The organism is Streptomyces sp. NPDC003248 (assembly GCF_055563235.1).
Genome location: NZ_JBVHDT010000020.1, coordinates 57,672 through 114,544, shown reverse-complemented (window position 1 = coordinate 114,544; position 56,873 = coordinate 57,672). Strand labels below are relative to the sequence as shown.

Genomic DNA, 56,873 nt, shown 5'->3' with positions numbered 1-56,873 from the left:
CGCGGACCGCGCCCGCGGTGGCCGCGGGACGGGCGGTGGCCCGCACCGACCGCCGCACCAGCCGGGCCTCTCGCCGGACCTCCCGCGCCGCGTGCCGCCCGCGCCACGCCAGGGACGGGTGGCCGGCGGTGTCCGCGGACGCGATCATCAGTCCGCCCAGCATCGAGGCGTTCTTCAGGAAGTGGATGCGCTGCTGGGCGCGCTCGTCGGCGTCCTCGATCTCCCAGAACCGGTGGGCCGCGAGGGTCGTGGGCACCAGGGTGGCGGCCAGGGCGAACGCGGCCACCCGCGGGACGCGGCCGGTGGCGAGCAGCAGGCCCGCCGCGACCTGCGCCGCCCCGTTGAGCCGCACGACGTCCTCCGTGCGGTCGGGAAGCGCCGTCACCCGTTCGGTGACGGGCCGTACGACGGACTCGGCGACCGGCGCGAGCTGCCCGGGCGCTCGCAGGGAGTGCAGGCCACCCGAGACGAACATCGAGGCCAGCAGGGGGCGGCCCAGCAGACGCAGCAGACTCATGGTCCTCTCCAGACAACGGTTGACCGGACACGGGACAGCGGCCACCGGGTTCCCCGCCGGGGCGCGGCTCATGCGAGGGGCACGCCGTGCCCCTCGGCCGGTGACCGGGCCGGGCCCGCCCCGCCCGCCGCGTCGGACACGTCGGGGCACCGCCGCCGGAACGCGGTGGTGCCGGCGCCAGGATCTCGGCGGATACCGTCGCCAGGATCTCGGCGGAGCCCGTCGCCAGGACCTCGGCGGAGCCCGTCGCCACGACGGGGCGGGTGCCGTCAGGTGGCGGCGTGCGCCGGGCGGGTCTCCCGGCCGCCGGGGTGGCGGTGGCGCCAGGTCCAGAAGACCGCGCACGACACCAGCGCCCATCCGGCCAGTACGAGGAACGGGAACGCGTGCTGGTGCCCGGCGAAGTACACCGCCGTGTGCTGGGCGTTCACCGAGGCGCCGGGCGGCAGCCAGCGGCCGATCAGGCCCAGGGGCGAGGGAAGCAGGGGCCACGACACCGCACCGCCCGACGAGGGATTGCCCAGCAGGACCATCAGCCCCCAGGTCGGCAGCATCGCCCAGCGGCCCACCAGCGTGTTGAACATGGTGAAGACCATCCCGCTCGTGAACAGCGTGAACGCCAGGATCAGCCATGACTCGACGAACGGCAGGTCCAGCGCGCCCAGCAGCCAGTCCACGGTCGCGGCGATGGCGAACCCGCCCAGCAGCGCGTACAGGGCGGTGAAGGCGATGCGCTCGAACGGGGTGAGGGCCCGCGCGTGCACGCTCAGCTGGATCGCGCCGACGAAGCCGATGATCACGGCGGCGAGCGAGATGTAGAAGATCGCCAGTCCTCGCGGGTCGCCCTCCTGGAGGGGGTTGATGTCCCGGACGGTGACGGAGATCCCGGTCTGCCGGCCCACGGCGGGGGCCGTCTCGGCCAGCACCTCGGCCACCGAGGCCCCGGACGCCGCGGAGAGGTCGAGCGTCACCCGGTCGTCCTCCCGCACGTCGAGGATCGCGAAGACCCGCTGCTCCTCCACCGCCGTCCTGGCCTCGGCCGCCGTGTCGTAGACATGCACCTTCACCGCCGCGTTCAGCGACTCCTCCAGCCCGTCGAGGAACCGCCGGCCCACGGCGGCCTGCCCGTAGTCGCGGGTGACCGCGGTGGGGATGGAGCGCGGCGTCGGATCGGCCATGGAGTAGGTGTAGGAGCCGGCGAACAGGGCCGCGGCGGCCGTCAGGATCAGCACGAGCACTGCCGCGGGCAGCAGCGGCGACTCCTTGAGCCGGGCCCGGCGCTGCGCGGGCGTCGGTGACGTACCGTGACCGGGATGTGGCGTATCGGACATACCGGTCACGTTAGCCGTGCGGCTCCCGCGGGTCACTCGGTCGCGGCCCGACCGCTCCTCATCGCCTCCACCAGGCGCGCCAGTGCCTCGAGGACCCACTCCCGGTCCTCTCCGAGGTTCGCCAGCAGGGCGACCTCGGCGGCGAGCTGGCGGGGGAAGAGGTCGTCGACGGCCCGGGCGCCGGCCTCCGTGATGGTGACCAGGGCGGCGCGGCGGTCGGCCGGGTGCGGGGTGCGGGTGACGAAGCCGCGTCGCTCCAGCTTGGCGAGGGTCTTGCTGACGCCCGCGCGGGACAGGCCCAGGTCGGCGGCGAGGCGGCGGGCGATCAGCGGGTCGGTGGCGTGGCGGAGCGGGACGAGCATGTCGACCTCGGGTGCCGTGAGGGGGGCGCCCTCGTAGAGGGGCTCCACGGCTCGGTCGAGCAGGCCGGTGGCGCGTTTGAGGAGCGCCACCAGCTCCATCGGGGAGGTGTCCAGGTCCGGGTTGCCCCGGGCCCACTGTGTGCGGACTTCGGCGGGGGAGGGAGGCATGCGGCTCGGCCTTCCAGGAATTGTTAACTGGTGAACTATCGGCTACCTTTGTGGGCATGGTATCGCCGTCCTCGACCCGACAGCCCTCCTCGCACCGTTCCGCGGAGGCCGACCCGACCGTCCCCGCCCCGCTGCCCCGGCGGGCCGCCGTCGCCCTGGTCGCCGTGCTGGGCGCCCTCACCGCGGTCGCCCCGCTCGCGACCGACATGTACGTCCCCGGCTTCCCCGCCATGGGGGAGGCGCTCGGTACGAGCTCGTCGGCGGTGCAGCTGACGATGACCGCCTTCCTGGCCGGCCTGGTCGTCGGCCAGTTGCTGATCGGCCCGCTGAGCGACGGGCTGGGGCGGCGCCGGCTGCTGCTGTCCGGAGCCGCCGGGTTCGTCCTCTTCTCCGTCGTCTGCGCCGTCGCGCCGGACGTCACCGTGCTCACCGGCGCCCGCTTCCTCCAGGGCGTGGCCGGAGCGGCCGGGATGGTACTCGCCCGCGCCGTGCTCACCGACCGTTTCCACGGTGCCGAACTCCCGCGCTACTTCGCGGTCCTCTCCCAGGTCATGGGCGTCGCCCCGGTCGCCGCACCGGTCCTCGGCGGGGTGGTCCTCGGCCTCTCCACCTGGCGCGCCGTGTTCGCCGTGCTGGCCGTGCTGGGCGCCCTGCTGCTGTTCGCCGTGGTGCGCGCCGTCCCCGAGTCCCTGCCGCCGGAGCGTCGCCACGGCGGCGGCTTCACCAGCACCTTCCGCGCCATGGGCGCCCTGCTCGGCCGCCGCGCCTTCATGGGCTACGTCCTCGTCATCGCCTTCGTGTCGGCGGCGCTGTTCGCCTACATCAGCGGCTCCAGCTTCGTCTTCGAGAGCCTCCACGGGGTCTCCGCGACGACGTACTCCCTGATCTTCGCCACCAACGCGGTGGGCATGCTGCTCAGCGGTGCCGTCTTCTCCCGCCTGGCGGGAAGGCTGCGGCTGAACACCCTCCTCTCGGCCGGCGTCGGTGTCTGCCTGCTGGGCGCGCTGGCCCAGGTCCTGCTGGTCGTGACCGTCGGGGAGACCCTCGCCGGCACGTGGACCACCCTGTTCGTGACCGCCGTCGGCATCGGCCTGGTCTTCCCGGCCGGCATGAGCATCGGCCAGGCGGTGGGCCGGTCGGCCCCGGGAGCGGCTTCCGCGCTCCTGGGCGGGCTCCAGTTCCTCTTCGGAGCGCTGGCCTCCCCCCTGGTCGGTCTGTTCGGGGAGGAGAGCTCCCTCCCGATGGCACTGGTCATGCTGGTCGCCGTGGCCGCCGCCGCGGCCGCCCTGGCCGGTCTCGCCCGGCCCTGGGAGGGGCACGGCGAACCGGACGACTCGGCGATCCGGGCCGCCGGCGGCCCCGGCCGGAACGCGGGCTGACCGACGCGCGCGGATCCCGGCGCGAGGGCAGGGTGCCGGGATGCCGTTGCGGTCGTCGCGACGCCACCGCGGTGCCGCGTGCGGCTGCGGATGCCTCGGCGCGGCCGAGGTGCCGTGCAGCCTCAGCGGCTCCGGATGGCGGTGGTGGCGAAGAACCCGGTGGCGGCGGCGGTGATGAGGGCGCAGACGGAGAACAGAAGCGTGCGTCGCATGGAGAAACCTTTCCTGACGATGACGGATGGGTCCTGCACAACGTCGGCCGGGCCGAAGTCGGTGCGCCGACGGGCCGACGCCACCCGGACGGACGCGACCGTGCGAGGACGGACGCGACCGTGCGGGTACGGGCCCCCGCGCACGCGTGTTCGTCGGGCGGCCGTACGCCGTTGATCGCGTACGGGTGAATACGGGCTGTTCGCCATGGGCCGGAGACGTGCTCCCGGCACTCTGCTGACCGGCGGTGGGGGAACGCGCGAGGCGGACGGAGGGCGCCGTGACGGTCATGAGGAGCACGCGTGACTGACGAACGGGCCGGCGGCGCTCCGGCCGGCCCGGCGGTCCCCGGTCCCCGCCCCGGCGTGGACGACGAGGTCGGGGACGGCGAGGGCCGGGACGGCGAGGTCGGGGACGGCGAGGGCCGGGACGGCGAGGGCCGCGGCGGGCGGGCGAAGCCCCCACGGCACGTCGCCTGCGTGATGGACGGCAACGGCCGCTGGGCGGCACAGCGATCGCTGCCCCGGACGTCGGGCCACCGCGCGGCGGAGACGACGGTGATCGACGTCATCGAGGCGGCGCGCACGGCCGGCGTGGAGTGGCTGACCCTGTACGCCTTCTCCACCGAGAACTGGCGCCGCCCCGGCCACGAGGTCGACTACCTGATGCGACTGGTGCGCCGCGTGGTGCGCAAACACGCTCCGCTGCTGCACGCGCGGGGAATCCGCTGCCGCTTCCTGGGCGTCGCCGACCCCCGTATCCCGGCGCCGCTGACCCGGGACTTCGCGGACCTGGCGACCCTGACCGGCGGGAACCGGGGGATGACCCTGACCGTCGCGTTCGATCACGGCGGACGCAGTGACATCGTCGAGGCGGCACGCGCGCTCATCCGGCGCGGCGTGCCGGCCGACGACGTGACGGAGGACAGCTTCGCCGCCCACCTCCCCCTCCCCGACACACCGGACGTCGACCTCGTCATCCGGACCTCCGGTGAACAGCGCATCTCCAACTTCATGCTGTGGCACGTCGCCTATGCCGAATGGATCTTCCCGGAGGTCCTCTGGCCCGACTTCCGGGCGCCGGACTTCCTGGAGTGCCTGCGGGCCTACCAGCGGCGCCGGCGCCGTTTCGGCGGCGTGGCGCCGCATGGGAACCAGGAACCCCGACCGTGAACGGAGAGGCCATGACCGACCGCACGACGACCGGCGACCCCCACGACGGCGCCACCCCCCGCAGCGAGTCCCACAGCAGCGGGTCCCCCAGCAGCGAGTCCCACGACGAGGAGACCCGCGGCGCCGACTTACCGCTGTTCGGCCCGGGCTCGCAGTTCCACGAGTTCTTCGACGACCCGCGCTGGGCGCTGGCGATGATCCGGGCGACGGTGCTGGAGGCCGCCCACCCGCAGGTCGGCGCGGCGCTGATGGACAGTTCGACGTTCGTCACGCATCCGTGGCGGCGGCTGCGCAACACACTGCTCAGCCTCCAGCGCATGTTCGGCGCCGAGGAGGACGTCCGGCGGCGGGAGGCGGCACGGCTCAACCGGCTGCACGCCCGGCTGAACGGCGTCGACGAGCAGAACCGGCCCTACGACGCCCTGGACCCCGGGGCCCGCGCCTGGGTGGTGGCCACGCTCTTCGAAAGCACCGTCACCATGTGCCGGTTGAGCGGCCAGCCCCTGGAACAGGCCACCATGGACCGGCTTTACACCGAGTTCCGGGCGTTCCACGCGGCCCTCGGCGACGAGTCCGACCGACTGCCCGCCACCGTGCGCGAGTTCTGGCCGTACTACGACCGTGTCGTCGAGGAGGAGCTGGAGAACACGGAGGCCCTGCGCATCATCCTCTACCGGCTCTTCGACCACCTCCCGGCGCCGCCCCTGCTGGGCCACCTGCCGACGCTCTGGGCGGCCGGCCGCGCGCTCGCCGGCCCCGTCGTCGGCGCCATCACCGTGGCGTCCCTCCCGGAGTCCTTCCGCCGGCGGGCGGGGCTGCCCGAGATCCCCGGCGCCCAGACCCTGACCCAGGGCGCCTACCTGACGGTCGGCCTGGCGCGCTTCCTCCCCGACGGCTGGCTCCAGGCCCGAGCCGTGACCGACCTGCTCTCGCTCTCGCCCGACAGCGACGACCCCCGGACCAGGACCCTGGCGGCACTGGGCGAGCGGATGAAACGGGCCGGCGCCCTGCTCAGGCTGATCACGCCGTTCACCGAGCCGGGAGATCCGGCCGGTCCGGCCGAGGACGGCGGACCCGCGCGGCGCACCGCCGAGGAGTTCTTCGACGAGGTGCTCGACCAGACCGGGGACGGCTACCTGGACTGGCCCGACCTGGCGGCCATGGCCCGCGAGATGTCCGGCCGCCTCGACCTGGACGAACCGGAGGAGACCAGGCTCTACGACGCGTACGCCGACTGGTGGCGGGAGCTCCAGGCGGCCCTCGACGGCGACGGCGACGGCCGCGTCAGCCGGCACGAGTACGCGGCCGCCGTTCCGTCCCTCGCCGGTCCCGCCCTGATCAGGGTCGCCGAGGTCCTCTTCGACGTGACCGACGCGGACGGCAACCGGTCCATCGACGCCGACGAGTACCGCGCCCTGTTCCGTACCGCGTTCCGGCGCGAGATGACCGACGCCGACGGCACGTACTCGCGGGGCGCGTTCGTCCAGGACTTCCTCTCCTTCATGTCCGGCCGGCGGCGCTCGACCGACTACGACCCGCTGCTGGCCGAGGCCTGAACCCCGGTGCGGCCGGATGCCCGGCCGCACCGGGCAGGACGCCGCCCTCCCGCGCGACGACGCGGAGGGCGGCTCCATGACCGGCTCCACAGCCGACTCCACCGCCAGTTCCCCGGCCAGTTCCCCGGCCGGCTCGGTGACCGGCTCGGTGACCCGCCCCCGGTGACCGGCTCGGCGGCGGCCGGCCCGGCGCTCCCCGGTCCGTCGTGAAGGCTTCCGGCGAACCGTAACTCCTTCTGCGCACGGCGCCTTTCACTCCCGGCCCGACGAGTGTGACCGCTCCCATTGCGGTGACCGGTCCGGTACGGCGACCCTCTCCTCGCACGATTTTCCGAATAACTGTTATCCAGGGCCCCCTTCGGGATCTCCCCCTGTGACGGACAGCACCGTTCGGCGTCGACGACAGGGAAGCTGCAATGAGTACACGGCACGAGGTGGGGACGGCGGCACTGGTGACCGCTGCCCGAGCGGGCGACACACAGGCCCAGGACGCCCTGGTCGGGATCCATCTGCCGCTGGTCTACAACGTCGTGGGCCGGGCCCTGAACGGGTCGGTGGACGTGGACGACGTGGTGCAGGACACCCTGCTGCGGGCCCTCGGCTCACTGCACGACCTCCGCGACCCGGCCAGCTTCCGGTCCTGGCTGGTGGCCATCACCATGAACCAGGTCCGGCTGTACTGGCGGGACCGGCAGTCCGCCCCGGGCCCCGTCGAGCAGGCCTTCGACGTCGCCGATCCGGGCGCGGACTTCGTGGACCTGACCATGGTGCAGCTCCAGTTGTCGGGCCAGCGCCAGGAGACCGCGAGGGCGACGCGCTGGCTGGAGCCCGACGACCGGGGACTGCTGTCCCTGTGGTGGCTGGAGTGCGCGGGCGAGCTGAGCCGGGCGGAGGTCGCCGCGGCCCTGGGGCTGTCCCCGCAGCACACGGCGGTCCGCGTGCAGCGCATGAAGGCCCAGTTGGAGGCGGCACGCGTGGTCGTGCGGGCACTCGACGCGCAGCCGCCGTGCGAGGAACTGCGCGGCGTGCTCGCCGACTGGGACGGAGTTCCCTCCCCGCTGTGGCGCAAGCGAACGGCCCGGCACGCTCGGGGCTGTGTCCGCTGCTCCGGCCTGTGGAGCGGCTTGATGCCCGCGGAGGGGTTGCTGGCCGGCCTGGCGCTGGTGGCGGTCTCGCCCGCGCTTCTGGCGCGGTTCGGCTCCGGCTCCACCTCCGTCGCCCTCGCCGCGACGGGTTCGGCGCCCCGGCTCGGTGACGACGGGTCCGGTGCCGACGACGAGTCTCGTGCCGACGACGGGTCCGGCGCCGTCGGCGCGGACGGCGCCGAAGAGGCGGTGCGGCTGGACGGCCATCGCGCCCCGGGCCGCCAGGGCCTGTCCCGCGGTGCGGCCCGCCGGCGGCGGCGCACCAGACGGCGCGTGATCGGCGCGGCCGTCGTGGCGGTGTGCGTGGCCGGCGGCGGCCTGTACCACATCGTCACCCGGCCGGATTCCGGGTCCGAGGGAACGACCGCGGCCCAGGTCGCCGACGATTCCCGGGTCACGGGAGGCCCGACCCCCGACGCCGCACGGGAGAGCTCCGCGTCCGCTTCCCCGTCCGCGTCGGCGTCCCCGTCCCCGACGTCGTCGCCGTCGGCATCGGCGTCGCGGAGCGCGAGTGCCTCCCCGAGCCCTCGCCCGTCCACCCGTACGACGGCTGCGGAGGAAGCGACGAAAACGCAGCGGCCGGCGTCGAGCACACCGGAGGCGGAGACGGCCGCCACCGGCACCGCGGCCCAGGTGATCGCCCTGGTCAACGAGGAGCGGGCGGCCGCCGGTTGCGGCCCCGTCAGCGAGAACTCCAAGCTGCGCGCGGCCGCTCAGGGCCACTCCGACGACATGGCCGCCCGCGACTTCTTCGACCACACCAACCCCGACGGGGACGGTCCCGGCGAGCGGATCACGGCCGCGGGCTACCGGTGGTCCACGTACGGGGAGAACATAGCCATGGGCCAGCAGACCGCCGAAGCGGTGATGACCTCCTGGATGAACAGCGAGGGCCACCGCGCGAACATCCTCAACTGCGCCTTCGAGGAGATGGGCGTGGGCATCCACGAGGACGGCGGCGGCCCGTGGTGGACCCAGGTCTTCGGCACCGGGCTCTGACGCGAGCGGACGGCCTCGCGCCCGGTGGGAGCACTTCGGTCGACGATGTTGACTCCACTGCCTGGTGACTGCACATTACTTATCGGTAGAACCATGTGGTAACCGAACATCGCGCCTTCAGGCACTTCAGGCAGTTCAGGTCCGTCACGTACGACACCACCCTTCCCGCACTCCTCTCACGGCCGCGCACGCGTGGGATCCCGCGCACGCGCGGCCGTCGGCACCTTCCTCCGCTCCGAGCCGCCGAACCTCGTGACCAGTACGCCCGCAGGCGTCCCCCTGGCCGGCCGTGTGCCCGCCCGCCCGGCGTCCGCACTCCCGAGAATCGAGAGCACATGCCGAAGCACACCTCCCGTCATGTCATGATCGCGTCAGCAGTCGCCGCCGGCGCGCTGTCCCTCACCCTCACCGGCGCCCAGGCGCACGCCGTCACGCCCCTGGACTACGTCGCCCTCGGCGACAGCTACAGCGCCGGTTCGGGTGTCCTCCCCATCGACCCCTCCAACCTGCTCTGTCTGCGCTCCACGGCGAACTACCCGCACGTCCTCGCCTCCAGAACGGGCGCCCACCTCAAGGACGTGACCTGCGGCGCGGCCGAGACCAAGCACTTCACCCAGGCCCAGTACCCGGGCGTCGCCCCCCAGGTGAACGCCCTCGACGCGGGCACCGACCTGGTGACGCTGACGATCGGGGGCAACGACAACGGCACCTTCATCAACGCCGTGACGGCCTGCGCCACCGCGGGCGTCCTCAGCGCGGGCAAGGGCAGCCCCTGCAAGGACGCCAACGGCACGACCTTCGACGACCAGATCGACACGAACACCTATCCCGCGCTCAAGGCCGCCCTCGGCAGCGTGCGCGCCAAGGCGCCGAACGCGCGCGTCGCGGTCCTGGGCTACCCGTGGATCATGCCGGCCACCGCCGACCCCTCGTGCTTCGCCAAGCTGCCGGTCGCCTCCGGCGACGTGCCCTATCTGCGCGCGCTCCAGGCCCACCTCAACGCGGTCGTCCAGCGGGCCGCCGAGGAGGCGGGCGCCGTCTACGTGGACTTCGCCCGGTCCTCCGACGGCCACGACGCCTGCGCGGACGCCGGCACCCGGTGGATCGAACCCCTGCTCTTCGGCACCAGCGTCGTTCCCGTCCACCCCAACGCCTTCGGGGAGAAGCGCATGGCCGAGGAGGCGATGGCCGCCCTCGGCCTCGGCTGACCGGCGGCCACCCGGCGGTCCGGTCCGTCGTACGTCCCGGCCGCCGCGCGACGGCGCCCGGGACGTACGGCCCGGCCGCCGCGCCGCGGTCAGTACACGACCTCCGGCTTCTCGTAGGGCGTCCACCAACTGGTCAGCCCCCACACGCCCAGGGCGAGCACCGCGACGGCGGCCACGGCCGCCGCCCACGGGCGCGCGCACCACCGCAGAGCCAGCAGCCAGGTGACGATCGGCAGCAGCGCCCCGCCCAGGGCGATCAGGGGGAGGTCGACGTAGAGGACGCTCAGGTCACGGTGCATGTCCTCGAACCCGCCCTCGATGTTGACCCGCGCCTTCGGCGCCCAGGCCAGCACCGAGACCGCGGCGCCCAGCGCCGCCAGCAGCACGGCGGCACATCCCTTGCTCTCTTCCCTCATGATCGTGTCTGACGCGCCGCCCCCCACCACGGTTCCCGGCCGCCCTCCCGGCCCGGCAGTCCCCGCACCGCACCCACGCCGAGCCCCTCCGGCCGGTGCCCACCGGGCCGGAGGGCACCGGCCGTCCCTCGGCGACGGCGGATCAGTCCTCGCCCAGGTACGCCTTGCGCACGCTGTCGTCGTGCAGCAGGTCCGCACCGGTGCCCGACAGGACGATCCGGCCGGTCTCCATGACATGACCCTGGTCGGCCAGGGCGAGGGCGGCGCGGGCGTTCTGCTCGACGAGGAGGATCGTCGTCCCGGCCGCCTTCAGCTCCGCGACCGTGGCCATGATCTTCTTCATCATCAGCGGGGACAGGCCCATCGACGGCTCGTCGAGCATCAGCAGCCGCGGCCGGCACATCAGCGCCCGCCCCATGGCGAGCATCTGCTGCTCGCCGCCGGAGAGCGTGCCCGCCGGCTGGTCCCGGCGCTCGCGCAGCCGCTCGAAGAGGGTGTGGACCCGCTCCAGGTCGTCCGCGACGGCGGGGTCGTTCTTGCGCAGGTAGGCGCCGAGCAGCAGGTTCTCCTCCACCGTCAGCCGGGGGAAGATGTGCCGCCCCTCGGGGGAGTGCGCCAGCCCGAGCGCCACGACGCGGTGCGCGGGCATGCCGGTCAGGTCCCGGCCGGCGAACCGCACCCGCCCCGCCGAGGGCGTCAGCAGCCCGCTGAGGGTGTGCAAGGTGGTGGTCTTCCCGGCGCCGTTGACGCCGATCAGCGTCACCACCTGGCCCTCCTCCACGGTGAAGGAGACGCCCTTGACGGCTTCCACCTTCCCGTAGGCGACCCGCAGGTCCTCCACTTCCAGCAGGGCGCTCATACGGTCCTCTCCCGGTCGGTGCCGACGGGGTCGGCGTCGTCGTCGGGCGCGCCGAGATAGGCCTCCACGACGCGTGCGTCGGCCTGTACGTCCGCGGGGGCGCCCTCGGTGAGCTTGGCGCCCTGCACCAGGACCGCCACCCGGTCGCACAGGTTCATGATGAAGCGCATGTCGTGCTCGATGACCAGGACCGCGATGCCCAGGTCCCGGACGGCGTGCACCAGCGCCTCGGTCTCCCGGGTCTCCCGGGGGTTCATGCCCGCGGTGGGCTCGTCCAGCAGCAGCAGCCTCGGTTCGCTCGCCAGCGCCCGGGCGATCTCCAGACGCCGCTGGGCGCCGTAGGGCAGGTTGCGGGCGAGCAGCGGGGCCTCGTCGGGCAGGCCGACGAACTCCAGCAGCTCCCGGGCGCGTTCGCGGGACTCCCGCTCCTCGCGCCGGTAGCGCGGGCCCCGGCCCAGGGCGGCCAGGAAGCCGGCCCGGGTGCGGGTGTGGCGGCCGACGATCACGTTCTCCAGCGCCGACATGTTCGCGAACAGCCGGATGTTCTGGAAGGTGCGGGCCACCCCGGCCCGGGTCACCTCGGCCGGCCTCGGCGGCAGGACGGCGCCGTCGAGCCGCACCTCGCCCTCGGTGGGGACGTACAGGCCGGTCAGACAGTTGAAGAAGGTGGTCTTGCCGGCGCCGTTGGGGCCGATCAGGCCGACGATCTCGTGCGGCCCGACGGTCAGCCCCACGCCGTCGACGGCGGTCAGGCCGCCGAACCGCATGGTGACCCCACGGGCTTCCAGGACGGGTACGGGTGTGGCGGTCATACGGCGTTCGCCTCCGCTGCGGCCGACCGCGCCTCGGCGCGCGCCGCCTGTTCGTGGTGGAACTCCAGCTGGTGCCTGCGGTCGGGGACCAGCCCCTCGGGCCGGAACCGCATCATGAGGACCAGCGCCAGGCCGAACAGCATCATCTGGTACTTGCTGAAGAACTCGAACTTCGCCGGGATCAGATAGAGCAGGGCCGCCCCGACCAGCGGACCGGAGACCGTGCCCATGCCGCCGAGGACCACCGCGGCCAGCAGGAAGGCCGAGTTGGGCGGGGCGGTGTCGGCGAACTTGTAGTTGTCCGGCACGGCGTTGGTCTGAAGGTGTGCCATCACCGTGCCGGCCAGTCCGGCCAGCGAGGCGCCGAGACCGAAGGCGAGCAGCTTGTACCGGAAGCCCTCGATGCCCATCGCGGTGGCGGCCTTCTCGTCCTCCCGCAGCGCGATCCAGGCCCGCCCGATCCGGGAGTCGCCCATCCGCGCGTAGACGAACACCACCAGCGCGACCACCGCCAGCAGCAGCACGTAGTAGTTGGCGAACCGGCCGAACTGGACGCCGAGGACGGTGTGCGGCTCCCCCAGGTCGAAGCCGAACAGCCGCAGGTTCGGCACCGAGTTGATGCCGTTGGGGCCGTTGGTGACCAGCGGGCCGGACGTGCCGTCGAGGTTGTTGACGGTGATGCGGAAGATCTCGCCGAAGCCGAGGGTGACGATGGCGAGGTAGTCGCCGTGCAGCCGCAGCGTCGGCGCGCCGATGACCAGGCCCGCCACCAGCGAGACGGCCATGCCGAGCAGCGCCGTCGCCCAGAACGGCCACGGCCCGACGTCGAGCGTGGAGAACGTCGACCCGGACACCAGGGCGGCGGTGTAGGCGCCGGTGCCGAGGAACGCCACGTACCCCAGGTCGAGCAGCCCCACCAGGCCGACGACGATGTTCAGACCGAGCGCCACCGTCGCGAAGACGAGGATGTTGTCGGCGATCGCCGTGTACTGGTCGCCGGTCTGGGTGAAGGGGAAGACCAGCGCGGCGGCGAACGCGGCCACCGCGACGGCGGTCCGGTTGCGGGCGTTCATCGCCGTGATCCGGCGGGTCAGCCCGGCCGCGGCCAGGGCACGGGTGCCGAACCCGGCGGCCGGCAGGAACGCCAGGAAGTCCTGCGCCGACTCGGTCGTGATGCCGTACGCCAGCACGGACATCGCGGCCAGGAACACCACGGTGATGACGGCGACCTCGAGCGGCCGGGCCAGTGGACGGTCCGGACGCGGGTCCGGGACGGTGTCGTCGGGCAGGGCGTGCGCGCCGGCCGCGAGGAGCAGCACGGCGACGCCGGCCAGCCAGCCGCCCGGTTCCAGGTTGACCGCTCCGCCGAGGGTGACGGCGATGGCGATCACGGTGACCCAGGTCGCGGTGAGCGCGGCCAGGGCGGCGGCGCGCAGCGCCCGCACCGCGCCGGCCGGCGCGACCGGCCGGGCGCCGGGCGCCCGCAGGGCGGCGGCCGCGAACACCGCGGCGGCCACCCCGCACACCAGGGTGACGACCTGGCTGCCGCCGGGATACCCGGTGAGCGTCAGATTGCCGGGGTAGGCGGGGGTCCAGGTCCAGGGCAGGAACGGGGACACGACCGTCAGGGCCGCGCCGAGCACGGTCAGCACCCGGGCGACGGGGACGGGGAGGGGGAGAGCGGGTCTCTGCTTCATCGTCGTCGGCTCCTCACGCCCGGTCCGCCACGCGTTCGCCGAGCAGGCCCTGTGGTCGCACCAGCAGCACCAGGATCAGGATCACGAAGGCCCACACGTCCTTCCACACCGAGCCGCCGAACATGTCCAGCGCGGGCAGGTGCGGCAGCGCGCCGGAGGCCAGCGACTCGGCGACGCCGAGCACCACACCGCCGAGCATCGCGCCCTGGATGTTGCCGATGCCGCCCAGCACCGCGGCGGTGAAGCCCTTCAGGCCGGCGATGAAGCCCATGTTGTAGGAGACCGTGCCGAGCCTGAGGCCCTGGGTCAGGCAGGCCACGGCGGCCAGGGCGGCGCCCACCGCGAACGCGATCACGATGATCCGGTCGGTGTCGATGCCCATCAGCCGCGCGGTCTTCGGGTCCTGCGCGGTCGCCTGCATCGCCCGCCCGGTGCGGGTCCGCCGGACGAACCAGGTCAGCCCGGCCATCGCCGCCGCGGCCACCACGACCGTGAGGACCGCCGCGTACGACACGCTGACCGGGCCGATGTGCAGCGGTTCGCCGGGCAGTTGGGGGAAGGGCACGGGGGCGCTGACGCCCATCGGCCTGCCGGGCAGGGTGAAGAAGTTGAACACGATCTGCTGGAGGAGGAGCGACAGGCCGATCGCGGTGATCAGCGGGGCGAGGCGGGGGGCGGTGCGCAGCGGCCGGTAGGCGAGCCGTTCGGCGGCCACCGCGGCGGAGACGGAGACGAGCACGCCGGCGAGCAGCATCACCGGCAGCGCCGCCCACAGCGGGATCTCGCGCAGCGCCGGTACCCACACGTAGACGAAGAGGGAGCCGAAGCCGCCGAGCATGAAGATCTCGCCGTGCGCGAAGTTGATGATCCGGAGGATGCCGTAGACCATCGTGTAGCCCACGGCGATCAGGCCGTACATGGTGCCGAGGACGAGGCCGTCGGTCAGCAGCTGGAGGAGGTCGGTGAGGGTCACCTCGGGTCCTTCGGTGGTGCGGACGGGGAGGGCGGACCGGTTCCGCTCCGGTCGGTCGGGCGGGCGCCGCGGGGCGCGGCCGGACGGGCGCGGAGCCGGTCCTCGGGTCGGGTCAGGTCAGTCCTCGACGGTGACGACGTCGATGCCGTTGACCCACTTGCCGTCCCGGACGCCGTTGACGCTGATGACCTGGTTGACGCTGTCGCCGAACTCGTCGAAGCCGACCTTGCCGGTGGCGCCGTCGAAGGTGACGTCCTGGAGGGCGTCGACGACCTTCGGCCGCAGCTCCGTGACCTTGCCCGCCTTACCGCCGTTCTCCTCCACCGCGGCCTTCACGGCCTGGATGAGCGCGGTGGTGGCGTCGTACACGTAGGCGCCGAAGACGCCGTAGGGCTGCTCGTAACCGGCCGCCTCGTACGCGGAGATGAAGTCCTTCGCCGAGTCCAGCTTGTCGATCGGGGCCCCGTCGGAGTGCGCGTAGGTGCCGTTCGCGGCCGCGGCGCCGGCGATCGACACCAGCTCGTCGTCCTTCACCGCGTCGCCGCCGCCCAGCGGCCCGTCGAACCCGGCCGCGACGAGCTGCTTCTTCAGCGAGCCGGCCTGCGGGTACTCGCCCCCGTAGAACACGCCCTGCGCGCCCGAGGACTTGACGCTGTTGACGACCGCCGCGTAGTCGGACTCGTCGGGGTTGAGCGACTGGTGGACGACGACCTTGCCGCCGAGCTTCTGGTACGCGTCGGTGAAGCTGTCCACGATGCCGACGCCGTAGGTCTTCTTGTCGTCGACCGTCGCCAGCTTCTTGACCTTCAGGTCGTCGAAGAAGTATTCCGCCATCACCGGGGCGGCGACCGCGTCGGTGCTGATGGTGCGGAAGTAGTTGTCGTACTCGCGCCGGGGGGCCGTCTTGTAGTCGGCGCCCTGGGTGAGCGCCGCGGCCGTGTTGGCACCGGAGATCTGCGCCATGCCCGCGTCGCGCAGGGTGGACACCATGGCCGCGGAGACGGAGGAGTTGTAGGCGCCCACCACGCCGATCACGCTCTCGTCGGCGACGAACGCCGCCGCGTTCTGCTGGCCGATGTTCGGCGTCGCCTGGTCGTCCTTGGCGACCAGCTCGAACGTGACACCGGGCACGGTCTTGTCCTGGTTGGCCTTCTTCACGGCCAGTTCCGCCGAGTTCTTCATGCCCAGGCCGACGGCCGCGAGGTCCTTCGACAGCGGCGCGTCGAAGCCGATGGTGACGGTCGTGGTGCCGTCGCCGGACGCGCCGCCGCCGGTCCCCTCGTCACGGGAGCCGCAGGCGGCGAGCAGGAGCGCCGCGGCCAGGACGGACGCGGCGACGGCGACCGGACGACGGCGCCCGGCCCTTCGGGCGGTGCTGGTGGTGTGGGACGTACGGACGTGATGCACAGGTTCCTCCCCGGACGGATCCGCATGCCGCAGCCGAGACGGGCCGCCGTACGGCGGGGCGGGCTGGGCTTCGCGCAGTGGCTGAAACCTAGATCCGCGGCAACGCCCCGCCGCTTGTCCTGGCGGCAGATTTCCGGGGCCGCCGATTGTCCGGCAGGACAACGGGCGGTAGCGCCCGCGTCATGTGACAAGTCACTTGCGCACCGGATGAATTGACTGATCGTCAGGGACGGGTCGGGGGCCGGAGCGCGGCGCGCAGCTCCAGCATGGTGATCAGCCGCTGCTCCGGGTCGTCGAGGTCGATGCCGGTCAGGGCCACGGCGCGGCGGATGCGGTAGCGCAGGGTGTTGGGGTGGACGTGCATCCGCTGCGCCACCGACCGCACGTCACCGAAGGCGTCCAGATAGCCCAGCAGCGAGGCGCACAGCTCCGAGCCGTGCTTGCGGTCGTGCGCCAGCAGCGGCTCCAGCGCGGGGTCCCGGATGTCCGGGTGCGCCCGCAGCAGTTCCAGGACCCGGCTCAGCACGACCGACGCGCGGGCGTCCTGGTACGTCGCCACCTCGCGGCCCGGGTCGTGCGCCACGACGTCCAGGATGCGGTCCGCCTCGGCGCGGGCGGCCGGGGCGTCGGCCAGCCGCCGCGGCGCGGACACCGCCGCCTGCACCGGGGTGCCCAGATGCCGGCGCAGCGTCGTGACGAGGTCCGTCGTCCAGCCCGCCGGAGTGGCCCGGCCGGCCGGGGCGGGAGCGTCCGCCGGGTGCGGCGCCGCGTCCGGCACCAGCACGTACAGACGGCCGTCCAGCCGGGTCGCCACCGCGGTGCGCCGGTGCGCGGCCGCGTGCAGCGCGATCGTGTCCACCGCACGGGTCCGGCGCAGCTCCGCCTCGGGGCCGCCGTCACCGGCGGGCTCGTTCAGCTCGACCGCGATGACCGTGGCGCAGGTGCGGGCCGCGATGCCCAGGTGCCCGGCGAGCGACGTGGCCGGCAGCCGGCCCACCAGCAGCCCCGCCGCCAGTTCCTGGCGCACCCCGCCGTCGGAGCCCGCGCCGCCCGGCTGCCGGATCAGCATCAGCGCGGCCAGCCGGGCCGCGCCGCGCAGCGCCTGCAACGCCCCCTCGGTGAGCGGTGCGCCGGCCTCCTGCACCCAGATCGTGCCCAGCAGGCGCCCGCCCGCCGTGATGCCGGCCGCGAGCCGCCGCCGTGTCCCCAGATCGGGCCGGGCCCCCACCTCCACGACCTCCTCGGTGCGCAGCCGCTGGTAGACCCCCGCCTCGTGCAGCACCTCCAGGTACGACGGCGGGCAGGACTGCCCGAGGATGGACAGCCGCCGCACCTCGTCGACCTGGCCGTCGGAGCGGGAGTAGGCCAGGACCCGGTGCGCCGGATCCTCCACGGAGACCGCGCCGCCGGTCAGCGCCGCCAGGGTCTGCACCAGCGAGAACAGGTCCCCGTGCGCCGACGCCCGCCCCAGGCCCGGCGCCTGCCGCACGCTGTCCACGACGGTCCGCGCCACCGAGTCGACCCGCTCCCACCGCACGTCGTCCCGCACCCCCAGGAGCGCGGTCCCCGACTCGGCGGCCGCCTGCCGCAGCGCCTCCACCGCGTCCGCGTCCGTCCCGGCCCGTACGGCGACGGCGGTGGCCCCCGACCGGGCCGCCGCGATCAGCGGCCGCAGCGCCGCCCGGCCGCGCGCCCCGATGAGCAGCACCAGGCAGTCGCGGTGCTCCGGCTCCGGCTCGCCGTCCGGTTCGGCGATGACCACCCCGGCCACCACCCGGTCCAGGCCGTGCGGCGCGGCGAGCAGATCGGCCAGGGGCCCGGACAGGGCGGGCAGCACCTGGCCCAGCAGAACGGCGGAGCCGGCGGGGGAGACCGACGGTGAGGGGCGCGGGGGCCGGGGGCCGGCGGACATCGAAGGCGTTCTCCGAACTGAACGGGACAGGGTGTGTCCCGGAACCTAGGCCGCGCACGGTACGGCGGTCCTTGTCGGCTCGGACGAAACGTGAGGGGAGCGGGTTGTGCGCGCGGCCAAGGCGCGGCGCGCCACGGCACGGACCGCCCTCGCGGGCGGCGGGGGCGGTTTCCGGCCGCGTCGGCGGTCGCGTCACGGCCGTTCACAGGTGTACTGCCGGGGTGCGTCCGGCTGGTGTCGTGTCCTGCCCTGCCGGGTACGTCCGGCCCCGGCTTCGCCGTGGGGCCTCGGCTGTGCGGTGGGGCCCCGGATGTGCCGTCCGGTTCCGGCGGCCTCGCCCGGCCTCGTGCGGCCCCGTGCCGCACGGCCCCGGCCGTGCCGCCCGGCCCCGTACGGCTGTGCGCGGCCGTGCGCGGCCGTGCTGCCGGGGCGCGCACGGCCGCGGCCGTCCCGGACCTGTCCTCGGGGGCGGGCGCCGTCCTGCCGGCCCGCGCCGTCGTCAGGTCTGTTCGGAGCGGTGGGCGAGGGCGACCGCGGCCACCGCCGCCAGGCCGAAGACGGCGCACAGCGCCCAGACCGCGGTGTAGCCGCCCTCGCTGGGCGTGGCCCCGCCGAGGGGCGTCGCCGAGGCGAGCAGGGAGGCGATGGCACCGCCCGCGACCGCGCCGCCGACGGTCTTGACGTTGTTGTACAGCGCGGAGGCGACCCCCGTGCGGTCCACGGGTGTGGCCTCGACGATGACCGTGGGCATGGCGCCGAGCGCCGCGCCGGTGCCCGTCCCGCACAGCAGCAGGGCGGCCACGACCTGCCAGAGCGCGTCGTGCAGGACCGCCAGGGCCACGAACCCGGCGGTCATCAGGGAGAACGCGGCGATCAGGGTGGGGCGGTAGCCGAGGCGCCGGGCGATCAGGGCGGTGCAGCTCGAGGTGGCGAGAGCGGCGAGCGTGGCGGGCAGGCCGACCAGGGAGATGGCCAGGGCGTTCAGACCGAAGCCGTAGCCGTCGGTGCCGGCGTCGGCGGCGAGGAACGTGGCGTTCGGGGACTGACTGCCGAAGTACAGGACACCGAAGAAGAACGAGGTCAGGTAGAAGGGCGCCACGGCGCGTCCGCGCAGGGCACGCAGGTCCACCAGCGGGTCCTCGGTGCGCAGTTCGACCCGCACCCAGACACCGGCCAGGACCGCGCAGGCCAGCAGCGGCAGCAGGACCTGCGCCGAGAGCCAGCCGCCGTGCTCGGCGCGCGACACCCCCGCGAGCAGGGTGACCAGCGCGGCGCCGAGCAGGCACGCGCCGGGCCAGTCGGGGCCGCCGGCCGTGCGCGGCACGCTCTCGGGGATGCGCCAGAACGCCACGGGCACGCACGCCAGCGCGAGGAGCGCGGGCACGAGCAGCACCAGCCGGAGGTCGGCCACCGCCTGGCTGATCGCGCCCATCGCGACGGCGCCGATCAGGCTGCCGAGGGTGAGGGCGCCGACCAGGCGGGCGATGGCGGCCCGGGCCTGCTCGACCGGGAGCCGGTTCCTGACGAGCGCGATCTCCAGCGGGAGCAGCGCGACGAGCGCTCCCTGGAGGACGCGGGCGAGCAGCAGCGTGGTGAAGTCCGGGGCCAGGGCGAGCAGCAGGGTGCCGGCCGCGACCGAGACGAGGGCGACGCGCAGCATCCGGCGGTGGCCGTGGAGGTCGCCGAGCCGGCCGAAGACCGGCACGAGGACCGCTCCGGAGAGCAGCTGCACGGAGATCACCCAGTTGACGGCGGAGTCGCCGACGCCGTGGTGGTCGCCGAGGTCGGGCAGCAGGGGGGCGATGCCGGTCTGGAGGAACCCGCTCATGAGCTCGAACAGGACGAGCAGCCCCACGACCGTCCGGGCGGAGGCCGCGGGCCCGGCGGGAGGCGCCGCCGCCGGTCCGCCCGGTGCGGCGGCGGTGTCGGTCACGCGCCCTCCCCGGAGGTGGTCGCGGCCGCGGCGGTGGCCGGCGGGGCGGACGGGAGCGCGGTGGCACCGGGGCCGGTGGGGGCGGGTCCGGTGGGGTCGGCGGCTGTCCCCGCCGCTTGCAGGGCCAGTCGCCGGGCGGCGAGGGTGGCCAGCAGCAGCGCCTGGTCGGGCAGCACGCCGTCGTCGTACACGGCCTGCGGCGAGTGGTTGACGGGCGCGGTGGCCGGATCGCGGTCGGGCGGGCAGGCGCCGACGGCGAGGAAGGCGCCGGGGACCTGTTGCAGCACGAAGGAGAAGTCCTCCGACCCGGAGACGGGCCGGGGGGCTTCGAAGACGCGGGTGGGCCCGAACAGGTCGAGCGCCGTCCCGAGCGCGAACGCCGCCTCGGCGGGCGGGTTGACCGTGGCCGGGTACTGGCGGCCGTAGTCGACGCGCACGTCGACGTCGTGGGCGGCGGCCACACCCCGCAGCGTGCGCTCCACCAGGGCCTGGACCTGGTCCCGGACGGCCTCCGAGTAGGTCCGGACGGTGGCGCTGAACTCGGCGGTGCCGGGCACCACGTTGCGGGCGGTGCCCGCGTGGAAGACACCCACGGTGATCACCGCCGGGTCGTGCACGTCGATCTCGCGGGCGAGCCGGGTCTGGAGCGCGGTGACCATGTCGCAGGCGGCGACGACCGGGTCACGGGTCAGGTGCGGCATGGATCCGTGGCCGCCGCGGCCGGTGACGGTGACGTCGAAGGTGTCGCTGGCGGCCAGCAGGGTGCCGGGGCGCGTGGCGACGATGCCCTTGGGGACCTGGGTGGAGAACACGTGCAGGCCGTAGGCCGCGACGACGCGGGAGCCGGCCGCGTCCAGGACCCCCTCCTCGATCATGATCCGGGCCCCGCCGTCGCCCTCCTCGCCGGGCTGGAACATGAAGACCACGTCGCCCGCCAGCTCCTCGCGGCGCGCGGCCAGCAGGCGGGCCGCACCCACGAGCCCGGCGGTGTGCAGGTCGTGGCCGCAGGCGTGCATGATCCCGGGGTTCTCGGAGGCGTACGGCAGACCGGTGTCCTCGGTGACCGGCAGCGCGTCCATGTCGGCGCGCAGCAGCACGGCGGGACCGGGCCGCCCGCCGCGCAGGACGGCCGTGACGGAACTCAGCCCCCGGCCGGTCGTGATCTCCAGGGGCAGGCCGTCCAGGGCTTCGAGGACCTTGCCCTGTGTACGGGGAAGGTCCAGGCCGAGTTCGGGATCACGGTGCAGACGGCGGCGCAGGTCGGTCAGCTCGTCGGCGAGGGCGGTGGCGTCAGCGTGCTGGAACATGGCGTGTATCGTGCGCTCACCGTCCGCACGCTCGGCCGGCAACGCAGTGATGAGGCAATTCACCGAGATCATTCGCAGGAATCGGCCACGACCGGCTCATGGGCCGCTCGGACCCGGCAGGAGAAGGGGACGGTGTGCTCGACGAGATCGACTACCTGCTGATCACCGCCCTCCAGCACGAGCCCCGGGCCGACTGGCGGCGGATCGGCGCCCTGCTGGACGTGGACGCCACGACGGCGGCGCGGCGCTGGGCCCGTCTCACCGACGCGGGACTGGCCTGGCTCGGCTGTCATCCGTCCCCGGCCGCCACGGGAGAGCTGATCGTGGCGTTCATCGAGGTCGACTGCGAGCCCGGCCGGCTGCACACGGTCTGCGAGCAACTGGTCGACGACGCCGCCCTGTTCAACATCGAACACGCCACGGGCTCCCGCGACCTCCTGCTGACGGCGGTGTTCCGCAGCCAGACCCGACTGGCCCGCTACGTCGGCTTCCGCCTGGGAACGCTGCCGGGCATCGCCGCGACCCGCACCCAGATCGCGACCGCCCTGCACACCGAGGGCAGCCGATGGCGTCTGGACCGGCTGAAGGAGAGCGGCAGACCGGACGGCCAGCGGGCCCGCCCCGCCGCCCCCGCCGCGACCCTCGGCCCGGCCGACCTCGACCTCGTCCTGCTGCTCGGGGAGGACTGCCGGCAGAGCGTCAGCCGCCTCGCCGAACGAAGCGGCCTGAGTGCCGCCACCGTACGGCGGCGGCTGGCGAGGCTGGAGGCGGCGAACGCCATCGCGTACCGCTGCGAGGCGGCGCGCTCGGTATCGGGCTGGCCGGTGAGCGCCACCGTGTGGGGCGCCGTCCCGGCGGCCGAGACGGCGCGCGTCACGGCGCAGCTCTCCGGCATGCGGGAGACACGGCTGTGCGCCACGCTGACCGGCCCGCACAATCTGCTGTTCACGGTGTGGCTGCGGTCGGTGGGCGACATCCAGCCGTTCGAGGCGGCGCTCGTGCAGCGCTTCCCCGACCTCACCATCGCCGACCGGGCGGTCACCCTGTGGCGGCTCAAGCACGCCGGGCACATCCTCGACCCGGAGGGGCGGCGGCTGCGGACCGTCCCGTTCACCGGGATGTGGAACGACGGCGACACGAGCGCCGCCGAGACGGCGCTGCTGGACCGGCTGCGCAGGGCGGGCGGCACACCGGCCTGACACGGTCTGACAGCCGGGGGTCGCCCGGCACCGCCCGGCACCGACCGGCGCGAGCCGCACCCGGCGCGACGCGGCCGCCACGCCACGTGGACCGGGAGGGAGGTGCGGACCGGGAAGGCGGGCCCGGAGGGAGGAGCGGGCCGGGAGGGAGGTGCGGGCCGGGAGGGCGGATCGGTCAGGAATCGAGAAGCAGCCCGCGCCGTGCCCCACCTAGCATTTCCGCGGACGGAACCGGGCGAGCCGGGGCGAGGCCGCGACGACGGCCCCGCCCGACAGAGGAGAAGACCACGATGAGCAAGGCCACGACGGCGAACCAGCAGTCGCCCGTGCCGCACGCCGCCGACAGCCACGAACTGATCCGCGTCCACGGGGCGCGCGAGAACAACCTCAAGGGCGTCGACGTCGAGATCCCCAAACGCCGGCTGACGGTGTTCACCGGTGTCTCCGGCTCCGGTAAGAGCTCGCTGGTGTTCGACACGATCGCCGCCGAGTCCCAGCGGCTGATCAACGAGACCTACAGCGCCTTCGTCCAGGGCTTCATGCCCACGCCGGCGCGGCCCGAGGTCGACGTCCTCGAAGGGCTGACGACCGCGATCATCGTCGACCAGCAGCGGCTGGGCGCCGACCCCCGCTCCACGGTCGGCACGGTCACCGACGCCAACGCGATGCTGCGCATCCTCTTCAGCCGGCTCGGCACGCCGCACATCGGCCCGCCCGGCGCGTACTCCTTCAACGTCGCCTCGGTCTCCGCGAGCGGCGGGTACACGGTCGACCGCGGATCCGAGAAGACCAGGACCGAGAAGGTGACCTTCAGCCGGACCGGCGGCATGTGCACGCACTGCGAAGGCCGGGGAACGGTCACCGACATCGACCTCACCCAGCTCTTCGACGACTCCAAGTCGCTCTCGGAGGACCCGTTCACCATCCCCACCTACACCGGGGACGGCTGGGTGGTGCGGGTCATCACCGAGTCGGGCTTCTTCGACCCGCGCAAGCCGATCCGCGAGTACACCAAGAGGGAGCGGCACGACTTCCTCTACCGCGAGCCGACCAAGGTGAAGATCAACGGCGTCAACCTCACCTACGAGGGGCTGATCCCCAAGCTCCAGAAGTCGATGCTATCCAAGGACCGGGAGGCGATGCAGCCGCACATCCGGGCGTTCGTGGACCGGGCGGTGACCTTCGCCGACTGCCCCGAGTGCGACGGCACCCGGCTGAGCGGACTCGCCCGCTCGTCGCGGATCGGAGAGCTCAACATCGCCGACGCCTGCGCCCTCCAGATCAGCGACCTGGCCGACTGGATCCGCGGCCTGTCGGACCCGTCGGTGGCGCCGCTGCTCGCGGCGCTCCAGCACACCCTCGACTCGTTCACGGAGATCGGCCTCGGCTACCTCTCGCTGGACCGCCCGTCGGGCACGCTGTCGGGCGGCGAGGCGCAGCGGGTGAAGATGATCCGCCACCTCGGGTCCTCGCTCACCGACGTCACCTACGTCTTCGACGAGCCCACCATCGGCCTGCACCCGCACGACATCCAGCGGATGAACGACCTGCTGCTGCGCCTGCGGGACAAGGGCAACACGGTGCTCGTCGTGGAGCACAAGCCGGAGGCGATCGCCATCGCCGACCACGTGGTGGACCTCGGGCCCGGGGCCGGAACGGCGGGCGGCACGGTCTGCTTCGAGGGCACCGTCGAAGGGCTGCGGGCGAGCGGCACGGTCACCGGCCGCCACCTCGACGACCGGGCCGCGCTGAAGAAGACGGTGCGTGAGCCCACCGGCGCGCTGGAGATCCGCGGCGCGTCGACGCACAACCTGCGCGACGTCGACGTCGACATCCCGCTCGGCGTGCTGTGCGTGGTCACGGGCGTGGCCGGTTCGGGCAAGAGCTCGCTCGTCCGCGGCTCCGTCCCGGCCTCGGCGGGCGTGGTCTCGGTGGACCAGGCCCCGATCCGCGGCTCGCGCCGCTCCAACCCGGCAACGTACACCGGGCTCCTCGACCCGATCCGCAAGGCGTTCGCCAAGGCCAACGGCGTGAAGCCGGCGCTGTTCAGCGCCAACTCCGAGGGCGCCTGCCCGAACTGCAACGGCGCCGGCGTCATCTACACCGACCTGGCGATGATGGCCGGCGTCGCCACCACCTGCGAGGAGTGCGACGGGAGGCGGTTCCAGGCCTCGGTGCTGGAGTACCGCCTCGGCGGCCGCGACATCGGCGAGGTGCTGGCGATGCCGGTGACGGAGGCGGAGGAGTTCTTCGCCACCGGCGAGGCGCGCACCCCGGCCGCGCACCGCGTCCTCGGACGGCTCGCCGACGTCGGGCTCGGCTACCTCACCCTCGGCCAGCCGCTCACCACGCTGTCCGGCGGCGAGCGGCAGCGGCTCAAGCTGGCCACGCACATGGGCGAGAAGGGCGGCGTCTACGTCCTCGACGAGCCGACCACCGGCCTCCACCTCGCCGACGTCGAGCAGTTGCTCGGCCTGCTGGACCGGCTGGTCGACTCGGGCAAGTCGGTCGTCGTCATCGAACACCACCAGGCGGTCATGGCACACGCGGACTGGATCATCGACCTCGGTCCCGGCGCCGGCCACGACGGCGGCCGGATCGTCTTCGAGGGAACCCCCGCCGACCTCGTCGCCGCCCGCTCCACCCTCACCGGCGAGCACCTCGCGGCCTACGTGGGCGCCTGACCGGGGCGCCCGCGAAGGCGGGGGGAGGGCAGGGTGTCCGCGGCCCCGCCGCCCACCCGTCGTGTGTGGCAAGATCGCGTGGGTGACCAGCAGACCCGCCGCGGCTCCGAACCTGCGCACCCTCGCGCTGCTGCGCCGCGTCCGCGACCGCATCGACCGGGAGTACGCGCAGCCGCTGGACGTCGAGGCACTGGCCCGCGGCGTGAACATGTCGGCGGGCCATCTCAGCCGCGAGTTCCGCCTCGCCTACGGGGAATCGCCGTACTCCTACCTGATGACGCGCCGGATCGAACGGGCGATGGCGTTGCTGCGCCGGGGTGAACTCAGCGTCACCGAGGTCTGCTTCGCGGTCGGCTGCGCGTCGCTGGGCACCTTCAGCACGCGCTTCAGCGAACTGGTCGGCATGTCCCCCGGCGCCTACCGGCGCCTGGCGGCGAGCGGGACGGAAGGCATCCCGTCGTGCGTGGCGAAACAGGTGACCAGACCGGTCAGGAACCGTCAGGCGCGGTCGTCGGACCGCACCTGACGCTGCCGCCCCGGAACGCGGCACCGTGCCGAGTCCCGGTGGATCGGGACCCGGCACGGTGGCGGCCGCTGTGGAGCGGCTGCCCGGGCCGCCGGCGCGACGTGAAGGCGGCCCGGGACGATGGGGTGGGACACCGACGGCCGCGGGTGTGGGACACCGACGGCCGGCGGCTCAGCCGTTCAGCGTCGATGAGGGCCTTGGTGACGTCCTCGGTGGAGGCGGTGCCGCCGACGTCCCGGGTGGGGACGCCCGCGGCCGTGGTGGCCTCGATGGCCCGGTGCAGACGGACCGCCTGCTCGGGAAGCCCGAAGTGCTCCAGCATCAGCGCGGCACTGCCCACCGCGCCGATCGGATTTGCCGGGCCCTGCCCGGCGATGTCCGGGGCGGAACCGTGGACGGGCTCGAACATGCCGGGGAAGCGGCGCTCGGGGTTGAAGGTTGGCGCTGGCGGCCAGACCGAGGCTGCCGGCCAGGGCGCTGCCGAGGCCGGAGAGGATGTCCGCGCTGAGGTTGGAGGCCACGACGACGGTCCTCGGGCCGGGGAAGAGGCGCCGGCTCGCGCTGCGCTTCTGGGCGAAGGCCTCGCCCCGGTCGTTGAGGATCACCGCGCCGACGGTCCAGAGCTCCCCGCCCGCGGGCACGGGTACGCCGACGCCCGCGTCCACCGCGAGCCGCTGATCGTCTCTCGGCATGGGCGTCAGCTCAGGCGGGACGCCACGGGCCCGGAGCAGAGGATGGACAAGGGGCCCGGCCGCTGCCGGACCCCTTCACATCCTGTGGCGGGACAGGACCCGGCGCCGGGCTCTCGAGGTGAGAGCCCGGCGCCCGGGATCCGTGTCAGCCGCGGACGATGTTCTCGGCCTGGGGGCCCTTCTGGCCCTGGGTCACGTCGAAGGTGACCGTCTCCCCCTCGACCAGCTCCCGGTAGCCGTTGCCGGAGATGTTGGAGTAGTGCGCGAAGACGTCCGGCCCGCCGCCGTCCTGGGCGATGAATCCGAAGCCCTTCTCGGCGTTGAACCACTTCACGGTGCCGCTGGCCATGCTGTTGTGTCCTTCGTTCTCGCCGGTCACCCGGCTGGAGTGGAATGTGGGAGCCTTCCACGAGCATGGGCGGCGTCCCAGAACCCTTCCTACCCCACGGGTCACCGAATTATCCGATCTTTCTGCACGAGGTCTTCTTCGTGTTGCGCGCGACGTACGCCGGCCGGTGCACGGCCGCCGCCGGGACCCGCGTGCGGCGCCCGCCACGGGAGGTCGGTCGCCCCGCCCGTGTACGCCCTCGCCGCTCCGCCAACTGCCCTGCGCCGGGCCGCTGTTCATGTACACCCGACGCGACGATTCCTATGCAGCGCACAGGTTGTTGCCAGCCTCCCTTTAATCACCGACGAAATTGTCGACGATGTGAATCACACCACCCACGGACACAAGCCGCGCACCCCGGGAACCCACCGCTCACGCCGTTGGTTCATGAACAAGGCCCTGCTCGCCGGCGGCGTCTCCGCCGTCGCGGTCATGGGCGGCTACGCCGCCACCACGGCCGGCGCCGAGACGACGTCGACGACCGACGCGACCGCGAGCGCGTCGCCGTCGGGCCCGCCGGCCGGCGGCGGCTTCGGCCAGACGATCGCCTACGACGACTTCGTCGGCGTCACCACGGACGGCACCGTCGTCGACGACCTGTACGCGATCCACTCCACCGGCGTCTCCACCACCCCGGTGATCCGCGCCGCGCAGGCCTTCGTCGACTCGCTCACCGACGACCAGAAGTCGGCCACGCTCTTCGACGTCGACGCCGACCAGTGGCTGGACTGGACCAACGTCGACTCCAACGACCGTGAGGGCGTCGCCCTGCGCGACCTCACCGAGAAGCAGTACGCGCTCGCCCTGAAGCTGCTCAAGGCCTCGCTGTCGGCTCGCGGCCTGAAGCAGGCCAACAGCATCCGCAAGCTCAACCACTTCCTCGGCGAGTACTCGGGCGACACCTCCAAGGCGCTCAACGAGGACGCCTACTGGTTCACCGTCATGGGCACCCCGTCGGCGAAGGACGCCTGGGGCTTCCAGTTCGAGGGCCACCACCTCGTCATCAACTACTTCGTCCTCGGCGACCAGGTCGTGATGACCCCGACCTTCATGGGCTCCGAGCCGACGAAGATCACCTACGACGGTGTGGACTACCACCTCTTCCGCGAGGAGACCGCCGCCGGCCTCAAGCTCCTGCGCTCGCTGGACAGCACTCAGCTCGCCACCGCGCTCTCCACCGCCGCGAAGACCGGCGCCGACCTGATCGCCGGAGCCGGCCAGGACAACGCCGTCATCCCGTACGCGGGCCTCAAGGGCTCCGAGCTGAACCGCCGGCAGCAGCAGCTGCTGCTCGACCTGGTCGAGGTGTACGTCGGCTACCAGGACGAGGGCCACGCGCGGGTGCGGCTGCGGGAGATCGAGAAGCACCTCGACGACACGTACTTCTACTGGATCGGCGAGTACGAGGACGACTCGGCGTTCTACTACCGCGTCCACAGCCCGGTCGTGCTGATCGAATACGACGCCGAGTCCCCGCTCGCGTACCACGAGGACGAGGACGGCAGCTCGGCCTCGGCCACGCCGTCCGCCTCCGCCTCGCCCTCCACCTCGGCGAGCCCGGGCGGCGCCCCCGGCGGCGGCGGTCCCGGCGGAACCCCCACCCAGCAGCACATCCACACCATCATCCGCACCCCCAACGGCAACGACTACGGCGTGGACCTGCTCAAGCTCCACCTGGCGACCGACCACTGACGGTCGCTCCGCCGCCCGCGCCACCTCGGGCGCCCCGGCTCCGGCCGGGGCGCCCGTCGGCGTCCGGCCGGGCGCCCCGCCCCCAGCCCTCACCCGCCGAGGTTCTCCTGATGCAGGAGCCGCGGTGCGGAGACATGGCCGTCGCGGAGGACCGAGGCTAACGTCACCCACATGACGGCCGAGGGCGGGGCGGGAGACGGCGACGTGCTGACCGGCGGCACGGTCAACGCGGGTGCGGTGTTCCGCCGTGGCGGACTGGTGGACCGGCCCGCGCCACGCACCGCGCGCGCCCTCCACGCCCACCTCCTGGCGCTCGGGGAGCACGGCTTCGACGCGGCTCCGAGGCCGGTCCGGCTCACCCCGGACGGCCGTGAACAGTTGACCTACGTCCGGGAACGGCCGCCCGTCCCTCGACCCCGCCTCCGCGGCGGCCCTCTGCCCCGCCGGGCTGCACGCCCCGACACGGCTGCGGATCCTCGCCGACAGCTACGGCCTCTCCCCGCAGGAGCGCGCCGAACTGCCCGCGGTCGTCGAACAGGTGACCGCTTCCTGTCGGGCCTTCGTCGCCGACCGCGTGGCGGCGGGTGACCCCGTCTACACCCGGATGCTGTCCGAGCGCGGCGGCCGGCGACGCTGGGACCGTGTGCAGGAATGGCTCCGGGCGCACCGCGACGGGTTCACGGCCGCCCTGCTGGACTGACCGTTCGCCCGTACGGTGCGGGGTCGGTCAGCGGGCGGCCGAGTGGCTGCCCAGGCGGACCGGGGCGTCGGTGCGGGACGTGATGTCCTCGACGGTGACGCCCGGAGCCGTCTCGACCAGGGCGAGGCCGTCGGCGGTGACGTCCAGGACGCCCAGGTCGGTGATGACGCGGTGCACGCACCGCTCGCCCGTGAGCGGCAGGGTGCAGTCCTTCAGGATCTTCGGGCTGCCGTCCTTGGCGGTGTGCTCCATCAGGACGATGACCCGGCGGGCGCCGTGCACGAGGTCCATGGCGCCGCCCATGCCCTTGACCATCTTCCCCGGGATCATCCAGTTGGCCAGGTCGCCGGCGGCCGACACCTGCATGGCGCCGAGGACCGCGGTGTCGATGTGGCCGCCGCGGATCATGCCGAAGGAGAGCGCGGAATCGAAGAAGGAGGCGCCCGGCAGGACCGTCACGGTCTCCTTGCCGGCGTTGATCAGGTCCGGGTCGACCTGGTCCTCGGTGGGGTACGGGCCGGTGCCCAGGATGCCGTTCTCGGAGTGCAGCACCACGTGGACCCCGGGCGGGAGGTGGCCGGGGATCAGGGTCGGCAGGCCGATGCCCAGGTTGACGTAGGAGCCGTCGGTGAGCTCGGCGGCGGCGCGGGCCGCCATCTGGTCGCGGGTCCAGGCCATCAGGAACGCACCGTCCCTCGGGTCGAAGATGCGGAAACAGTGAGGCGCTCGATCCGCTTGTCGGCGGCCTCCTCGGCGCTGAGCCGGACGACCCTCTGCACGTAGATGCCGGGCAGGTGCACCTCGTCGGGGCGCAGCTCGCCCGGTTCGACGAGTTCCTCGACCTCGGCGACGGTGACGCGGCCGGCCATCGCGGCGAGGGGGTTGAAGTTGGCGGCCGCGAGGCGGAAGCACAGGTTGCCGTGGCGGTCGCCGCGCCAGGCCCGTACGAGGGCGAAGTCGGTGGTGATGCCCTCCTCCAGCACATGCGGGCGGCCCGCGAAGTCGCGGGTCTCCTTGGGCGGGGAGGCCACGGCGACGGACCCGTCGGAGGCGTAGCGCCAGGGCAGACCGCCCTGAGCGACCTGGGTGCCGACGCCCGCCGGGGTGTAGAAGGCGGGGATGCCGGCGCCGCCGGCGCGCAGGCGTTCGGCGAGCGTGCCCTGGGGGGTGAGCTCGACCTCCAGTTCCCCGGAGAGGTACTGGCGGGCGAACTCCTTGTTCTCGCCCACGTAGGAGCCGGTGACGCGGGCGATGCGGCCGGCGGCGAGCAGGACGCCGAGGCCGCGGCCGTCCACGCCGCAGTTGTTGGAGACGACCCGCAGACCGGTCGCCCCCTGGGTGTGCAGGGCACGGATCAGTGCCTCGGGTACGCCGCTGAGGCCGAAGCCGCCGACGGCCAGTGACGCGCCGTCGGGGATGTCGGCGACGGCCTCGGCGGCGCTGCCGCGGACCTTGTTCACAGGGGGAGTCCTTTCAGGTGATGGCGCCGGGCAGCACGGCGGACCAGCCGCCGTCCACGACGAGGTTGGCGCCCGTGATGTACGCGGCCTCGTCGGAGGCCAGGAACACGGCCGCGTTGACGACGTCGTCGGCCGCGCCGAGCCGCCCCAGCGGGATGTGCCGGGCGATGGAGCGCATCGGGTGGTCGTCGGCGAGGAGGTTGCCGCGGGAGCCGTCGGTGTCGATCATTCCGGGGCTGACGCAGTTGACCCGGATGCCGTGCGGGGCACCCTCCGCGGCGAGCTGGCGGGTCAGCGCGATCACCGCGCCCTTGGAGGCGGTGTGCGCGGTGCGCGCGTTGGTGAGCGAGCCGGTCAGCCCGGCCGTCGAGCCGACGGTGAGGACGCAGCCGCGGGCGGCGACGAGGTGCGGCCAGGCCGCGCGCACGGTCAGCCACACCGAGTCCAGCTCGGCGCGCATCGTGAACGCGAAATCCTCGTACGGCTGGCTGTCGATCGCCCCGAAGCGGACGGCGCCGGCGTTGGCGTAGACGACGTCGACGCCGCCGAACGCGTCGACGGCCTCCGCCACCCAGGAGCGGACGGAGTCCTCGTCGGTGACGTCCAGCGGGCCGGGGGTGAGGGCGGTGCCGCCCTCGCGGGCGATGAGCCGCTGCGTCTCGACCGCCTCCTCGTGCAGCAGGTCGCCGCCGACGACGAGCGCGCCCTCGGCCGCGAACCGCAGCGCCGCCGCCCGGCCCTGGCCGCGCGCGGTGCCGGAGACCAGCGCGACCTTCCCTTCGAGCCGCTTCATCCGGTCACCTCCGCGCGCAGGGCGTCGGAGACGGACTTGACGCCGCCGTGCGCGGTGAGCCCGCCGTCCACGGGGATCTCGGCGCCGGTGACGAACGACGCCTCGTCGGAGAGCAGGAAGACGACCAGGCCGGTGACCTCGTCGACGGTGCCGGTGCGGCCCAGCGGGGTCTCACGGACGTTGGCCTCGCGGAAGGCCGGGGCGGCGGAAGCGGTCATGTCGGTCTCGATGTAGCCGGGGTGGACGGTGTTGACGCGGATGCCGCGCGGGCCGAGCTCCAGGGCGGCGGTCCGCGACAGGCCGCGCAGCGCCCACTTGCTGGTGGTGTACGCGACCGGGTAGTGGGCGGTGAGGGCCGCCGAGGAGCCCACGTTCACCACGGAGGCGCCGGCGGGCATGAGGGGCGCGAGGTGCTGGATGCCCAGCAGGGGGCCGGTGACGTTGACCGCGTGGACGCGCGCCATGTCCTCGGGGCGCACGTCGCCGAGGCGGGCGCGCCAGGTGACGCCCGCGTTGTTCACCAGGCCGTGCACCTCCCCGTACGCCTCGCGCAGGTCGGCGGCGAGGCCGGCCCAGTCCCGCTCGCTGGTGACGTCGAGCCGGCGGCAGCCGTCCCCGGGGTCGACGTCGGTGGCGATGACACGGGCGCCCTCCCGGGTGAGCGCCTCGGCCTCGGCGGCGCCCTGGCCGCGGGCCGCGCCGGTGACCACCACGACCTTGCCCAGGAGCCGCTTGGGGTGCGGGGCGGTCACGGCCGCTCCCGCGAGCGGCGCCGGCCGGCCGGCAGCGGCACGGGCTCGACACCGGGGACGACGGTGTTGGTGAGCGTGCCGATGCCCTCGACGGTGAGGGAGACGGTGTCGCCGGGCTTCAGCGGCGGCGGGGACTGCTCGCCGCGCAGGCCCCACAGCTCGGCCAGGCAGCCGCCGTTGCCGCAGGTGCCGGAGCCGAGCACGTCACCCGGCACGACGCGGGTGCCGCGCGAGGCGTAGGCGACCATCTCCTCGAAGGTCCAGCTCATGTTGGACAGCAGGTCCTCGCCGACCACCTCGCCGTTGATCTCGGCGGTCAGCGCCAGGCGCAGGAAGCCGTCGGCGTCCCGGTGCGGTTCCAGCTCGTCGGCCGTGACCAGGCAGGGGCCGAGGGTGGTGGCGGTGTCCTTGCCCTTGCAGGGGCCGAGGCCGACCTTCATCTCGGCGGACTGGAGGTCGCGGGCGGACCAGTCGTTGAAGACGGTGTAGCCGACGATGTGGTCCCGGGCCGCCGCGGGGGTCAGGTCGCGGCCCTCGCGGCCGATGACGACGCCCACCTCCAGCTCGAAGTCGAGCACCGACGAGCCGGGCGGCACCGGGATGTCGTCGAGGTGGCCGTAGACGGCGTGCGGGTTGGTGAAGTAGAAGGTCGGTGCCGCGTACCACTGGTCGGGCACGCCCGCCGCGCCGTCGACGGAGCGGCGTACCCCCTCGACGTGTTCCTCGAAGGTGACGAAGTCCCGGACCGAGGCGGGCTGGAGCGGCGGCAGCAGCCGTACCTGGGAGACGTGCGGGCCCGCGGGCACGTCGAGGGCGGCCGCGCCGGCGGCGAGCAGTCCGGGCAGCCCGTCGGTCTCCGCGAGCAGCGCGGTGAGGGACTGCACGCCGGGCAGCGGGAGGAGCGTGCCGTCCTCCTCGACGACGGCCACGCGGCGGCGCTGCCGGTGCTCGTAGGCGGCGAAACGCATGGTGCGGCTCCTGGGAGGGGGTGGGAGGGGTGACGGAAGGCTTGCGGACCGGGGGCGCGGCGGGCAGTCAGGGCATGACAGGACGCGCCGCGCCCCCGGAGCCGGCGGGGAGGATCAGACCGGCGGGGCGACGAACACGCCGCGGTCGGGGTCGTTGAACGACTCCTTGGCGACGAGCTCGTTCATCGGGTTCGCCGTGCCCCACTGGTCGGTGACCTCGGGCTGGGAGAAGTCGTAGACGTGGGGGTGCCAGGTGTCCTCGTCGAGGAGCTCCAGCTCGGTGGTGTACTCGACGGTGTTGCCGTGCGGGTCGAGGAAGTACGTGAAGGTGTTGTCCCCGGCCATGTGCCGGCCGGGGCCCCAGATCTTCTGGAACCCGGCGCGGATGACCCGGCCGGAACCGCGCATGTACTCGTCGATGCCGCGCATCTCGAACGAGATGTGGTGCAGCGAGGTGTGCGGGCCCTTGGCCAGCGCCATCGAGTGGTGCTGGTTGCTGATCCGCATGAAGTGCATGACCTCGCCCATGTGGGGCGAGCTGAGGGTGTCCGACAGGGCGAAGCCGAGGTGGCGCTCGTACCACTCGCGGGTCCGGTTCAGGTCGGGCGAGTTGAGGACGACGTGCGACAGCTTGACCGGGATCGACTCCTTCTCCTCGATCTTGCGGTGCTGCCGCACCTCCACGTCGGCGGAGACCTCGATGGTGCGTCCGTCGACGTCGAAGAAGCGGAAGCCGTAGCCGCCGCCGGGGGTGTCGACCGTGCCCGGCCGCGAGATCAGCTGCACGCCCCCGGCCAGCAGCCGCTCGGCGAGCGTGTCGACGTCGGCGGCGGACGCGGCGCCGTAGGAGACGAGGTCGAGGCGCTTCTCGTCGGCCTTGCGCAGCCGGACGACGTACTGCTCGGGGGAGCCCTCGGCGGCCAGGAAGGAGATCCCGGAGTCCTCGGCGACCTTGGTCAGGCCCCAGACGCCGGCGTAGAAGTCCAGCTGTTTGTCGTAGTCGGGCACGGCGAGGTCGACGTGCCGCAGGTGGGTGAGCAGGCGCATGGTGTCAGTCCTTCCGGAGGAGGGCGGCCGCGTTGCCGCCCCGTACGGCCTCGACGTCGGCGTCGGACAGCCGCGCGGCGCGCAGGGCGCCGACCGGGTCCTCGCTGCCCATGTCGAAGGGGAAGTCGGAGCCGAGGAGCACCCGGTCGGCGCCGGCGACGCGGACCAGCTCCCGCAGCACGTGCGGGTCGTGGACCAGGGAGTCGAAGTACAGGCGCTTCAGGTAGCTGCTCGGCAGGTGGGCGCAGCCCGCGCCCGCGTCGGAGCGGGCCGACCAGGCGTGGTCGGAGCGGCCGATGTGGGTGGGCAGGTAGCCGCCGCCGTGCGCGGCGATCAGCGTCAGCCCCGGATGCCGATCCAGGACGCCCGAGAAGATCAGGTGGGACAGCGCGACGGCGTTCTCGGTGGGCTGGCCGACGGTGTTGGACAGGTACCACCGGTCCAGGCGCTCGTCGAGCGTGCAGCCGAACGGGTGCAGGAACAGGATCGCCCCGGTCTCCTCCGCCCGCGCCCACAACGGCTCGTAGGCGGGGTCGGACAGCTCCCGGCCCGGGGCGTGGCTGGAGATCTCCACACCCAGCAGCCCCTGCTCCATGGCGTGGTCCAGGGCCGCGACCGCGAGGTCGGGGTGCTGGAGCGGTACGAGCCCGAGCCCGCGCAGCCGGTCGGGGGCGGCGGCGCAGTGCGCGGCGGTGGCCTCGTTCGCCAGCCGGTACACCTTCTCGGCCGTGTCCTCGTCCGCCCAGTAGTGGTAGTGCGACGGGGAGGGGCTGACCAGCTGCACGTCCACGCCCTGCGCGTCCATCGACGCCAGGCGCACGGCGACGTCGGTCAGCTTCGGGATGCGCGCGCCCACCATGGGGCCGTTGACGGCGAGGGCGGCGGGGCCGTTGCGGCGGGCGTCCAGCGCCTTGGCCTCGGCGTGGCCGGGCAGTCCCGCCACGAGCGCCTCGATCTCGGGCAGCAGGACGTGGGCGTGCACGTCCACGGTCGGCGTCGTCACGGCAGCTCCCGGAGCATCGTCATGGTGCGGGCCATCAGGCCCGGGACATCGGCGTCGCGCACCCCGTCCAGCTGCCACTGCCCGATCTGCACGGACGCCTCGACGACCGGCCGGACACGGCTGATCCGCCGCTCGTAGAACGCCTGGAGCAGCGCGTCGTCCCAGGTGTCGGCGCCGGTCAGCAGCTGCGCCAGCACCCACGCGTCCTCCAGGGACAGCGCGGCGCCCTGGGCGAGGGTGGGCGGGCAGCAGTGGGCGGCGTCACCGATCAGCACGACGCGGCCGCGGTGCCAGGAGCCTTCGACCAGCATCCGGTCGAACCAGGTGTAGTTGACCTGCGCGGGATCGGTGATGTGCGCGGTGATCTCCGGCCAGCAACCGCCGTACGCGGAGGCCAGGCGGCGCATCTCGTCGGCGAACGTGTCCGCCGGAATGGCCGCCCGGTCGCGGTTGGCCTCGACGACGTACGCGTAGATCGTGGAGTCGCTGGTGGGGCAGTAGCCGGCGATGTACGCGGGGCCGCCGTAGGCGAGGTCGGTGCGGGTCACCCCGGCCGGGCGGGGCGCGGCGATGCGCCAGATGGCCATCCCGGTCGGCTCGGGCCGGTCCGGGACGCCGATGGCGGCGCGGGTGGCGGAGCCGAGGCCGTCGGCCGCGATCACCAGGTCGTACCGGCCCTCGGTGCCGTCGGTGAAGCGCACGGTCACGCCGTCGGCGTCCTGGTCCAGGGACTCGGCCCGGGTGCCCAGCCGCACGCGGGCGCCGCTGTCCCGGACGGCGTCGATGAGGATGCGCTGGAGCTGCGGGCGCTGCATGCCGACGGTGGCGGGCAGGTCGTCGCCGCCGGTGCGCAGGTCGTCCTGGACGTGCAGGACGGTCCCGTCGGGGGCGGTGATGCCGACGGAGCCGAAGCCGAAGCCGGACGCCTCGACCTGCTTCCACACGCCCAGTTCGCGCAGGACCCGCAGGGCGTTGCCCTGGAGGGTGATGCCGGAGCCCGCGGTGGCGTTCCAGTCGTCCTTCGCCTCGACGAGGTCCACCGTCAGGCCGGCCCGGCGCAGCAGCACCGTCACGGCGTTGCCGGCCGCGCCACCGCCGATCACCAGGACCGTACGGGCATTGCTCATGGGGAACTCCCTTGTTCCTCGGGTTACTTGACGGCGATCGGGTTGACGGGGGAGCCGACGGCCCCGGTGATGGGCAGGGGCGCCGCGGTCAGCCAGAAGTCGTACCGGCCGTCGGCCGCGCAGTCCTCGGCCAGCGCCTCCAGGTCCCACATCTCGCCGATGAGCAGACCGGTGTTGGGGATGACGACCTGGTGCAGCGGCTGGAAGGCGTGCTCGAACTCGTTGGGCCGCACCTCGAAGCCCCAGGTGTCGGTGGCGATCGCGGCGATCTCGGTGCCGTGCAGCCAGCCGGCCGTGGTGAAGGACAGGCCGGGCGCGGGCCCGCCCGCGTAGTCGCCCCAGCCGTCGCGGCGGACGCGGGCGAGCTGCCCGGTGCGCACCAGCACGATGTCGCCCCGGCCGACGGTCACGCCGTGGGCCTCGGCGGTCGCCGTCAGGTGCTCCTCGGTGATCGCGAAGCCGTCCGGCAGCTCACCGTCCTCGCCGACCACCCGGCCCACGTCGAGCAGCACACCGCGCCCGGCGACGTGCGGGGCCATGTGCTCGATGCCGGTGACCAGGTCGCCGTCGGAGGTGACGACCTTCTCTGCCGGACGCCCGTTCCACGCCTTGCCGTGGTCGAAGATGTGCCCGAGCCCGTCCCACTGGGTGGAGCACTGCAACGGCATCGCGATCACGTCGTCGGCGCCGCCGATGCCGTGCGGGAAGCCCTGGTTGCCGAGGGCGGCGTCGGTGCCGGTGTCCAGCATGGTGTGCACCGGGTTGGTGCGCCGGCGCCAGCCCTTCTGCGGGCCGTCCATGTCGAACCGCTGGGAGAGGGAGAAGCTCACCCCGCGCCGGATCAGGGCCGCGCCCTCGCGCCGCTTGGCCGCGTCGAGGAAGTTGAGGGTGCCGAGCACGTCGTCCTCGCCCCAGCGGCCCCAGTTGGAGTACGCCTTCGCGGCGCTCGCGATCGCGCCCTCCGGGTCGTGGCGGTCCAGGGTCACCGCGTCTCCTCCGCCACACAGCGGGTGCGCTGGACGCCGAGCCCGGTGATCGAGCTCTCCATCACGTCGCCGTCGCGCAGCAGCCGGCCCCAGTGCATGCCGTTGCCGGCCGGGGAGCCGGTCAGCACCAGGTCGCCGGGGAGCAGACGGGCGGTCTGGGAGGCGTACGCCACCATGCGCGCCACGTCGAAGATCATGTCCTTGGTGGACTCGTCCTGCATGGTCTCGCCGTTCAGCTTCAGCACCAGCCGCAGGTCGTTCGGTTCGGCGATCGACTCGGTCGGCACGATCCAGGGGCCGAGCGGGGTGAAGCCGGGGGCGTTCTTGCTGCGCAGCCAGTCGGTGCCGATCTGCGGCATGTCCCGGCGGAAGACGGTGGCACGGTCGGTCAGGTCGTTGGCGATCGTGTACCCGGCGACGTACTCCAGCGCCTCCTCCACGGACACCCGGTGGGCGGGCCGGCCGATCACGGCCGCCAGCTCCAGCTCCCAGTCCGGCTTCTCGGCCCAGGCCGGCAGCACGACGTCGTCGCCCGGACCCGTGATCGCGCTCGGCAGGCCGATGAACACGTACGGCAGGTCCTCCGCCGCCCGGCGGTCCATGATCTCCGCGGCCTCGGCGCGCCGCTCGCCCTCGGGCCGGTCGTCGCCGGGGGCGCGGTGGGCCACGTGCAGGTCGATCACGTGCTGCCGGTAGTTGGCGCCCGACTGGAACACCTGGCGCGGCTCGACCGGCGCGTGCACCCGCAGCCCGGCGAGCGGCGTGCGGGGGAGCGAGGTGTCGGCCGCCAGCTCGCGCAGCCGCGGCAGGGTCGTCTCCCAGTCGTCCAGCAGATCCCGGACGGTCAGCGATTCCCCGCCGAAGGGGGTGCGGAGATCGAGTGCCTGGCCGTCCGGGGTGACGAGGGCGGGGAAGGCCGGCCCGTCCGGGGCCGAGAGGGTGCCGAGGGCGAACGGGCCGGCGAAGAGCGCGGACGCGGCTTCAGGTTTCACGAACATGTCCTCCTGATTGCGGTGTGACTAATCTGGACCCCGCACCCGCAATCGGGGAAATAGATTGTGTGGATGGTCGGCATCCACCGCGTTTATTCCTCCTCGATCGGAGCCGTACCGCAAGGGGAGTCCCGTGAACCTGGCCCGCCTGGACCTCAACCTCGTCGTCGCCCTGCGCGCCCTCCTGGAGGAGCGCAACGTCACCCGCGCCGGACAGCGCGTCGGCCTCAGCCAGCCCGCCATGAGCGCCGCCCTCGCCCGCCTCCGCCGCCACTTCGACGACGACCTGCTCGCCCGCGTCGGCGGCCACTACGAACTCACCGCCCTCGGCCAGGTCCTCCTGGACCGCACCTCCACCGCCTACGACGTGCTCGAACGCCTCTTCGCCAGCCAGGCCGACTTCGACCCGGCCACCGAGCGGCGCGAGTTCAAGCTGCTCGCGTCGGACTACGCCGTCGCCGTCTTCGGCACCGAACTCGCCCGCGTCGTGCACGAGGAGGCCCCGGGCATCCGGCTCCGCTTCACCCACACCCCGCCGACCGTCGTCGACGACACCGCCACCCTGCTCAGCGCCACCGACGGCCTGCTGATGCCGCACGGGGTCGTCAGCGACTTCCCGGCCACCGACCTCTACGACGACCGCTGGGTCTTCCTCGTCGCGGACGACCACCCCAGCGTCGACGACCGGCTCACCCGGCAGGACCTGGCGCGGCTGCCGTGGGTCACCTACCAGCGCACCTACGACTCCCCCGCGGTACGCCAGCTCGGCATGCTCGGCATCGAGCCGCGCGTGGAGGTCTCCGTCAGCAGCTTCCAACTGCTGCCGCTGCTGGTCGCCGGCACCCGGCGGATCGCCCTGGTGCAGGCGCGCCTGGCCCGGCTGCTGGCACCGGTCGCCGCCGTGCGCGTCGTGGAGCCGCCCTACGAGGCGGTCCCGCTGCGGGAGGCCCTGTGGTGGCACCCGGTCCACACGCACGACGCCGCCCACATCTGGCTGCGCGAGACGGCCGCGCGGGTGGGGGCGCGGCTGCCTCGGGAGGGGGAGGGGTGAGGGGGCGGCTGGGAGGGACGGCTGAGCGGGGCGGCTGGGGGAGACGGCTGATCGGGGTCGCTGACGGGGGACGGTTCAGGGGAACGGCTGAGCGGGGTCGCTGAGGGACGGTTGAGGGGGACGGCTGAGCGGGGTGGGCGCCGCGTCGTGGGGTGGGCGGCGCGTCGGGGGGCAGCGTCGCCCGGTCGCGGCGGTGCGGCCGTCAGGCGGGCCGGGGCGCGGGGCCCGTGCCCGCCGGGGGAGCGCACCCCATCCACCCGCTGGATCGACGGCATCGGCACTTCGGATCACGCGAGGGCTGGGCAGGCCGCGTCCGCACCCGCATAGTCGTGGCACGTCACCGCGCCCGTACGCCGAGGTCCGAAGGGCCGCCCGTACGCCGAGGTCCGAAGGGCCGTCGCTCCCTCCGCCCCCGGTCCCCGCGCGGCGCCACTCTCCCGCACCGCGCCCTGGAGTGCTGCCATGCCCGCATCCGCCGCCCCGCCCGCCCACGACCAGGGTGACTCCCCGGCCGTCCGCAGCCGGCTGCCCGCCGTGCTGCTGATGGCCGGCAGTTGCCTGCCGATCCTCGGCGCGGTCCTGATCGCCCCCGTCCTGCCCCGCCTCCAGGACCACTTCGCCCACGTCCCCGGCGGCGCGGCCCTCGTCCCGCTCGTCCTCACCGTCCCGGCGCTCTCCCTGGCCGTGCTCGCGCCGTTCGCCGGCGTCCTCGTCGACCGGCTCGGCCGCAAGCGCCTGCTCGTCGCGGCCACCGTCCTGTACGCCCTGTTCGGCACCGCGCCGCTGTGGATCGACTCGCTGTACGGCATCGTGCTCAGCCGCGTCCTGGTGGGCGTCGTCGAAGCGGCCGTCATGACCTGCTGCACCACACTGATCGGCGACTACTGGACCGGACGCGAGCGCGACCGGCTCCTCGCCCTCCAGACGATGTGCGCGTCGGTGTCCGCCACGGTCTTCCTCGTGCTCGGCGGAGCCCTGGGGTCCGCCGGCTGGCGCACGCCCTTCTGGCTGTACGCGGTCGGCCTGCTGCTCGCTCCCGCCATGGCCCGGGCGCTGCCGGCCCCCGCGCCCGCCGCACCGCGTCCGGCGGCCGGCCCCCGGCCCTCCCCCGTCCGGCGCATGGCGGGCATCTGCCTGCTGACCGTCTTCGGCGGGGTCGTCTTCTACGCCGTGCCCGTCGAGATGTCCTTCCTCCTCGACGACCTGGGCGTGGCCTCCACCGGCGTCATCGGGGCCGTCACGGCGCTCGCGAGTGCCGCCACCGTCCTCGGCTCGGTGCTCTTCACCCGGCTCGCCGACCGGTCCGGCCGCCGTCTGCCCGCCCTCTTCCTGCTGTGCGCCGCCGGTTTCCTGCTGATGGGCACGGCCGGCCACCCCGGCCTGCTGGTCGCCGGCGCCGTCGTCAACTGCGTCGGCACGGGGCTGCTCCTGCCGTCGCTGCTGACACTGGCGATGTCCCGACTGGACTTCGCCGACCGGGGACGCGGGACCGGGCTGTGGACGGCGGCGTTCTTCCTCGGCGAGTTCCTCTGCCCGCTGGCCCTCCTCGCCGGCGAGGGCGCCGTGGGCGATCTGGCCTCCTCCGTCGGCCTGCTCGGCCTGCTCACCCTGCTGGTCTCCGCCGCGCTGCTGCCCGCCAGCCGCCGGGCGGCCGAGGTGCCGCGCGGACGGGTTCCCGAGGGGCTCTGACCCGGCGGGCCGCCGGGCCCATCCGCGCCGGAGATCGTCTGTGACGCGGGCCATACCGCAGACGCCTAGCGAACACTAGGTATTGGGGGACATCATCGACACCCGCCGTCGTCGTGCGCCCGGGTGCGACGCCCCGGTCGAGAAGCCGAGAGACGCCCGTGAAACTCCCCGTCCAGCCGGTCGTCCCCGGCTTCCATCCGGACCCCAGCGTCTGCCGCGTGGGCGACGACTACTACCTGGCCTGCTCCAGCTTCGAGTACGCCCCGGGCGTACCGGTCCACCACTCGACCGATCTGCGGACGTGGCGCCGGATCGGCCATGTGCTGGACCGGCCCGCGCAGTTGCCGCTGGAGGGGGTGGACTCCTCGGCCGGCGTCCTGGCGCCGACCCTGCGCCACCACGCGGGCCGCTTCTGGATGGTGACCACCCTGCTGTCCGGTGGCCCACGGAGCTTCCTGGTGACCGCCGACGACCCGGCCGGCCCCTGGTCGGACCCGGTGTGGATCCCCGAGGCCCGGGGCATCGACCCCGACCTCGCCTGGGACGACGACGGGACCTGCCTGCTCACCTGGACCGGCTTCGGCGAAGGGATCGTGCAGGCCGCACTCGATCCGCGGACCGGTGAACTGCTCGGCGAGCCCCGCCGGCTGTGGCAGGGGACGGGCGGGAAGTTCCCCGAGGGCCCCCACCTCTACCGGGTCGGCGCGTACTGGTACCTGCTGCTCGCCGAGGGAGGCACCGAACGCGGACACGCCGTCACCATCGCCCGCGCGCCCTCACCGGCCGGGCCCTTCGAGGCGTGTCCGCACAACCCCCTCCTCACCGCGCGGGGGACCGGCGCTCCCGTCCAGAGCACCGGTCACGCCGATCTCGTCGAACGGCCCGACGGCACCTGGGCGATGGTCTACCTCGGCACGCGGCCGCGGGGCAGCAGCCCCGAATGGCACGTCCTGGGACGCGAGACCTTCGCGGCGGAGGTGAGCTGGAGCGACGGCTGGCCCGCAGTGGCGGGGCCGATCGAGCCCGACGCGCCCGCGGAGGCCGTCGAGGACCTGCCGGACGGGACGCTGCCGTCGGCGTGGGTGGCGCCCGGAGTCTTCCCGGACGCGCTGCTCGGCTGGAGCGACCGGGGCTGGCGGCTCACCGCGGCGGACGGACCCGCCTTCGTGGGCCGCCGCCAGGAGCACCTGCACATGCGGGCGCGGGCCGTGGCCGCCCCGCCCGGGGAACGGCCGGAGGAGGCCACGGGGGCCGGGGGACTGGAACTGCGCATCGACCCACGGCACGCCGTCCGCATCGAGGTACGGGGCTCGCGCGTGCGCGCGCTCGCCCTGATCGGCGGGGCGAGCGTCCTCCTGGGCGAGACCGCCGCCACGCCGGAGACGGTGCTGGAACTGCGCGCCGAGCCGCACAGCGCCCCCACCCCCTTCGGGGTCGCCATGGGACCCGACGAAATCGTGGCCGGAGTGTCCGGACCCGACGGTTTCCACGAACTCGGCCGCCTCGACGGCCGGTACCTGTCGACCGAGGTCGCCGCGGGCATGACGGGCCGGATGATCGGACTGGTGTGCTCGGAGGGCGACATGCTGTTCCGGTCGTTCACCTACAGCGGCGCGGACGACCCGAAGACGCTGTTCGAGGACTGACGCCCGGCGGCGCACGCCGGACCGAACGGGGCTGCGTGCTCGTGAGACGGCTTCGCCGCCCGCGGACCAGCAGCTCGTGAGACGGCCTTGCCGCCCGCGGGCCCGTTCGTGGGACGGCGTCGCCGCCCACGGCAACCGCGCCCCGCGCGGGTCCGGACGACGGCTGCTGCATGACCGGCACCGGTCCGGCCCCGACGGCTGACGGAACGGAGCCGCGCCCTTGCCCGGCCCGCCCCGGCCCGTGGAGTATTCCGTGGCCGGCCGAGGCCGGTGCCTGACAGGCTCTCACCATGACGTCCGAGTTCCGTGCGCTGTCCGGCACCTTCCGCCTGGGCGAGCCGATCGACGCCCGCCCCCTCTTCGGTCCCGAAACGGCGGCGCTCCTCGAGACCCTGCGCGGCCTGCGCCCCGAGGACTGGGGGAGGACCGCGGTCCCGGGCTGGACCGTCCATGACCTCGCCGCCCACCTCCTCGGCGACTACGAGGGCAGCCTCGGCCGCACCCCCGGCGGACATCGGCACGCACGCGGGCCGGGGGAGACGCTCGCGGCGTTCGTCCACCGCACCAACCAGGCGTGGGTCGACCTGTACGCCCAGGACAGTCCCGCCTCGCTCGTCGCCGCGCTGGAGGTGTCCGGGGCCCGCGTCGCCCGTCGGTTCGCCGCCGCCGACCTCCTCGCACCCGCCCTGGGTGTGTCGTGGGCGGGAGCCGATCCGGCGCCGGGATGGCTGGACACCGCCCGGGAGTTCACCGAGTACTGGACGCACCGCCAGCAGATCCGCCATGCCGTCGGTCGCGACACCGACCCGGAACCCCACGCGCTGTCGACGGTCGTGGACACCTTCATGCGGGCCCTGCCCCACACCCTGCGGCATACGACGGCGCCCGTGGGGACCCGGCTCCGCGTGAGCGTCGACGGGCCGGCCGGAGGCAGGTGGACCGTCACCGCCACCCCGGAAGGCTGGTCCCTGGCCGAGCCTGCGGCCGGTCCGCCGGCCGCGTCCGTGCTGCTGGACACGGAGACCGCCTGGCGGCTGTGCACACGCGGCATCGATCCCGCCACCGCCCTGGCACGAGGCCGCGTCGAGGGAGAGCGCCGGCTCGCCGAAGCCGCTTGCCGGATCGTGTCGATCGTCCGCTGAGCACCCTGGGGCCCGCGGACGGGAGGCCCGCTGACGCGCACGCCCTCCTCCACGGCGACGGCGCGTGGAGGAGGGCGGGGGCGAGGGCCGGGTCCGTCCTCGACGGGTGGGCGGCCCCGGCCCGGCGCGGTCAGGTGGCCGGGGCCGGGGCCGTCCGGTTCAGGCGGGCTGGGTCGTCTCCGCCTCGGCCCGGCCGTCCTCGTCCTCGGCCGTCTCCTTCAGGGGCGGGATGAACAGGGAGAGCAGCAGGGCCGCCACGGTGACCAGGGCGCCGAGCCAGAACACCCAGGAGTACCCGGTGTCGTGGTAGAAGGCCGTGCCGTCGACGACAGTGCTGTCGGCGGCGAGTGCGGCGTACGCGCCGGCGGTGACGATGGCGCCGAACAGGCTGATGAGCATGTTGAGCATGCCGCTGCCCAGACCCTGCTCGTCCCGCGAGACCACGCCGACCACGAGCGCGGGCGCACCCGCGACGACCACGCCGGCGCCGAGGTTGGCGACGCAGGAGGTGAGGATGAGTTCGAGTTCGTCGCCGTGGAAGAAGCCGACGAGCGTGTAGCCGACCGCCATCACCACCAGGCCGGCGCACCACACCCTGCGGGTGTCGAAGAAGCGCAGGTAGCGGCTGACGAGCAGGCCGGTGCCGAACATCACCAGGTTCCAGCTCACGCTGACGACGGCGTTGTGCTGGGCCGTCCAGCCCAGGCCGGCGGAGACACCGGGGATGTGCGGGTAGAGGGCGAGCAGGATGGCGAGGCCGGGCATCGTGAAGGCGACCGTCTGGGCGAGGCCGCCCGCGGTGAGCGCCAGGGCAACCGGGCGCCGGCGCAGGACCCGCAGGTCCAGGATGGGGTGGGCGCTGGACCGCTCGACGAACAGGAAGACGACCAGGGCCACGACGCCCGCGCCGAGCCAGCCAAGGGTCCGCGCGTCCGACCAGCCCCAGCTCTGCCCCTGACCGGTGGCGTAGACCACCGCGGTCAGACCGCCGCCGAGGACGACCCCGCCCAGCCAGTCGAAGCCCGAGTCGAAGGCGTGCCGCGGCGTCTCCGGGACCAGCAGCGCGACCAGCGCGAAGGCGACCGCGGTGGCGGCGGCGAGGAACCACAGTGCGCCGCGGTACCCCCAGGTGTCGACCAGCCAGCCCGCCAGGAACGGCGAGACCAGGGCCACCAGGCCGACGCTGCTCCCCATGATGCCGCTGGCCGACTTGACCAGCCGGGGCGGGAAGACGTCCCGCACCGCGGCGAACGACAGGGCGCCGAAGGGGCCGTAGAACCCGGCGATCGCCCGGCCCGCCAGCACCAGCCAGAAGCTCCCGGCCAGGGCGGCGAGGGCCTCGCCGAGAGCGCCCAGCGCCGTCATGGCGAGCATGACGCGCCGCTTGCCGTACAGGTCGCCCAGCTTGATCACGAACGGCGTGAGCAGCGTGGACACCAGGGTCAGCGTCAGTCCGAACCACGCCACCTGGGTGGTGTGGAAGGTCTGGGCGACCCCCGCCATGGCGTTGGCGCCGAGGATCCCGCCCGCGGCCAGCAACTGGGTCGGCCAGGCGAGTGCGATCAGCAGCAGGACGAGGCGGGGGGTCCACCGCCCGTCCGCCCGGGCGCCGGGCGCGAGGTCGAGTTGCGGGCTTGATGACGTCGGCGTCATGCCAGCCCTCCTTTCACGGAGGTGCCGAAGGGAGTGGGAGGCGCGGTGGGGGGTGACGCGGAACAGTGGCCTGCTGTTTACACGGCTCTTACGGGGAGGTGACAGCGTGGCAATACGTCGTCGCGTGACGTCGATGATGACCCGAACACCTAGTGCTCGCTAGGTATCCAGCTTATGACCCACGTCACATAGCGAAGTGACGGGTGGTCGGGCGCCGATCGCCGAAGCGCCCGCCGCCGGTACCGTTCTCCCATGGCGACACCCAGGGGGCCGCGCGGCGGCTATACGACGGGCCGGGCGCGGCGCACGCAGATCCTGGAGGCGGCGTTGCTGCGCTTCGGGCAGGACGGCTACCGCAAGACCTCCCTCGCGCGCGTGGCCCGGGACGCCGAGATCACCGACGCCGGGCTGCTGCACCACTTCCGCGACAAGCAGCAGCTCCTGCTCGCGGTCGTCGAGTACTGGCACGAGCGGGCGGACGTGCGGTGGGAGCGGGTCTCGGACTCCGTCCGCGACGCCTTCCGCTGCCACCTGGAGGACACCGCCGAGACGCTCGCCATGCCCGGCATGGTCGAACTGGCCGTCGTGATCGGCGCCGAGTCCACCGCGCCCGACCATCCGGCCCACGAGCACTTCGCGGGCTGGCAAGAGAAGGGGGTCAGGGAACTCGCCGACCGGCTGCGGGCCGGCAGCCGCAGCGGTGAACTGCGGGCCGACCTGGACCACGAAGGCATCGCCCGCGAGTGCGCGGCCCTGGACGCGGGCCTCCAGCAGCAGTGGCTGGCCGGCGGGCGTTCCTTCGACCTCATCGCCATCATGCGGGACCACCTCGACCGCCTCATGCGCTCCATCTCCTCCGACGGGCAGGGGCTGTAGGGCGGGCTTCGAGCGCCGTGATCCGCCGCGGGAACGGGCGCGGCGATGCGCTTGACATGCTCATGACCGGCGGCCGTCGGAGTGGCGCACCTCACACCCGTGAACGCCTAGTTTTCACTAGGTATTGGCCGCATGATCGAGGCTGCTCATCCAGGCGCCGAGAAAGGCCGTCATGCACCACCACTGGACCGCCCGGGTCGTCAGCCCCCGCCCGACCGGCAGCCCCTCCGCCACGGCGGCCCGCCCGGCCGCCCTGCTGCGCGGGGAGTTCACCGCCCGCGCGGCCGTACGGTCGGCACGGCTCCTGGTCACGGCTCTCGGCGTGTACGAGATGCAGATCAACGGAACCGTCGTCGGCGACCACGTCCTCGCCCCCGGCTGGACGAGCTACCGCCACCGCCACCGCTACCAGTCCTTCGACGTCACCGCCCTGCTCCGCGACGGCCGCAACGCCTGGGGCGCCCACCTGGCCGACGGCTGGTACCGGGGCCTGCTCGGCTTCAACGGCGGCACCCGGGACATCTACGGCGACCGCACCGGCCTCCTGGCCGAACTGCGCATCGAGTACGCCGACGGCACCTGCGAGACCGTCACCACCGGGGAGGACTGGAGCTGGGCCCCCGGCCCCGTCCTCGCCGCCGGACTGTACGAGGGCGAGGAGCACGACGCCCGCCACGAGCGGACGGGATTCGCCGAACCCGGCTTCGACGACCCGGCCTGGGAGCCCGTCGAGATCCTCGACTTCGACACCTCCGTGCTCTTCCCGGCCGACAGCCCGCCGGTGCGCCGCACCGAGTACGTCACCCCCGTCGCCGTCACCACCTCGCCGACCGGCCGCACGATCCTCGACTTCGGCCAGAACCTCGTCGGCCGGCTCCGCATCCGCGTCCGCGGCGAGGCCGGCCGCACGATCACCCTCCGGCACGCCGAGGTGCTCCAGGACGGCGACCTGTGCGTCCGCCCGCTGCGGCACGCCACCGCCACCGACCGCTACACCCTGAGCGGCGCCCCCGACGGCGAGGAGTGGGAGCCCCGCTTCACCTTCCACGGCTTCCGCTACGCCGACGTCGAAGGCTGGCCCGGCGACCTCGACCCCGCCGACGTCACCGCCGTCGTCCTCCACAGCGACCTGCGCCGCACGGGCAGGTTCTCCTGCTCGGACGCCTCCCTGAACCGGCTGCACGAGAACGTCGTATGGGGGATGCGCGGCAACTTCGTCGACGTCCCCACCGACTGCCCGCAGCGCGACGAGCGGCTCGGCTGGACCGGCGACGTCCAGGTCTTCGCCCCCACCGCGTCCTTCCTCTACGACGTCCGCGACTTCCTGCGCTCCTGGCTGCGCGACCTGGCCGCCGACCAGGGCGTCGACGAACGGCGCGTCCCCCCGGTGTTCAGCCCCGACATCCCGGTGATCACGCCCGTGCCGATCCCGCCCGGCAACCCGCCGATGGCCGGCTGGTGCGACGCGGCCGTCGTCGTCCCCTGGGTGCTGTACGAGCGCTACGCCGACACCGAGGTGCTGCGCACCCAGTACCCCTCCATGCGGGCCTGGGTCGACGCCGTCGACCGCATCGCCGGCCCCGGCCGCGTCTGGGGCGAGGGCTTCCAGTTCGGCGACTGGCTGGACCCGACCGCACCCGCCGACGACCCCGGCCGGGCCATGACGTCGTCCGCCCTGGTCGCCACGGCGTACTTCGCCCACTCCGCGCGGCTGCTGGCCCGCACCGCCGAGGTGCTGGACGACAAGGACGGCTCCGCGCACTACCACGCCCTGGCCGACGCGGTCCGCGACGCCTTCCGCGACCGCTTCCACACCGGCGGCGGACGCCTGACGGAGGAGACGCAGACCGCCTACGCCCTCGCGCTCTGCTTCCGTCTCCTGGAGGACGACGCCGAGCGCGCCGAGGCCGGACGCCGCCTCGCCGCCCTGGTGGCCGGCCGCGACCACCGCGTCGGCACCGGCTTCCTCGGCACGCCCCTGGTGTGCGACGCGCTGACCGACACCGGACACGTCGACACCGCCTACCGGCTGCTGACGCAGCGGGAGTGCCCGTCGTGGCTGTACCAGGTCGACATGGGCGCCACCACCGTCTGGGAACGCTGGGACAGCATGCTCCCCGACGGCGACGTCAACCCCGGCGAGATGACCTCCTTCAACCACTACGCGCTCGGCGCGGTCGCCGACTGGATGCACCGCACCGTCGCCGGCCTGGCCCCCGCCGGGCCGGGCTACCGCCGCCTCCTGGTGCGGCCCCGCCCCGGCGGCGGCCTCACCTGGGCCCGCGCCGAGCACGACACGCCGTACGGGCGGGCCGAGACCAGCTGGCGCGTCGAGGGAGGGCGGCTGCTGGTGGACGTACTCGTCCCGCCGGCCGTCACCGCCCTGGTCGACCTCCCCGGCGCGGAACCCGTCGAGGCCGGTCCCGGCCGGCACACCTTCCACTGCCCGCTGCCGGCCGAGCCGCGGCGAGCGCCCCGCCCCACCCCCTCGACGCACGCCTCCCCGGAGCAGCGGTGACCCTCCCGTACCAGGATCCCCGGCACGGCGTCGCGCGGCGCGTGGCCGACCTGCTGCCCCGGATGACCGTCGAGGAGAAGGCCGGACTCCTCTTCCACCACGTCATCGGCATCGGCGAGCGCGACGCGCCCGCCGGACTGACCGCCGAGCAGATGATGTCCGACCATCTGATGTCGCACTTCAACCTGCTCGGCGCGGGCAGCCCGCGCGCGATGGTCCAGCTCCACAACGACCTCCAGGGGGCCGCCGCCGACACCCGGCTCGGCATCCCGGTCACCCTGTCCACCGACCCCCGGCACGCCTTCACGGACAACCCCGGCACGGCCATGCTCGCCGGTCCGTTCTCCCAGTGGCCGGAGTCCCTCGGCCTCGCCGCCGTCGGCGACCCGGACCTGGTGCGCGCGTTCGCGGACACCGTCCGCCGCGAGTACGTCGCCGTCGGACTGCGCGTCGCCCTGCACCCGCAGATCGACCTCGCCACCGAACCGCGGTGGGCCCGGATCCCCGGCACCTTCGGCGAGGACGCCGACCTGACCTCGCGCCTGGTCGCCGCGTACATCGAGGGGCTGCGGGGCCCCGGCGACGGCCTCGGCCCCGACAGCGTCGCCGCGATGGTGAAGCACTTCCCCGGCGGGGGCCCGCAGAAGGACGGCGAGGACCCCCACTTCGCCTACGGCCGCGAACAGGTCTACCCCGGCGGCTTCTTCGACTACCACCTCAAGCCCTTCGAGGCCGCCCTCGCGGCCGGCGCCACCCAGGTCATGCCCTACTACGGCATGCCCGTCGGGACGGAGCACGAGGAGGTCGGCTTCGGCTTCAACCACGGGATCATCACCGGGCTGCTGCGCGAGAAGCTCGGCTTCGACGGCATCGTCTGCACCGACTGGGGCGTGATCACCGACCAGCTCGTCATGGGCGAACCGCATCCCGCCCGCGCCTGGGGCGTGGAGCACCTCTCCCCGGCCGACCGCCTGCTGAAGGCCCTGCACGCGGGCGCCGACCAGATCGGCGGCGAGTCCTGCACCGGCCTGCTCGTGGACCTCGTGCGCACCGGCCGCCTGGAGGAGTCGCGGCTCGACGCCTCCGTGGCGCGGATCCTCGCCGAGAAGTTCCGCCTCGGCCTGTTCGACGACCGGCGCCACGTCGACGCGGACACCGCCGAGGAGATCGTCGGCCGCGCCGACTTCCGCGCCGCCGGCGAGGTCGCCCAGCGCCGCTCGGTCACCCTGCTGAAGAACGGCCCGCTGCCCCTGCCGGGCCGGCCCCGGCTGTACCTGGAAGGCGTCGACGCGGCGACCGCCGCCGACTACGCCGACGTCGTCACCGACCCCGCGGCCGCCGACCTCGCGGTGCTGCGCCTGAGCACCCCGTACGAGCCGCGTCCCGGTCTGTTCGAGTCCTTCTTCCACGCCGGGCGCCTCGACTTCCCGGCCGACCGGCTCAAGGAGATCCTCGCCCTGCTGGACACCGTGCCCACCGTCGTCGCGGTGCACCTGGAGCGCCCGGCCGTCGTCCCGGAGATCGCCGACCGCTGCGCCGCCCTGCTCGGCGTCTACGGCACCGGCGACCGCGCCCTGCTCGACGTCCTGTTCGGGCGGACCGCGCCGGAGGGCCGGCTGCCGTTCACCCTGCCCCGCTCGATGGCCGAGGTCGAGGCCGGACGCCCGGACGCGCCCCGCGACGGCGCCGACCCGCTCTACCCCTTCGGACACGGCCTGGACTACCCGGCCGACGCCTGACCGGCCCTACGCCCACGCGCGCCGCACCCGGGCCCCGGGCTCATGGCCCGGCCCCAGGCCGCGCACAGGCGTCTCCCAGCGGGTCCCGCCATGATCGGCACATGTCTGCTGTCTGCGGGGCCCGCGAGGACGCGGTCCGTGTGCTCATCGTCGACGACGAGCCCGAACTCACCGAGTTGCTCTCCTGGGCGGTCACCGAAGCGGGCTGGCGGCCCTTCCGCGCGGAGGACGGACACAGCGCGCTCACCCTCGCGCGCGGCTGCGCCCCGCACGCCGTCGTCCTCGACTGGATGCTGCCCGACCTCGACGGCGTGCAGGTCCTGCGGCGCCTGCGGTACGAGAACGCCCGGCTGCCCGTCCTCATGCTCACCGCCCGCGACGCCCTGGAACACCGCATCGACGCGCTGTCCGCGGGCGCCGACGACTACGTGACCAAACCCTTCTCCCTGGAGGAGGTCATGCTGCGGCTGCGCGGACTGCTGCGCCGCTCCGGCGTGGAGGAGACGGCGGCGGACGAACCGGTGCGGGTCCTCGGCGACCTCGTACTCGCCGAGAAGACCCGCCAGGTGCAGCGCGGCGGGACACCCGTCTCGCTGACCGCCAAGGAGTTCGACCTGCTCCGCTTCCTGATGAGCCACCCGCGCCAGGTCCTCAGCAAGGCCCAGATCCTCGACCACGTCTGGAACAGCTCCTTCGACAAGGAGGGCAACCTCGTCGAGGTCTACGTCTACGGTCTGCGCGGGAAGATCGACAAGGGGCGGGCCCCGATGATCCACACCGTGCGCGGCGCCGGCTACGTCATCCGGGCGGCGGGGGACGGCGCGTGAGGCTGCGCCCGGCGCGTGGCCTGCCCGTCGCCGCCGGCCTGCGCGGACTGTCCCTGCGCACGCGCCTGGTCCTCTTCACCACCTCGACCCTGGTGGTCGTGTGCACCGCCATGGCGGTGGCCACGGCACTGGTCCAGCGCCACCAGCTCGTCGGGGACATGGACGCGCGCGTGCACGAGGCGGTGGCGCGCATGCAGGGCTGGGTCCAGCACGGCGGGGGAGACGCCTCCGACCTCGGCTTCCTCAACGAGCGCGGCCACCGCACCGGCACCGTCGCGGCCCGGGTCGCCGACGGCGAGGTCACCGCCGCCGAGGTGGTGACCCCGGACGGCCGCCGCACGGCCCTGACCGCCGCCCAGCGCGACGCCCTGGCCGGGCTGCCCGCCGACGGCTCGCCGCACACCCGCACGATCCCCGGCCTCGGCACCTACCGGCTGATCGCCGTCGACGACGACACGGCCTCCCTGGTGGCCGGACTCCCCATGGACGGCGTCCAGGACACGCTGAACTCCCTCGTCGTCACCGAGGCGGTGATCGCCTCCGCCGGACTGACCGGCGCGGCCTGCGTCTGCGCGGTGGGCATACGCCGCCAGCTGCGCCCGCTCGGCCGGGTCGCCGCCACCGCCGTCGAGGTCGCCAGCGCCCCGCTCAGCCGCGGCGAGATCACCCACCTCACCCGTGTCGCCGCCGCGGACACCGACAGCCGTACCGAGGCCGGACGCGTGGGCGCCGCGCTCAACCACCTCATCGACCGCGTCGAGTCCTCCCTGTCCGAGCGCCAGCGCAGCGAGGACCGCATGCGCCGCTTCCTCGCCGACGCCAGCCACGAACTGCGCACCCCCCTCGCCTCCATCGCCGGGTACGCCGAGCTGATGGACCGCGGCGCCGCGCAGGTCGAACCGCACGTGGTGTGGCGCCGGATCTCCGCCCAGTCGACGCGGATGACCGGCCTCGTCGAGGACCTGCTGCTGCTCGCCCGGCTCGACGAGGGACGGCCCCTGGAGAAGGCCGAGGTCAACCTCACGACCCTGGTCGCCGAGGCCGTGTGGGACGCACAGGCCGCCGGCGGCGACCACGTCTGGGAGCTGGCGCTGCGCCTCGACGAGCCGGCCACCGTGACCGGCGACGCGGCCAGGCTCCACCAGGTCGTGGCCAACCTGCTGGCCAACGCCCGAGCGCACACCCCGCCCGGCACGACCGTCACCGTCGCCGTCGAGGCGACGGACACGCACTGCGCGATCCGGGTGCGCGACGACGGCCCCGGCATCCCGCCCGCCCTCCTGCCGTCCGTGTTCGAACGCTTCACCCGCGCGGACGCCTCCCGCTCCCGTGCCACCGGCCAGGGAGGCGGGAGCGGACTGGGCCTGGCCATCGCCGCGGCGATCGCTCAGGCGCACGCAGGGCGCATCGACGTCGAGAGCGAGCCGGGGCGGACGGAGTTCGCCGTCACGCTGCCCCGCACCCCCGCGCCGCCCCGCGTCCCGCCGGCCTCCCCGGCACCCGCGACGCCGGTCTCGGCCCCTTGAGTCCGCGTACGGCCCGTTGAGCCTGGCACGGCCCGTTGGCGTACGGCCCGCACAGCGTTCGCCCCCTGCGTCCACCTTCGCCCCCCGGGCCGGCGCGCGGCCCGCAAATCCTCAGCACCTCCACATAATCCCAGGTCAGTGGGGTCGCGCAGGGTCGTCGTGCGCCCTTTTCCGGCCCCGCGCCGCACGTGGTTCAGCGGGGACTCAGTTCGGTGCAGCAGGGTGATCCGCCAGGGAGCCCACACCGGGTGGGCCCATGGACGAAGGGAGCCGGCGACGATGACCGAGCTCGACACCGGGGACGCCGCGGCACGAGAGACCGGGCCGGAGGCCGGGCGGCCCGCCCACGCGAGCCGCCGCAACTTCATGCGCAAGGTCTTCTTCGCCTCCGGCGCCACCGCGGTCGCGACGATGGGCGGCGCGGGAGCCTGGGCGGCGCTCGCCGACGACACCACCGACGCCACCGCGAGCGCGGTCCCGAGCGGCGCCCCCAGCGGCGGCCCGGGCGGCGGTGCGGGCGGCCCCGGCAACATGACGATCACCGAGGACTTCTTCGGCCTGACGACCGACGGCAAGCGGATCGACGACCTCTTCACCATCCACTCCACCGGCGTCGACACCGCCCCGGTCATCACCGCCGCGAACGCCTTCCTGGCCGGCCTCACCGACGACCAGAAGACCTCCACCCAGTTCACCGTCCACTCCACCGAGTGGCGGATGTGGAGCAACGTCGACTCCTACGAACGCCAGGGCGTCTCCCTCGCCGACCTGACCGACACCCAGAAGGCGCTGGGCACGGCTCTCCTCGAGGCCGCGCTGAGCGCCGACGGCCTGGAGACCACGGAGAAGATCCGCAAGATCAACCAGGCGGCCGGCGAGGCGATCGGCAACACGAACTCGTTCAACGAGGACGCCTACTACTGGACCGTGATGGGCACCCCGTCGGACAGCGAGCCCTGGGGCTTCCAGTTCGACGGCCACCACCTGGTCGTGAACTACTTCGTCCTCGGCGACCAGGTCGTCATGAGCCCCTGCTTCTGGGGCTCCGAGCCGACCTCGATGGAGATCGACGGCGAGACCGTCACCGTGTGCCACGAGGAGGTCGTCGCCGGCCTCGCCTTCATCAACTCCCTCACCACGGCGCAGCAGGCGGTCGCCATCGAGTCCTCGACCAAGTCGAACGAGTCGATGAAGGCGGGCGCCTTCTCCGACAACGCGGTGCAGGAGTACACGGGTCTGCGCTGCAACACCCTCGACGCCGCCCAGAAGACCAAGCTCCTGGGCATCGTCGAGGCCTTCGTCGGACGCGCCAAGGCCGACGCGGCCAAGGTGAGGATGGCGGAGGTCCGCAAGTACCTCGACGACACCTACGTCACCTGGGCCGGGGGCACCGGCGACGACGACGCCTTCTACGTCCGCGTCCACAGCCCCGTCGTCTGGGTGGAGGTCGACTGCCAGGCCCCGGGCCCGCTGGCCGGCGCCTACGGCGCGCAGCAGGGCGACGGAGCGACCCAGAAGCACGTCCACTCCATCATCCGCACCCCGAACGGCAACGACTACGGCAGGGAGCTGCTGCGGCAGCACTACCTGACCTCGCCGCACCACCGGTGACCGGCTGACGGCGGGCGGCGGGCGGCGGTGCGCCACGCCCGGCGACCTCTGACGACGGCTGCTCCCCGGACCGGGAACCCGGTCCGGGGAGCAGCCGTCGTACGCGTGGTGCGCACGGTCCCCGTGCGCGCGGGCGGGCCTAGCAGGCGTCCGCCGCGAGGGCGCCGGTGAAGGTGTGCAGGCCGGGACCTGCGGTGACCAGCCCGGAGCCGGGTACGTGGACCTCGGCCTCCGTGCCCGGCGGGATCTGCACGGTGAGCGTGAAGCGGTCGCCGTGGCGCTGCCACTCCGAGCGGACCGTGCCGTGCGGGCAGTCGTGGCGGGCCGCCGCCGAGGTGAGCCCGCCGCCCGGCCGCGGGGCGATGACGAACCGGCGGTATCCGGCGGCGTCCGCGCTGGGGGCGTCCGGCAGGCGGATGCCGGCGACGTACTGGTGCAGGAAGGAGATCACCGCCCCCTTGCTGTAGTGGTTGTACGACATCTTGGGGCGCCCCTGCTCGTCGGTGCCCTGCCAGTCCTCCCAGATGGTGGTCGCCCCGCGGTCGATCATGGCGAGCCAGGAGGGGGAGGAGTCCTGGAGGAGCAGCTCGTAGGCGAGGCCGAGATGGCCGTGGTCGGCGAGCACCGGCAGCAGCAGCCCGGTGCTGAGGAAACCGGTGGTCAGGTGGGTGCCGGCGGCGCGGACCAGCGCGGCGAGCCGGTCCGCCACGGGCGCGCGCAGCTCCTCGGGGAGCAGACCGAAGGCGAGGGCGCGGACGAGGCCGGCCTGGGTGTCGGGGGTGACCCGGCCGTCGGCGGTGACGTACTCGCGCTGCCAGGCGGTGCGGGCGCCCTCGGCGAGGCGCCGGTAGCGGGCCTCGTCCTCCCGGTGGCCGAGGAGGGCGGCGGTGCGGGCGAGCAGGCCGGCCGAGCGGTGCAGGTAGGCGGTGGCCACGTCGCCGCGGTCGCGTGAGGGGTCCAGGTCCGGGGCGACGCCGGGTTCGAGCCATTCACCGAAGTGGAAGCCGGTGTCCCACAGGAACTCCTCGTGCGGCGCCGGCCGCGGGCGCGAGGCGGCCCGGTCGGGGTGGCGGCGGGTCGCGGCCTGCCCGGCGGCGTAGTCGACCCAGGCGCGCATGGACGGGTACTGCTCGCGCAGCACGTCCAGGTCGCCGTAGGCGCGGTAGATCTCCCACGGGACGATGACGGCGGCGTCGCCCCAGCCGGCCGATCCGGTGGTACCCCCCTCGAAGGAGGCGCGGCGGGTGGCCTCGTCGGCGGGGTCGGGCACGTAGTTGGGCACCCGGCCGTCGGCCCACTGGTCGGCGGCCAGGTCGCGCAGCCACTTCGCGGTGAATCCGGCGACGTCGTACAGGAAGGCGGCGGTCGGCACGAACACCTGCCAGTCGCCGGTCCAGGCGGCGCGCTCGCGCTGCGGGCAGTCCGTGGGCACGTCGCAGACGTTGCCGCGCAGGCTCCACAGGGCCGCCTCGTGCAGCCGGTCGACGCGTTCGTCGCTGCTGGAGAACCAGCCGGTGCGGGTCAGGTCGCTGTGGACGACGACGCCGGTGACGTCGTCGGCGGTCAGCGGGCCGGGGTGGCCCTCGACGCGGACGTAGCGGAAGCCGTGGGTGGTGTGGCGGGGCTCGAACACCTCGTCCGGGCGGCCGGCGGAGACGACGGTGTCGACCTGTCCGGCCGGGAGGGGGCGGTGGGTGGCGAAGTCGAAGGCGCGGATGTTGTGGGTGGTGACGTCGCCGTCTTCGTCGAGGGCCTCGCCGTGCGTCAGGGTGAGGGCGGTGCCGGCCGGGCCGAGGCAGGTCAGCCGGACCCAGCCGTTGATGTTCTGGCCCAGGTCCACCACGTGGTGCCCGGGGCGCAGCTCGGTCACCGAGACCGGCCGGATCTCCTCGACCCGGCGCACCGGCGGCGCGGTGGGGCCCGTCAGGCGGGTGAAGTCTGCGTACAGCCCGCCGTCGGCGCCCCGCGCCTTGTCCCAGAGGCTGTCGTCGAAGTCCGGTGCGCTCCAGCGCGGCTCGTGCGCGCGCAGGTCGGTGCACTGGCCGTCCATCAGGTCGGCGGTGACGGCGCTCTCGGCGGTGCGCCAGTCGGGGCCGGTGCCGAGCGTCGTGGTGGTGCCGTCGGTGTGCGTCACCACGAGCTGGGCGAGCAGGGCGGTGCGCGTCCCGAAGCCGTCCGCCTCGCGGAGGAAGCCGTGCCGGCCGCGGAACCAGCCGTCGGACA

Annotated in this window: 46 protein-coding genes and 2 pseudogenes (2 of these 48 cut by a window edge); 22 read left to right on the top strand and 26 right to left on the bottom strand. The window is 73.8% G+C overall.

Going from position 1 to position 56,873, the window contains the following annotated elements:
- The 3 genes from ACZ3KJ_RS32345 to ACZ3KJ_RS32335 form a co-directional block, all read right to left on the bottom strand.
- Positions 1 to 517, bottom strand: partial view of a DoxX family protein gene (locus ACZ3KJ_RS32345; RefSeq protein WP_467532205.1) — the 5' portion only. Its footprint begins 17 nt before the window's first position; only the first 517 of its 534 coding nucleotides appear in the window; its start codon is at positions 515 to 517; its stop codon lies beyond the left edge, outside the window.
- A gap of 269 nt (positions 518 to 786) precedes the next feature.
- Positions 787 to 1,848: an ABC transporter permease gene (locus ACZ3KJ_RS32340; RefSeq protein WP_467532203.1), complete on the bottom strand. Its 1,062-nt coding sequence runs from the start codon at positions 1,846 to 1,848 to the stop codon at positions 787 to 789.
- Positions 1,849 to 1,880: 32 nt separating this feature from the next.
- A complete protein-coding gene (locus ACZ3KJ_RS32335) occupies positions 1,881 to 2,378 on the bottom strand; it encodes a MarR family winged helix-turn-helix transcriptional regulator (RefSeq protein ID WP_467532201.1) in 498 nt (165 codons plus the stop codon).
- A gap of 56 nt (positions 2,379 to 2,434) precedes the next feature.
- Here ACZ3KJ_RS32335 and ACZ3KJ_RS32330 point away from each other — a divergent pair, with 56 nt between their 5' ends.
- The 6 genes from ACZ3KJ_RS32330 (at position 2,435) to ACZ3KJ_RS32305 (ending at position 10,047) form a co-directional block, all read left to right on the top strand.
- The gene (locus ACZ3KJ_RS32330; protein ID WP_467532199.1) at positions 2,435 to 3,757 is read left to right on the top strand and encodes a multidrug effflux MFS transporter; all 1,323 of its coding nucleotides are present in this window, start codon (positions 2,435 to 2,437) and stop codon (positions 3,755 to 3,757) included.
- Between the two features lie 512 nt (positions 3,758 to 4,269).
- A complete protein-coding gene (gene uppS, locus ACZ3KJ_RS32325) occupies positions 4,270 to 5,139 on the top strand; it encodes a polyprenyl diphosphate synthase (RefSeq protein WP_467532197.1) in 870 nt (289 codons plus the stop codon).
- 11 nt (positions 5,140 to 5,150) lie between these two features.
- Positions 5,151 to 6,695, top strand: coding sequence for an oxygenase MpaB family protein (locus ACZ3KJ_RS32320; protein WP_467532195.1), 1,545 nt, complete (start codon positions 5,151 to 5,153; stop codon positions 6,693 to 6,695).
- Positions 6,696 to 6,711: 16 nt separating this feature from the next.
- Entirely contained in the window at positions 6,712 to 6,861 is a 150-nt protein-coding gene (locus ACZ3KJ_RS32315) for a hypothetical protein (protein WP_467532194.1), read from the top strand.
- 250 nt (positions 6,862 to 7,111) lie between these two features.
- Entirely contained in the window at positions 7,112 to 8,839 is a 1,728-nt protein-coding gene (locus tag ACZ3KJ_RS32310) for a sigma-70 family RNA polymerase sigma factor (protein WP_467532192.1), read from the top strand.
- 335 nt (positions 8,840 to 9,174) lie between these two features.
- Positions 9,175 to 10,047 carry an SGNH/GDSL hydrolase family protein gene (locus ACZ3KJ_RS32305; RefSeq protein WP_467532190.1) on the top strand — a complete coding sequence of 291 codons (873 nt, stop codon included), beginning with the start codon at positions 9,175 to 9,177 and terminating at the stop codon, positions 10,045 to 10,047.
- An 89-nt stretch (positions 10,048 to 10,136) separates the two neighbouring features.
- Here ACZ3KJ_RS32305 and ACZ3KJ_RS32300 read toward each other — a convergent pair whose 3' ends face one another.
- The 9 genes from ACZ3KJ_RS32300 to ACZ3KJ_RS32260 form a co-directional block, all read right to left on the bottom strand.
- Positions 10,137 to 10,463 (bottom strand): hypothetical protein, encoded by a 327-nt coding sequence (locus tag ACZ3KJ_RS32300; protein WP_467532188.1) that lies wholly within the window; start codon positions 10,461 to 10,463, stop codon positions 10,137 to 10,139.
- A gap of 142 nt (positions 10,464 to 10,605) precedes the next feature.
- On the bottom strand, positions 10,606 to 11,322 hold the full coding sequence (locus ACZ3KJ_RS32295; RefSeq protein WP_389518788.1) for an ABC transporter ATP-binding protein: 717 nt from the start codon (positions 11,320 to 11,322) through the stop codon (positions 10,606 to 10,608).
- Positions 11,319 to 12,134 carry an ABC transporter ATP-binding protein gene (locus ACZ3KJ_RS32290; protein ID WP_467532186.1) on the bottom strand — a complete coding sequence of 272 codons (816 nt, stop codon included), beginning with the start codon at positions 12,132 to 12,134 and terminating at the stop codon, positions 11,319 to 11,321. Before ACZ3KJ_RS32290 ends, ACZ3KJ_RS32295 begins: the two co-directional genes overlap by 4 nt.
- Complete coding sequence (locus ACZ3KJ_RS32285) at positions 12,131 to 13,831, bottom strand: branched-chain amino acid ABC transporter permease (protein ID WP_467532184.1); 1,701 nt, start codon at positions 13,829 to 13,831, stop codon at positions 12,131 to 12,133. Before ACZ3KJ_RS32285 ends, ACZ3KJ_RS32290 begins: the two co-directional genes overlap by 4 nt.
- A gap of 13 nt (positions 13,832 to 13,844) precedes the next feature.
- Complete coding sequence (locus ACZ3KJ_RS32280) at positions 13,845 to 14,804, bottom strand: branched-chain amino acid ABC transporter permease (RefSeq protein ID WP_467532183.1); 960 nt, start codon at positions 14,802 to 14,804, stop codon at positions 13,845 to 13,847.
- Between the two features lie 117 nt (positions 14,805 to 14,921).
- Positions 14,922 to 16,211 carry a branched-chain amino acid ABC transporter substrate-binding protein gene (locus ACZ3KJ_RS32275; RefSeq protein ID WP_467532182.1) on the bottom strand — a complete coding sequence of 430 codons (1,290 nt, stop codon included), beginning with the start codon at positions 16,209 to 16,211 and terminating at the stop codon, positions 14,922 to 14,924.
- A 223-nt stretch (positions 16,212 to 16,434) separates the two neighbouring features.
- Entirely contained in the window at positions 16,435 to 18,123 is a 1,689-nt protein-coding gene (locus ACZ3KJ_RS32270) for a PucR family transcriptional regulator (RefSeq protein WP_467532181.1), read from the bottom strand.
- A 499-nt stretch (positions 18,124 to 18,622) separates the two neighbouring features.
- Positions 18,623 to 20,056 (bottom strand): MFS transporter, encoded by a 1,434-nt coding sequence (locus tag ACZ3KJ_RS32265; RefSeq protein WP_467532179.1) that lies wholly within the window; start codon positions 20,054 to 20,056, stop codon positions 18,623 to 18,625.
- On the bottom strand, positions 20,053 to 21,363 hold the full coding sequence (locus ACZ3KJ_RS32260; protein ID WP_467532177.1) for a M20 metallopeptidase family protein: 1,311 nt from the start codon (positions 21,361 to 21,363) through the stop codon (positions 20,053 to 20,055). Before ACZ3KJ_RS32260 ends, ACZ3KJ_RS32265 begins: the two co-directional genes overlap by 4 nt.
- A gap of 134 nt (positions 21,364 to 21,497) precedes the next feature.
- On the opposite strand from ACZ3KJ_RS32260, the gene ACZ3KJ_RS32255 reads away from it, so the two are divergent.
- From ACZ3KJ_RS32255 to ACZ3KJ_RS32245, 3 genes are all read left to right on the top strand, one after another.
- A complete protein-coding gene (locus tag ACZ3KJ_RS32255) occupies positions 21,498 to 22,562 on the top strand; it encodes an Lrp/AsnC family transcriptional regulator (RefSeq protein ID WP_467532176.1) in 1,065 nt (354 codons plus the stop codon).
- A gap of 290 nt (positions 22,563 to 22,852) precedes the next feature.
- A complete protein-coding gene (locus ACZ3KJ_RS32250; RefSeq protein ID WP_467532174.1) occupies positions 22,853 to 25,246 on the top strand; it encodes an ATP-binding cassette domain-containing protein in 2,394 nt (797 codons plus the stop codon).
- Positions 25,247 to 25,328: 82 nt separating this feature from the next.
- A complete protein-coding gene (locus ACZ3KJ_RS32245; RefSeq protein WP_467532172.1) occupies positions 25,329 to 25,772 on the top strand; it encodes a helix-turn-helix transcriptional regulator in 444 nt (147 codons plus the stop codon).
- A 181-nt stretch (positions 25,773 to 25,953) separates the two neighbouring features.
- Here the strand turns inward: ACZ3KJ_RS32245 and ACZ3KJ_RS32240 are convergent.
- Positions 25,954 to 26,305, bottom strand: a pseudogene (locus ACZ3KJ_RS32240) (isocitrate/isopropylmalate family dehydrogenase); the annotation flags it as partial.
- Here ACZ3KJ_RS32240 and ACZ3KJ_RS32235 point away from each other — a divergent pair.
- On the top strand, positions 26,268 to 26,450 hold the full coding sequence (locus ACZ3KJ_RS32235; RefSeq protein ID WP_467532251.1) for a hypothetical protein: 183 nt from the start codon (positions 26,268 to 26,270) through the stop codon (positions 26,448 to 26,450). The pseudogene ACZ3KJ_RS32240 and the gene ACZ3KJ_RS32235 sit on opposite strands and share 38 nt — an antisense overlap.
- A 159-nt stretch (positions 26,451 to 26,609) precedes the next feature.
- Here ACZ3KJ_RS32235 and ACZ3KJ_RS32230 read toward each other — a convergent pair whose 3' ends face one another.
- Positions 26,610 to 26,813 (bottom strand): cold-shock protein, encoded by a 204-nt coding sequence (locus ACZ3KJ_RS32230; RefSeq protein WP_385077134.1) that lies wholly within the window; start codon positions 26,811 to 26,813, stop codon positions 26,610 to 26,612.
- A 426-nt stretch (positions 26,814 to 27,239) separates the two neighbouring features.
- Between ACZ3KJ_RS32230 and ACZ3KJ_RS32225 the strand changes: the two genes are divergently transcribed.
- Both ACZ3KJ_RS32225 and ACZ3KJ_RS32220 read left to right on the top strand, forming a co-directional pair.
- Entirely contained in the window at positions 27,240 to 28,544 is a 1,305-nt protein-coding gene (locus tag ACZ3KJ_RS32225) for a DUF3500 domain-containing protein (protein ID WP_467532170.1), read from the top strand.
- A gap of 171 nt (positions 28,545 to 28,715) precedes the next feature.
- A pseudogene (locus tag ACZ3KJ_RS32220) lies at positions 28,716 to 29,244 on the top strand (hypothetical protein).
- A 27-nt stretch (positions 29,245 to 29,271) separates the two neighbouring features.
- Here the strand turns inward: ACZ3KJ_RS32220 and ACZ3KJ_RS32215 are convergent.
- From ACZ3KJ_RS32215 to ACZ3KJ_RS32170, 10 genes are all read right to left on the bottom strand, one after another.
- Positions 29,272 to 29,922 carry a CoA transferase subunit B gene (locus tag ACZ3KJ_RS32215; RefSeq protein WP_467532169.1) on the bottom strand — a complete coding sequence of 217 codons (651 nt, stop codon included), beginning with the start codon at positions 29,920 to 29,922 and terminating at the stop codon, positions 29,272 to 29,274.
- Positions 29,922 to 30,704 carry a CoA transferase subunit A gene (locus tag ACZ3KJ_RS32210; protein ID WP_467532167.1) on the bottom strand — a complete coding sequence of 261 codons (783 nt, stop codon included), beginning with the start codon at positions 30,702 to 30,704 and terminating at the stop codon, positions 29,922 to 29,924. The genes ACZ3KJ_RS32215 and ACZ3KJ_RS32210 overlap by 1 nt, the downstream gene beginning before the upstream one ends.
- Before the next feature lie 13 nt (positions 30,705 to 30,717).
- A complete protein-coding gene (locus ACZ3KJ_RS32205) occupies positions 30,718 to 31,497 on the bottom strand; it encodes an SDR family NAD(P)-dependent oxidoreductase (RefSeq protein WP_467532166.1) in 780 nt (259 codons plus the stop codon).
- Positions 31,494 to 32,249, bottom strand: a complete 756-nt coding sequence (locus tag ACZ3KJ_RS32200) for an SDR family NAD(P)-dependent oxidoreductase (protein ID WP_467532165.1) — start codon at positions 32,247 to 32,249, stop codon at positions 31,494 to 31,496. The genes ACZ3KJ_RS32205 and ACZ3KJ_RS32200 overlap by 4 nt, the downstream gene beginning before the upstream one ends.
- On the bottom strand, positions 32,246 to 33,217 hold the full coding sequence (locus ACZ3KJ_RS32195; RefSeq protein ID WP_467532164.1) for a fumarylacetoacetate hydrolase family protein: 972 nt from the start codon (positions 33,215 to 33,217) through the stop codon (positions 32,246 to 32,248). Before ACZ3KJ_RS32195 ends, ACZ3KJ_RS32200 begins: the two co-directional genes overlap by 4 nt.
- A 114-nt stretch (positions 33,218 to 33,331) precedes the next feature.
- The gene (locus tag ACZ3KJ_RS32190; protein ID WP_467532162.1) at positions 33,332 to 34,264 is read right to left on the bottom strand and encodes a VOC family protein; all 933 of its coding nucleotides are present in this window, start codon (positions 34,262 to 34,264) and stop codon (positions 33,332 to 33,334) included.
- A gap of 4 nt (positions 34,265 to 34,268) precedes the next feature.
- Entirely contained in the window at positions 34,269 to 35,267 is a 999-nt protein-coding gene (locus ACZ3KJ_RS32185) for an amidohydrolase family protein (protein ID WP_467532160.1), read from the bottom strand.
- Positions 35,264 to 36,394, bottom strand: coding sequence for an FAD-dependent oxidoreductase (locus ACZ3KJ_RS32180; RefSeq protein WP_467532158.1), 1,131 nt, complete (start codon positions 36,392 to 36,394; stop codon positions 35,264 to 35,266). The genes ACZ3KJ_RS32185 and ACZ3KJ_RS32180 overlap by 4 nt, the downstream gene beginning before the upstream one ends.
- Positions 36,395 to 36,417: 23 nt before the next feature.
- On the bottom strand, positions 36,418 to 37,380 hold the full coding sequence (locus ACZ3KJ_RS32175; RefSeq protein WP_467532156.1) for a cyclase family protein: 963 nt from the start codon (positions 37,378 to 37,380) through the stop codon (positions 36,418 to 36,420).
- Positions 37,377 to 38,378: a fumarylacetoacetate hydrolase family protein gene (locus ACZ3KJ_RS32170; RefSeq protein WP_467532155.1), complete on the bottom strand. Its 1,002-nt coding sequence runs from the start codon at positions 38,376 to 38,378 to the stop codon at positions 37,377 to 37,379. Before ACZ3KJ_RS32170 ends, ACZ3KJ_RS32175 begins: the two co-directional genes overlap by 4 nt.
- 127 nt (positions 38,379 to 38,505) lie before the next feature.
- Between ACZ3KJ_RS32170 and ACZ3KJ_RS32165 the strand changes: the two genes are divergently transcribed.
- The 4 genes from ACZ3KJ_RS32165 to ACZ3KJ_RS32150 all read left to right on the top strand — a co-directional run bounded on the left by ACZ3KJ_RS32165 (position 38,506) and on the right by ACZ3KJ_RS32150 (position 43,900).
- The gene (locus ACZ3KJ_RS32165) at positions 38,506 to 39,423 is read left to right on the top strand and encodes a LysR family transcriptional regulator (protein ID WP_467532153.1); all 918 of its coding nucleotides are present in this window, start codon (positions 38,506 to 38,508) and stop codon (positions 39,421 to 39,423) included.
- A gap of 462 nt (positions 39,424 to 39,885) precedes the next feature.
- Positions 39,886 to 41,112, top strand: coding sequence for an MFS transporter (locus ACZ3KJ_RS32160; protein WP_467532152.1), 1,227 nt, complete (start codon positions 39,886 to 39,888; stop codon positions 41,110 to 41,112).
- Between the two features lie 158 nt (positions 41,113 to 41,270).
- Positions 41,271 to 42,758: a glycoside hydrolase family 43 protein gene (locus ACZ3KJ_RS32155; RefSeq protein ID WP_467532150.1), complete on the top strand. Its 1,488-nt coding sequence runs from the start codon at positions 41,271 to 41,273 to the stop codon at positions 42,756 to 42,758.
- Between the two features lie 290 nt (positions 42,759 to 43,048).
- Positions 43,049 to 43,900: a maleylpyruvate isomerase family mycothiol-dependent enzyme gene (locus tag ACZ3KJ_RS32150; protein WP_467532148.1), complete on the top strand. Its 852-nt coding sequence runs from the start codon at positions 43,049 to 43,051 to the stop codon at positions 43,898 to 43,900.
- A 159-nt stretch (positions 43,901 to 44,059) separates the two neighbouring features.
- On the opposite strand, the gene ACZ3KJ_RS32145 is transcribed toward ACZ3KJ_RS32150, so the two are convergent.
- On the bottom strand, positions 44,060 to 45,553 hold the full coding sequence (locus ACZ3KJ_RS32145) for an MFS transporter (RefSeq protein WP_467532147.1): 1,494 nt from the start codon (positions 45,551 to 45,553) through the stop codon (positions 44,060 to 44,062).
- Positions 45,554 to 45,805: 252 nt separating this feature from the next.
- On the opposite strand from ACZ3KJ_RS32145, the gene ACZ3KJ_RS32140 reads away from it, so the two are divergent.
- The 6 genes from ACZ3KJ_RS32140 to ACZ3KJ_RS32115 all read left to right on the top strand — a co-directional run bounded on the left by ACZ3KJ_RS32140 (position 45,806) and on the right by ACZ3KJ_RS32115 (position 54,650).
- Positions 45,806 to 46,429, top strand: coding sequence for a TetR/AcrR family transcriptional regulator (locus tag ACZ3KJ_RS32140; RefSeq protein ID WP_467532145.1), 624 nt, complete (start codon positions 45,806 to 45,808; stop codon positions 46,427 to 46,429).
- 172 nt (positions 46,430 to 46,601) lie between these two features.
- Positions 46,602 to 48,947, top strand: a complete 2,346-nt coding sequence (locus ACZ3KJ_RS32135; protein ID WP_467532143.1) for a family 78 glycoside hydrolase catalytic domain — start codon at positions 46,602 to 46,604, stop codon at positions 48,945 to 48,947.
- The gene (locus tag ACZ3KJ_RS32130) at positions 48,944 to 50,686 is read left to right on the top strand and encodes a glycoside hydrolase family 3 protein (protein ID WP_467532142.1); all 1,743 of its coding nucleotides are present in this window, start codon (positions 48,944 to 48,946) and stop codon (positions 50,684 to 50,686) included. The genes ACZ3KJ_RS32135 and ACZ3KJ_RS32130 overlap by 4 nt, the downstream gene beginning before the upstream one ends.
- A gap of 101 nt (positions 50,687 to 50,787) precedes the next feature.
- On the top strand, positions 50,788 to 51,513 hold the full coding sequence (locus ACZ3KJ_RS32125) for a response regulator transcription factor (RefSeq protein ID WP_401686058.1): 726 nt from the start codon (positions 50,788 to 50,790) through the stop codon (positions 51,511 to 51,513).
- Positions 51,514 to 51,515: 2 nt separating this feature from the next.
- The gene (locus ACZ3KJ_RS32120) at positions 51,516 to 53,039 is read left to right on the top strand and encodes a sensor histidine kinase (RefSeq protein ID WP_467532249.1); all 1,524 of its coding nucleotides are present in this window, start codon (positions 51,516 to 51,518) and stop codon (positions 53,037 to 53,039) included.
- Between the two features lie 279 nt (positions 53,040 to 53,318).
- Positions 53,319 to 54,650: a DUF3500 domain-containing protein gene (locus tag ACZ3KJ_RS32115; RefSeq protein WP_467532140.1), complete on the top strand. Its 1,332-nt coding sequence runs from the start codon at positions 53,319 to 53,321 to the stop codon at positions 54,648 to 54,650.
- Between the two features lie 139 nt (positions 54,651 to 54,789).
- On the opposite strand, the gene ACZ3KJ_RS32110 is transcribed toward ACZ3KJ_RS32115, so the two are convergent.
- Positions 54,790 to 56,873, bottom strand: partial view of a family 78 glycoside hydrolase catalytic domain gene (locus ACZ3KJ_RS32110; protein ID WP_467532138.1) — the 3' portion only. It continues 592 nt past the right edge of the window; only the last 2,084 of its 2,676 coding nucleotides appear in the window; its start codon lies off the right edge, out of view; its stop codon occupies positions 54,790 to 54,792.

Excerpts from the sequence above, each read along its gene's own strand:
- ACZ3KJ_RS32225 (WP_467532170.1), top strand. The coding sequence starts at position 27,240 with ATGAACAAGGCCCTGCTCGCCGGCGGCGTCTCCGCCGTCGCGGTCATG.
- ACZ3KJ_RS32145 (WP_467532147.1), bottom strand. The coding sequence starts at position 45,553 with ATGACGCCGACGTCATCAAGCCCGCAACTCGACCTCGCGCCCGGCGCC.
- ACZ3KJ_RS32320 (WP_467532195.1), top strand. The coding sequence starts at position 5,151 with ATGACCGACCGCACGACGACCGGCGACCCCCACGACGGCGCCACCCCC.
- ACZ3KJ_RS32140 (WP_467532145.1), top strand. The coding sequence starts at position 45,806 with ATGGCGACACCCAGGGGGCCGCGCGGCGGCTATACGACGGGCCGGGCG.
- ACZ3KJ_RS32270 (WP_467532181.1), bottom strand. The coding sequence starts at position 18,123 with ATGTCCGCCGGCCCCCGGCCCCCGCGCCCCTCACCGTCGGTCTCCCCC.
- ACZ3KJ_RS32135 (WP_467532143.1), top strand. The coding sequence starts at position 46,602 with ATGCACCACCACTGGACCGCCCGGGTCGTCAGCCCCCGCCCGACCGGC.
- ACZ3KJ_RS32160 (WP_467532152.1), top strand. The coding sequence starts at position 39,886 with ATGCCCGCATCCGCCGCCCCGCCCGCCCACGACCAGGGTGACTCCCCG.
- ACZ3KJ_RS32215 (WP_467532169.1), bottom strand. The coding sequence starts at position 29,922 with ATGGCCTGGACCCGCGACCAGATGGCGGCCCGCGCCGCCGCCGAGCTC.
- ACZ3KJ_RS32235 (WP_467532251.1), top strand. The coding sequence starts at position 26,268 with ATGTCCGCGCTGAGGTTGGAGGCCACGACGACGGTCCTCGGGCCGGGG.
- ACZ3KJ_RS32150 (WP_467532148.1), top strand. The coding sequence starts at position 43,049 with ATGACGTCCGAGTTCCGTGCGCTGTCCGGCACCTTCCGCCTGGGCGAG.
- ACZ3KJ_RS32335 (WP_467532201.1), bottom strand. The coding sequence starts at position 2,378 with ATGCCTCCCTCCCCCGCCGAAGTCCGCACACAGTGGGCCCGGGGCAAC.
- ACZ3KJ_RS32115 (WP_467532140.1), top strand. The coding sequence starts at position 53,319 with ATGACCGAGCTCGACACCGGGGACGCCGCGGCACGAGAGACCGGGCCG.
- ACZ3KJ_RS32290 (WP_467532186.1), bottom strand. The coding sequence starts at position 12,134 with ATGACCGCCACACCCGTACCCGTCCTGGAAGCCCGTGGGGTCACCATG.
- ACZ3KJ_RS32340 (WP_467532203.1), bottom strand. The coding sequence starts at position 1,848 with ATGTCCGATACGCCACATCCCGGTCACGGTACGTCACCGACGCCCGCG.
- ACZ3KJ_RS32180 (WP_467532158.1), bottom strand. The coding sequence starts at position 36,394 with ATGAGCAATGCCCGTACGGTCCTGGTGATCGGCGGTGGCGCGGCCGGC.
- ACZ3KJ_RS32310 (WP_467532192.1), top strand. The coding sequence starts at position 7,112 with ATGAGTACACGGCACGAGGTGGGGACGGCGGCACTGGTGACCGCTGCC.
- ACZ3KJ_RS32285 (WP_467532184.1), bottom strand. The coding sequence starts at position 13,831 with ATGAAGCAGAGACCCGCTCTCCCCCTCCCCGTCCCCGTCGCCCGGGTG.
- ACZ3KJ_RS32315 (WP_467532194.1), top strand. The coding sequence starts at position 6,712 with ATGCCCGGCCGCACCGGGCAGGACGCCGCCCTCCCGCGCGACGACGCG.
- ACZ3KJ_RS32205 (WP_467532166.1), bottom strand. The coding sequence starts at position 31,497 with ATGAAGCGGCTCGAAGGGAAGGTCGCGCTGGTCTCCGGCACCGCGCGC.
- ACZ3KJ_RS32295 (WP_389518788.1), bottom strand. The coding sequence starts at position 11,322 with ATGAGCGCCCTGCTGGAAGTGGAGGACCTGCGGGTCGCCTACGGGAAG.
- ACZ3KJ_RS32195 (WP_467532164.1), bottom strand. The coding sequence starts at position 33,217 with ATGCGTTTCGCCGCCTACGAGCACCGGCAGCGCCGCCGCGTGGCCGTC.
- ACZ3KJ_RS32300 (WP_467532188.1), bottom strand. The coding sequence starts at position 10,463 with ATGAGGGAAGAGAGCAAGGGATGTGCCGCCGTGCTGCTGGCGGCGCTG.
- ACZ3KJ_RS32260 (WP_467532177.1), bottom strand. The coding sequence starts at position 21,363 with ATGTTCCAGCACGCTGACGCCACCGCCCTCGCCGACGAGCTGACCGAC.
- ACZ3KJ_RS32250 (WP_467532174.1), top strand. The coding sequence starts at position 22,853 with ATGAGCAAGGCCACGACGGCGAACCAGCAGTCGCCCGTGCCGCACGCC.
- ACZ3KJ_RS32305 (WP_467532190.1), top strand. The coding sequence starts at position 9,175 with ATGCCGAAGCACACCTCCCGTCATGTCATGATCGCGTCAGCAGTCGCC.
- ACZ3KJ_RS32230 (WP_385077134.1), bottom strand. The coding sequence starts at position 26,813 with ATGGCCAGCGGCACCGTGAAGTGGTTCAACGCCGAGAAGGGCTTCGGA.
- ACZ3KJ_RS32190 (WP_467532162.1), bottom strand. The coding sequence starts at position 34,264 with ATGCGCCTGCTCACCCACCTGCGGCACGTCGACCTCGCCGTGCCCGAC.
- ACZ3KJ_RS32170 (WP_467532155.1), bottom strand. The coding sequence starts at position 38,378 with ATGTTCGTGAAACCTGAAGCCGCGTCCGCGCTCTTCGCCGGCCCGTTC.
- ACZ3KJ_RS32330 (WP_467532199.1), top strand. The coding sequence starts at position 2,435 with ATGGTATCGCCGTCCTCGACCCGACAGCCCTCCTCGCACCGTTCCGCG.
- ACZ3KJ_RS32125 (WP_401686058.1), top strand. The coding sequence starts at position 50,788 with ATGTCTGCTGTCTGCGGGGCCCGCGAGGACGCGGTCCGTGTGCTCATC.